General features: G+C 68.6%; 55 protein-coding genes and 4 tRNA genes. 38 read left to right on the top strand and 21 right to left on the bottom strand.

Annotation, left to right across the window (positions count from 1 at the left end):
* Positions 1-144 precede the first annotated feature (144 nt).
* From BMZ38_RS14340 to cdd, 5 genes are all read right to left on the bottom strand, one after another.
* Complete coding sequence (locus BMZ38_RS14340; RefSeq protein WP_091339137.1) at positions 145-495, bottom strand: hypothetical protein; 351 nt, start codon at positions 493-495, stop codon at positions 145-147.
* A 71-nt stretch (positions 496-566) separates the two neighbouring features.
* Entirely contained in the window at positions 567-1,151 is a 585-nt protein-coding gene (locus tag BMZ38_RS14335) for an NUDIX hydrolase (RefSeq protein WP_091339134.1), read from the bottom strand.
* A 265-nt stretch (positions 1,152-1,416) separates the two neighbouring features.
* Complete coding sequence (locus BMZ38_RS14330) at positions 1,417-2,322, bottom strand: 5'-3' exonuclease (RefSeq protein WP_091339132.1); 906 nt, start codon at positions 2,320-2,322, stop codon at positions 1,417-1,419.
* Positions 2,310-2,876 carry a nitroreductase family protein gene (locus tag BMZ38_RS14325; protein WP_091339130.1) on the bottom strand — a complete coding sequence of 189 codons (567 nt, stop codon included), beginning with the start codon at positions 2,874-2,876 and terminating at the stop codon, positions 2,310-2,312. Before BMZ38_RS14325 ends, BMZ38_RS14330 begins: the two co-directional genes overlap by 13 nt.
* Positions 2,877-2,977: 101 nt before the next feature.
* Positions 2,978-3,379, bottom strand: coding sequence for a cytidine deaminase (gene cdd, locus BMZ38_RS14320; RefSeq protein WP_091339127.1), 402 nt, complete (start codon positions 3,377-3,379; stop codon positions 2,978-2,980).
* 163 nt (positions 3,380-3,542) lie between these two features.
* Here cdd and BMZ38_RS14315 point away from each other — a divergent pair, with 163 nt between their 5' ends.
* Positions 3,543-4,643, top strand: coding sequence for an NAD(P) transhydrogenase subunit alpha (locus BMZ38_RS14315; protein WP_091339124.1), 1,101 nt, complete (start codon positions 3,543-3,545; stop codon positions 4,641-4,643).
* Positions 4,644-4,774: 131 nt separating this feature from the next.
* Here the strand turns inward: BMZ38_RS14315 and BMZ38_RS14310 are convergent, their stop codons facing one another.
* From BMZ38_RS14310 to BMZ38_RS14300, 3 genes are read right to left on the bottom strand one after another with little or no spacing between them, the layout of a single operon-like run.
* Positions 4,775-5,299 carry a DUF3106 domain-containing protein gene (locus BMZ38_RS14310; RefSeq protein ID WP_091339121.1) on the bottom strand — a complete coding sequence of 175 codons (525 nt, stop codon included), beginning with the start codon at positions 5,297-5,299 and terminating at the stop codon, positions 4,775-4,777.
* Between the two features lie 2 nt (positions 5,300-5,301).
* Positions 5,302-5,748 carry a DUF3619 family protein gene (locus BMZ38_RS14305; protein WP_245747255.1) on the bottom strand — a complete coding sequence of 149 codons (447 nt, stop codon included), beginning with the start codon at positions 5,746-5,748 and terminating at the stop codon, positions 5,302-5,304.
* Positions 5,745-6,329, bottom strand: a complete 585-nt coding sequence (locus tag BMZ38_RS14300) for an RNA polymerase sigma factor (protein WP_091339547.1) — start codon at positions 6,327-6,329, stop codon at positions 5,745-5,747. Before BMZ38_RS14300 ends, BMZ38_RS14305 begins: the two co-directional genes overlap by 4 nt.
* 141 nt (positions 6,330-6,470) lie before the next feature.
* Here BMZ38_RS14300 and BMZ38_RS14295 point away from each other — a divergent pair, with 141 nt between their 5' ends.
* Together BMZ38_RS14295 and BMZ38_RS14290 are read left to right on the top strand one after the other, a co-directional pair.
* Positions 6,471-6,773, top strand: a complete 303-nt coding sequence (locus BMZ38_RS14295) for an NAD(P) transhydrogenase subunit alpha part 2 (protein WP_091339118.1) — start codon at positions 6,471-6,473, stop codon at positions 6,771-6,773.
* The gene (locus BMZ38_RS14290; RefSeq protein WP_091339116.1) at positions 6,773-8,200 is read left to right on the top strand and encodes an NAD(P)(+) transhydrogenase (Re/Si-specific) subunit beta; all 1,428 of its coding nucleotides are present in this window, start codon (positions 6,773-6,775) and stop codon (positions 8,198-8,200) included. The genes BMZ38_RS14295 and BMZ38_RS14290 overlap by 1 nt, the downstream gene beginning before the upstream one ends.
* A 21-nt stretch (positions 8,201-8,221) precedes the next feature.
* Here the strand turns inward: BMZ38_RS14290 and BMZ38_RS18010 are convergent, their stop codons facing one another.
* Positions 8,222-8,881 carry a hypothetical protein gene (locus BMZ38_RS18010; protein ID WP_245747256.1) on the bottom strand — a complete coding sequence of 220 codons (660 nt, stop codon included), beginning with the start codon at positions 8,879-8,881 and terminating at the stop codon, positions 8,222-8,224.
* Between BMZ38_RS18010 and sufT the strand changes: the two genes are divergently transcribed.
* The 3 genes from sufT to BMZ38_RS14270 all read left to right on the top strand — a co-directional run bounded on the left by sufT (position 8,880) and on the right by BMZ38_RS14270 (position 14,902).
* Positions 8,880-9,437 (top strand): putative Fe-S cluster assembly protein SufT, encoded by a 558-nt coding sequence (sufT, locus tag BMZ38_RS14280; protein ID WP_091339540.1) that lies wholly within the window; start codon positions 8,880-8,882, stop codon positions 9,435-9,437. The genes BMZ38_RS18010 and sufT overlap by 2 nt on opposite strands.
* A gap of 445 nt (positions 9,438-9,882) precedes the next feature.
* Entirely contained in the window at positions 9,883-12,048 is a 2,166-nt protein-coding gene (locus BMZ38_RS14275; protein WP_091339113.1) for a M4 family metallopeptidase, read from the top strand.
* Positions 12,049-12,547: 499 nt separating this feature from the next.
* A complete protein-coding gene (locus tag BMZ38_RS14270; RefSeq protein WP_091339110.1) occupies positions 12,548-14,902 on the top strand; it encodes a protease pro-enzyme activation domain-containing protein in 2,355 nt (784 codons plus the stop codon).
* A 424-nt stretch (positions 14,903-15,326) separates the two neighbouring features.
* Here the strand turns inward: BMZ38_RS14270 and BMZ38_RS14265 are convergent, their stop codons facing one another.
* Positions 15,327-15,812 carry an asparaginase domain-containing protein gene (locus BMZ38_RS14265; RefSeq protein ID WP_091339107.1) on the bottom strand — a complete coding sequence of 162 codons (486 nt, stop codon included), beginning with the start codon at positions 15,810-15,812 and terminating at the stop codon, positions 15,327-15,329.
* A 276-nt stretch (positions 15,813-16,088) separates the two neighbouring features.
* Between BMZ38_RS14265 and BMZ38_RS14260 the strand changes: the two genes are divergently transcribed.
* Entirely contained in the window at positions 16,089-17,210 is a 1,122-nt protein-coding gene (locus BMZ38_RS14260) for a right-handed parallel beta-helix repeat-containing protein (protein ID WP_175483755.1), read from the top strand.
* Positions 17,211-17,318: 108 nt separating this feature from the next.
* Here the strand turns inward: BMZ38_RS14260 and BMZ38_RS14255 are convergent, their stop codons facing one another.
* The 3 genes from BMZ38_RS14255 to wrbA all read right to left on the bottom strand — a co-directional run bounded on the left by BMZ38_RS14255 (position 17,319) and on the right by wrbA (position 20,193).
* Positions 17,319-18,953 (bottom strand): acyl-CoA dehydrogenase family protein, encoded by a 1,635-nt coding sequence (locus tag BMZ38_RS14255; protein WP_091339101.1) that lies wholly within the window; start codon positions 18,951-18,953, stop codon positions 17,319-17,321.
* Positions 18,954-19,231: 278 nt separating this feature from the next.
* Complete coding sequence (locus BMZ38_RS14250; protein ID WP_091339098.1) at positions 19,232-19,582, bottom strand: DUF2069 domain-containing protein; 351 nt, start codon at positions 19,580-19,582, stop codon at positions 19,232-19,234.
* Positions 19,579-20,193 carry an NAD(P)H:quinone oxidoreductase gene (gene wrbA / locus BMZ38_RS14245; RefSeq protein WP_091339095.1) on the bottom strand — a complete coding sequence of 205 codons (615 nt, stop codon included), beginning with the start codon at positions 20,191-20,193 and terminating at the stop codon, positions 19,579-19,581. The genes BMZ38_RS14250 and wrbA overlap by 4 nt, the downstream gene beginning before the upstream one ends.
* Positions 20,194-20,268: 75 nt before the next feature.
* Between wrbA and BMZ38_RS14240 the strand changes: the two genes are divergently transcribed.
* The 3 genes from BMZ38_RS14240 to BMZ38_RS14230 are packed head-to-tail and all read left to right on the top strand — an operon-like array spanning position 20,269 to position 22,269.
* Positions 20,269-21,537, top strand: coding sequence for a YihY family inner membrane protein (locus tag BMZ38_RS14240; protein WP_091339092.1), 1,269 nt, complete (start codon positions 20,269-20,271; stop codon positions 21,535-21,537).
* On the top strand, positions 21,534-22,001 hold the full coding sequence (locus BMZ38_RS14235; RefSeq protein ID WP_091339089.1) for a TlpA family protein disulfide reductase: 468 nt from the start codon (positions 21,534-21,536) through the stop codon (positions 21,999-22,001). The genes BMZ38_RS14240 and BMZ38_RS14235 overlap by 4 nt, the downstream gene beginning before the upstream one ends.
* A 1-nt stretch (position 22,002) precedes the next feature.
* Complete coding sequence (locus tag BMZ38_RS14230) at positions 22,003-22,269, top strand: acylphosphatase (protein ID WP_091339086.1); 267 nt, start codon at positions 22,003-22,005, stop codon at positions 22,267-22,269.
* 36 nt (positions 22,270-22,305) lie between these two features.
* On the opposite strand, the gene BMZ38_RS14225 is transcribed toward BMZ38_RS14230, so the two are convergent.
* From BMZ38_RS14225 to hemA, 3 genes are all read right to left on the bottom strand, one after another.
* Complete coding sequence (locus BMZ38_RS14225) at positions 22,306-24,456, bottom strand: O-linked N-acetylglucosamine transferase, SPINDLY family protein (RefSeq protein WP_175483756.1); 2,151 nt, start codon at positions 24,454-24,456, stop codon at positions 22,306-22,308.
* Positions 24,457-24,765: 309 nt separating this feature from the next.
* Complete coding sequence (gene prfA / locus BMZ38_RS14220; protein WP_091339082.1) at positions 24,766-25,842, bottom strand: peptide chain release factor 1; 1,077 nt, start codon at positions 25,840-25,842, stop codon at positions 24,766-24,768.
* A 78-nt stretch (positions 25,843-25,920) separates the two neighbouring features.
* Positions 25,921-27,186 (bottom strand): glutamyl-tRNA reductase, encoded by a 1,266-nt coding sequence (hemA, locus tag BMZ38_RS14215; RefSeq protein ID WP_091339079.1) that lies wholly within the window; start codon positions 27,184-27,186, stop codon positions 25,921-25,923.
* A 96-nt stretch (positions 27,187-27,282) separates the two neighbouring features.
* Between hemA and BMZ38_RS14210 the strand changes: the two genes are divergently transcribed.
* From BMZ38_RS14210 to ychF, 8 genes are all read left to right on the top strand, one after another.
* Positions 27,283-29,031: a tetratricopeptide repeat protein gene (locus BMZ38_RS14210; protein WP_091339077.1), complete on the top strand. Its 1,749-nt coding sequence runs from the start codon at positions 27,283-27,285 to the stop codon at positions 29,029-29,031.
* Positions 29,028-29,657, top strand: a complete 630-nt coding sequence (lolB, locus tag BMZ38_RS14205; protein WP_091339074.1) for a lipoprotein insertase outer membrane protein LolB — start codon at positions 29,028-29,030, stop codon at positions 29,655-29,657. The genes BMZ38_RS14210 and lolB overlap by 4 nt, the downstream gene beginning before the upstream one ends.
* Positions 29,658-29,661: 4 nt before the next feature.
* Positions 29,662-31,068, top strand: coding sequence for a 4-(cytidine 5'-diphospho)-2-C-methyl-D-erythritol kinase (ispE, locus tag BMZ38_RS14200; RefSeq protein ID WP_091339071.1), 1,407 nt, complete (start codon positions 29,662-29,664; stop codon positions 31,066-31,068).
* Between the two features lie 45 nt (positions 31,069-31,113).
* Positions 31,114-31,190, top strand: a tRNA-Gln gene (locus BMZ38_RS14195).
* A gap of 48 nt (positions 31,191-31,238) precedes the next feature.
* Entirely contained in the window at positions 31,239-32,177 is a 939-nt protein-coding gene (locus BMZ38_RS14190; protein ID WP_091339068.1) for a ribose-phosphate diphosphokinase, read from the top strand.
* A 143-nt stretch (positions 32,178-32,320) separates the two neighbouring features.
* Positions 32,321-32,968, top strand: coding sequence for a 50S ribosomal protein L25/general stress protein Ctc (locus BMZ38_RS14185; protein WP_091339065.1), 648 nt, complete (start codon positions 32,321-32,323; stop codon positions 32,966-32,968).
* A 51-nt stretch (positions 32,969-33,019) separates the two neighbouring features.
* Positions 33,020-33,601 carry an aminoacyl-tRNA hydrolase gene (gene pth, locus BMZ38_RS14180; RefSeq protein WP_091339062.1) on the top strand — a complete coding sequence of 194 codons (582 nt, stop codon included), beginning with the start codon at positions 33,020-33,022 and terminating at the stop codon, positions 33,599-33,601.
* 106 nt (positions 33,602-33,707) lie between these two features.
* Positions 33,708-34,799, top strand: a complete 1,092-nt coding sequence (ychF, locus tag BMZ38_RS14175; RefSeq protein ID WP_091339059.1) for a redox-regulated ATPase YchF — start codon at positions 33,708-33,710, stop codon at positions 34,797-34,799.
* Positions 34,800-34,927: 128 nt separating this feature from the next.
* Here ychF and BMZ38_RS14170 read toward each other — a convergent pair whose 3' ends face one another.
* Both BMZ38_RS14170 and BMZ38_RS14165 read right to left on the bottom strand, forming a co-directional pair.
* Positions 34,928-35,422: a group I truncated hemoglobin gene (locus BMZ38_RS14170; RefSeq protein WP_091339056.1), complete on the bottom strand. Its 495-nt coding sequence runs from the start codon at positions 35,420-35,422 to the stop codon at positions 34,928-34,930.
* Between the two features lie 15 nt (positions 35,423-35,437).
* A complete protein-coding gene (locus BMZ38_RS14165; protein WP_091339054.1) occupies positions 35,438-36,331 on the bottom strand; it encodes a DUF3034 family protein in 894 nt (297 codons plus the stop codon).
* 169 nt (positions 36,332-36,500) lie between these two features.
* On the opposite strand from BMZ38_RS14165, the gene BMZ38_RS14160 reads away from it, so the two are divergent.
* The 9 genes from BMZ38_RS14160 (at position 36,501) to BMZ38_RS14120 (ending at position 44,758) form a co-directional block, all read left to right on the top strand.
* Positions 36,501-37,460, top strand: a complete 960-nt coding sequence (locus tag BMZ38_RS14160; protein ID WP_091339536.1) for an acyl-CoA desaturase — start codon at positions 36,501-36,503, stop codon at positions 37,458-37,460.
* Positions 37,461-37,462: 2 nt separating this feature from the next.
* Positions 37,463-38,743, top strand: coding sequence for an NAD(P)/FAD-dependent oxidoreductase (locus BMZ38_RS14155; protein ID WP_091339051.1), 1,281 nt, complete (start codon positions 37,463-37,465; stop codon positions 38,741-38,743).
* Entirely contained in the window at positions 38,740-39,513 is a 774-nt protein-coding gene (locus BMZ38_RS14150; protein WP_091339047.1) for a DUF1365 domain-containing protein, read from the top strand. The genes BMZ38_RS14155 and BMZ38_RS14150 overlap by 4 nt, the downstream gene beginning before the upstream one ends.
* The gene (locus BMZ38_RS14145) at positions 39,510-40,787 is read left to right on the top strand and encodes an SAM-dependent methyltransferase (protein ID WP_091339044.1); all 1,278 of its coding nucleotides are present in this window, start codon (positions 39,510-39,512) and stop codon (positions 40,785-40,787) included. Before BMZ38_RS14150 ends, BMZ38_RS14145 begins: the two co-directional genes overlap by 4 nt.
* Positions 40,784-41,314, top strand: coding sequence for a DUF2878 domain-containing protein (locus BMZ38_RS14140; protein WP_091339041.1), 531 nt, complete (start codon positions 40,784-40,786; stop codon positions 41,312-41,314). The genes BMZ38_RS14145 and BMZ38_RS14140 overlap by 4 nt, the downstream gene beginning before the upstream one ends.
* Entirely contained in the window at positions 41,314-42,108 is a 795-nt protein-coding gene (locus BMZ38_RS14135; RefSeq protein WP_091339038.1) for a DUF1295 domain-containing protein, read from the top strand. The genes BMZ38_RS14140 and BMZ38_RS14135 overlap by 1 nt, the downstream gene beginning before the upstream one ends.
* An 8-nt stretch (positions 42,109-42,116) precedes the next feature.
* Positions 42,117-43,184: an SAM-dependent methyltransferase gene (locus BMZ38_RS14130; RefSeq protein ID WP_217638750.1), complete on the top strand. Its 1,068-nt coding sequence runs from the start codon at positions 42,117-42,119 to the stop codon at positions 43,182-43,184.
* A gap of 4 nt (positions 43,185-43,188) precedes the next feature.
* The gene (locus BMZ38_RS14125; RefSeq protein ID WP_091339032.1) at positions 43,189-43,761 is read left to right on the top strand and encodes a lipocalin family protein; all 573 of its coding nucleotides are present in this window, start codon (positions 43,189-43,191) and stop codon (positions 43,759-43,761) included.
* Between the two features lie 556 nt (positions 43,762-44,317).
* Positions 44,318-44,758, top strand: coding sequence for a hypothetical protein (locus BMZ38_RS14120; RefSeq protein WP_091339533.1), 441 nt, complete (start codon positions 44,318-44,320; stop codon positions 44,756-44,758).
* A 60-nt stretch (positions 44,759-44,818) separates the two neighbouring features.
* Here the strand turns inward: BMZ38_RS14120 and BMZ38_RS14115 are convergent, their stop codons facing one another.
* Positions 44,819-45,253 (bottom strand): DUF6491 family protein, encoded by a 435-nt coding sequence (locus BMZ38_RS14115; protein ID WP_091339029.1) that lies wholly within the window; start codon positions 45,251-45,253, stop codon positions 44,819-44,821.
* 230 nt (positions 45,254-45,483) lie between these two features.
* Here BMZ38_RS14115 and egtB point away from each other — a divergent pair, with 230 nt between their 5' ends.
* From egtB to BMZ38_RS14095, 4 genes are all read left to right on the top strand, one after another.
* Positions 45,484-46,731, top strand: coding sequence for an ergothioneine biosynthesis protein EgtB (gene egtB, locus BMZ38_RS14110; RefSeq protein WP_091339027.1), 1,248 nt, complete (start codon positions 45,484-45,486; stop codon positions 46,729-46,731).
* A gap of 17 nt (positions 46,732-46,748) precedes the next feature.
* A complete protein-coding gene (gene egtD, locus BMZ38_RS14105) occupies positions 46,749-47,735 on the top strand; it encodes an L-histidine N(alpha)-methyltransferase (RefSeq protein ID WP_091339022.1) in 987 nt (328 codons plus the stop codon).
* A gap of 84 nt (positions 47,736-47,819) precedes the next feature.
* Positions 47,820-48,875: a class I SAM-dependent methyltransferase gene (locus tag BMZ38_RS14100; protein WP_091339019.1), complete on the top strand. Its 1,056-nt coding sequence runs from the start codon at positions 47,820-47,822 to the stop codon at positions 48,873-48,875.
* Positions 48,872-49,594, top strand: a complete 723-nt coding sequence (locus BMZ38_RS14095; protein WP_091339017.1) for a pseudouridine synthase — start codon at positions 48,872-48,874, stop codon at positions 49,592-49,594. Before BMZ38_RS14100 ends, BMZ38_RS14095 begins: the two co-directional genes overlap by 4 nt.
* On the opposite strand, the gene BMZ38_RS14090 is transcribed toward BMZ38_RS14095, so the two are convergent.
* Positions 49,591-49,929, bottom strand: coding sequence for a YkgJ family cysteine cluster protein (locus BMZ38_RS14090; protein ID WP_245747257.1), 339 nt, complete (start codon positions 49,927-49,929; stop codon positions 49,591-49,593). The two genes, BMZ38_RS14095 and BMZ38_RS14090, sit on opposite strands and share 4 nt — an antisense overlap.
* A gap of 104 nt (positions 49,930-50,033) precedes the next feature.
* On the opposite strand from BMZ38_RS14090, the gene BMZ38_RS14085 reads away from it, so the two are divergent.
* The 3 genes from BMZ38_RS14085 to BMZ38_RS14075 all read left to right on the top strand — a co-directional run bounded on the left by BMZ38_RS14085 (position 50,034) and on the right by BMZ38_RS14075 (position 53,034).
* Positions 50,034-51,590: a protein adenylyltransferase SelO gene (locus BMZ38_RS14085; RefSeq protein WP_091339014.1), complete on the top strand. Its 1,557-nt coding sequence runs from the start codon at positions 50,034-50,036 to the stop codon at positions 51,588-51,590.
* Positions 51,591-51,706: 116 nt separating this feature from the next.
* Positions 51,707-52,684, top strand: a complete 978-nt coding sequence (locus BMZ38_RS14080; protein WP_175483758.1) for an alpha/beta hydrolase — start codon at positions 51,707-51,709, stop codon at positions 52,682-52,684.
* Positions 52,681-53,034, top strand: a complete 354-nt coding sequence (locus tag BMZ38_RS14075) for an antibiotic biosynthesis monooxygenase family protein (protein ID WP_091339007.1) — start codon at positions 52,681-52,683, stop codon at positions 53,032-53,034. Before BMZ38_RS14080 ends, BMZ38_RS14075 begins: the two co-directional genes overlap by 4 nt.
* Here BMZ38_RS14075 and trxC read toward each other — a convergent pair.
* Positions 53,031-53,468: a thioredoxin TrxC gene (trxC, locus tag BMZ38_RS14070; RefSeq protein WP_091339003.1), complete on the bottom strand. Its 438-nt coding sequence runs from the start codon at positions 53,466-53,468 to the stop codon at positions 53,031-53,033. The two genes, BMZ38_RS14075 and trxC, sit on opposite strands and share 4 nt — an antisense overlap.
* 175 nt (positions 53,469-53,643) lie before the next feature.
* On the opposite strand from trxC, the gene BMZ38_RS14065 reads away from it, so the two are divergent.
* From BMZ38_RS14065 to BMZ38_RS14050, 4 genes are all read left to right on the top strand, one after another.
* Positions 53,644-53,729 (top strand) — tRNA-Tyr (locus BMZ38_RS14065).
* Positions 53,730-53,775: 46 nt separating this feature from the next.
* Positions 53,776-53,849 (top strand) — tRNA-Gly (locus BMZ38_RS14060).
* 108 nt (positions 53,850-53,957) lie between these two features.
* Positions 53,958-54,033, top strand: a tRNA-Thr gene (locus tag BMZ38_RS14055).
* 80 nt (positions 54,034-54,113) lie between these two features.
* The coding region (locus BMZ38_RS14050) for a GTP-binding protein (protein ID WP_139211680.1) at positions 54,114-54,663 on the top strand (550 nt) is incomplete at its 3' end.

Below are 54,663 nucleotides of genomic sequence, written 5' to 3'. Positions count from 1 at the left end.
CTGGGGTGAGGAGCCGGGGCGGCTTGCGAAGGTGCCGTCATCGGCGCAAACCCATCCCATCCCAGGCATCCCCTTGAAAGGGTGCAGCCAAAAGCAAAAAGGCCCCAACCGGGGCCTTTTTGCTGGGTGCATCCAGTCCGATGCTTACCAGGTACGCACGCTGGCCACGCCGGCAGTGAAGCTCTGCATGTCCGACTGATAGCGGAACAGCCGGCCCAGGTCGAACTCGACCGACTGGCCCGGGGCGATGTTGGCCGTGCCGGCCGGCCAGCCCTTCTTGCTCGCCAGCACCTTGCCGCTGGAATCCTTCGCATCGATGGAGATCTGCGCTGCTGCGGCCTCGGCGCAGTGGTTCACCAGCTGGCCCTTCAGGCTCAGGCGGCCGCCGCTGGCGGCGATCTTGAAGTCCTGCACGGCAAAGTCGGTCGGCGAGCAGGCGGCGTGCGCCGCCATCGGCGCGAGCAGGAACAGGGCGGAGGCGAGCAGGATTTTCATGGCGGATTCCGTGGCGTTAGGGATGTCGATAGGAGGCGACACCCCCGGAATCGGCCGGCCTGCCGGAATCTTTAGCCCGCGTCGGGGGGCTGGCTCCCGGCCTGCTGCGCGTGCTCCAGGAACCACAGCCCGGCGAACAGTTTCGGATCGACCGAGTAGCCCTCCGCCGCGCGGGCGAACAGCCAGGTGCCGGCCTCGCGACGCGGCACCGCGTGCACCACGATGTTTTCGGTCTCGTCGCCGCCACCGTCACCGACCCGGACCAGGTCGTGGGCGCGCACGAAAGCGATCGTCTCGGTGCTCATGCCCGAGGAGGAGGGGCCTTCGTGGATGAAATCGATCCGTCCGCAGCGGTAGCCGGTTTCCTCCTCCAGCTCGCGCGCGGCGGCCAGCAGCGCGCTCTCGTCGGCCTGCGACGCCAGGTCGCCGACCAGCCCGGCCGGCATCTCGATGGTGCGCCTGAGGATCGAGACCCGGTACTGCTCGACGAACAGCACGCAGTCGTCCGGCGTGACCGCCACGATGATTACCGCGCCGCCGGGATTGTTGCGTTCGGCGTATTCCCACCGCCCGCGCTTGCGCAGGCTGAGCCAGCGACCCTGGCAGAGGGTTTCCACGGGTGCGTGGGCGTCGGCGGGGATGTCTTTGGGATCCATCGACGTAGGTTAGCGCAGCGCCGCGTGCGCGGATGGCGACTACGCGCACGGGGCCGATGCCGATGGACGCTCACACGACCGGGCAGGGAACATGGGCACTCCGAGCAGGCGGCCCATTACAACCGGGGCATCGCCTACGAGCGGCATCATCAGTTCGATGCTGCCCGCAGGGACTTCATCGCTGCCCACAACCAAGGCCTGCGCACCGATCCCTTGAACGACCGGCTGGTCGCCTACGGCTTGGCAAAGGACACGCCCTAGCGGCTCAGCCCAGCGCCAGCGCGTGCAGGCGCGAACGCGTCAGCGGACCGAAGCGCAGCTGCTCGCACAGCGCCTCCAGCTGTCCACTGCCGGCCTGCCGGCGCAACGCATCGGCTGTAGGCGCCACCGGTGCATCCAGCGCGATGCGGGTCAGCCGGCGGTACAAAAGTGCCAGCTCGGCATGTTGGCGCAGGCGCGCGGCGCAGGCGGCGGCGCCGCGGATGCGCAGGAACGCCACTTCCTCGACCCGCTCCAGCAGCACGTCCAGGCTGCCGAAATGCGCAAGCAGGGCGGCGGCGGTCTTGGCGCCGATGCCCGGCACGCCGGGGATGTTGTCCACCGCGTCGCCGCACAGCGCCAGGTAGTCGGCGACCTGGTGCGGATGCACGCCCAGCTTCTCGTGCACGCCGGCCGGTCCCCAGCGCACGTTGCGGGCGAAGTCCCACTGTTCGTCGCGCTCGCCCAGCAGCTGGCCGAAGTCCTTGTCGGCCGAGACGATGACGCTGTCCAGGCCGTGCCCGCGCAGGCTCCACAACGCGCTGCCGATCAGGTCGTCGGCCTCGTAGCTGTGGTCGATCATCACGCTCACGCCCACCGCTTCGGTGATCGCGCGGCACAGCACGAACTGGCGCTCGAGCTCCGGCGGCGGCAGCTCGCGATTGGCCTTGTAGGCCGGGTAGATGGCGTTGCGGAAAGAGCTGGTCAGCGAGGCGTCGAAGGCCACCGCCAGGTGTTCGGCGCGGGTTTTCTCGAGCAGCTCGCAGAGGAACCGGGTATAGCCGTGCACCGCATTGACCGGGTGGCCGTCGGCGTCGTGGAACTGGTCGGGCATCGAATGCCAGGCGCGGAAGACGTACAGGCTGCCGTCCACCAGGTGGACGGCGCCGGGCGTTGCGGTCACGGCATCCATGGAGAGAACACCTCCTGCACCGTTGGTCGGTCGCGGTCGGGCACCTCGATCTGCGGTGTACCGATGTGCACGAAACCGATCACCCGCTCGTTGCCGGCCAGCCGCAGCAGCGCGGCGACCTCGGCGTCGTAGGCAGCCCAGCCGGTCAGCCACTGCGCACCGTAGCCCAGCGCATGCGCGCCCAGCAGCAGGTTGTAGGCCACGCAGCCGGCGGCGATCTCCTGCTCGATCGGTGGCACCTTGCTGTCGGTGGTTACCCGCGCGACCACCACCAGCACCAGCGGGGCGAAGCCGTAGCGGGTGCGCTCCTTCTCGCGTTTGGCCTCGGACAGGGCGGGATTGCGCGCAGCGATGGCAGCCAGGCGGTCGCCGAAGATCTGCTTGGCGTCGCCGCGCAGTTCGATCAGGCGGAACGGCACCAGCTTGCCGTGGTCGGGCACGCGCACCGCGGCCTCCAGCAAGGCATGCAGCTCGGCGCCCTCCGGACCGGGCGCGCCGAGCTGGCGCGAAGGGGTGGAGTGGCGTTGCATCAACAGGTCGAGCGCAGGGGGCATGGGCGGGATACGGCAGGCGGGTCGTCCATGATACCCCCGGGCTGGCGCCGCCCCTGGAGAACCATTGGCGAACCTCGGTACCTCGCCGTTGCAGGTGTTCGTCAGGGCAGGCGGAACGACCCGGGCAGCAGGGTGCCGACAGTGGTTTCCTCCATCGCGCCGGCGAGGTTGCCGAGCAGCACCGGCATGGTGCCGTCGCACAGCTCAGCCATCACCTGGCGGCAGGCGCCGCAGGGACTGACCGGGCCGGGCGTGTCGGCGATCACCGCCAGCTGCACGAAATCGCCGGGCCGGCAGCCCGCCGCCACCGCGCTGAAAAGTGCGGTGCGCTCGGCGCAGTTGCACAGGCCATAGGCCGCGTTCTCCACGTTGCAGCCGGTGAAGGTGCGGCCGTCGCGGGTGCGCACCGCGGCACCCACCTGGAACTTCGAGTACGGCGCATAAGCCTGTTCGCGTGCTTGGCGAGCCGCGGACATCAACGGGTCGACGACGGGAAGGGGCATCGGTGTGGACACAAGGGATCTCCCTGGACAGACCCCGTGCGCGCCAGCCGTGGCGCTGCCGGTGGGCCAGTCTACTGCGGCCGGCGAGGCGCCGGTCAAGCGGGCGTGCTTGCGGCCGCGGGCGTTGGGCTAGGATGAACGCTCCAGGTCCCGGGGGAGCCGTATGACGATTACCGTGGGTGCGTTGCGCGAGGCGGCTGCCGGGGAGCGGCGGGTAGCGATCACGCCCGAGGTGGCCAGGAAGCTGCACGGCAAGGGCGTGCGCGTGCTGCTGGAGCACGGTGCGGGCGAGGCGGCCGGTTTTCCCGACCAGAGCTATGCCGAAGCGACCTTCGCCGATGCGCAACAGGTGTTGGCGCAGGCCGACCTGCTCGCCTGCGTGCTGCCGCCGGTCGATGCGGTGTTCGAACAGATGCGCGAGGGCGCGACGGTTGTCGGCCAGCTGCGCCCGCACGGCGCGGCCACGCGCATCGCGGCGCTGGGCAGGCGCAAGCTCACCGCCTTTGCGCTGGAGCTGCTGCCGCGCACGACCCGCGCGCAGGCGATGGACGTGCTCAGCTCGCAGGCCGCCGTGGCTGGCTATCGCGCCATGCTGATCGCCGCCGAGGCCTGTCCGAAATTCTTTCCCATGCTGACCACCGCCGCCGGCACCATCCGCCCTTCGCGCGTGCTGGTGATCGGCGCCGGTGTCGCCGGCCTGCAGGCGATCGCCACGGCGCGCCGTCTCGGCGCGCAGACCGAGGGCTACGACGTGCGCCCCGAAACGCGCGAGCAGATCGAGTCGCTGGGCGCGAAGTTCCTCGACCTGGGCGTCAGCGCGGCCGGCACCGGCGGCTACGCGCGTGAGCTTTCCGTCGAGGAGCGCGCCGCGCAGCAGCAGGCTTTGGCCGATCACCTGAAGGTGGTCGACGTGATCGTCACCACGGCCGCGGTTCCTGGCCGACCCGCACCGAAAATTCTCACCGCGGCGATGGTCGGCGGCATGAAACCTGGCGCGCTGATCGTGGACCTCGCCGCCGAGGGCGGCGGCAATTGCGAGCTGACGCGGCCCGGCGAACGCGTGGAGCACGCGGGCGTGACGATTCTCGGGCCGCTGAACCTGCCCGCCGGCGCGCCGCTGCACGCGTCGGAGATGTATGCGCGCAACGTTTACAACTTCACGGAGCTGCTGCTGCGCGATGGCGCGATCGCTCCGGACTTCAGCGACGAGCTGGTGGCGCGCACCTGCCTGAGCCACGGCGGCGAGCCTCGCTTCCAGGGATAGTCGAAGCCCGCAGGGGAGTTGATGGGAGCGACCCGTGATGCCCGTTGTCGCAAGAGTGGCGCTTCACCCCGGTCCTCCTCGCCGGAGGGAAAGGGCGCAGTGGCGCACAAAAGGACGACTTGGCACGCCGGTCAGTGGTGCGGAGGGGCAGGTGGCCCAGGCGGTGGGGGGGGCGGCGACGGGCGGTCCAGTCCGCGCAACCGCTGCTCGATCGTCTGCGAGCGCCACTGCCGCAACAGCCGTTCGCGCTGGTCCGGCGGCATGTGCTGGAAACGCTCGTAGGCCTCGTGCAGGCGCTCGCGCTGTTGCGGCGGCAGGCGGTGGAACTTGTGCATGTTGTCGCGGGCGCGCTGGCGTTCCTCGGGCGTCATCTTCTGCCAGCGGGCAATGCGCTGGCGGATCTCCTCGCGCCGGTCCGGCGGCAGGGTGACCCAGTGCTCGGCACGCCTGAGCATGTGTGCCTGCTTGCGCGGCGGCATCGCGTTCCACTCCTCGCGCAGGGGCGCCAGGACGTCCTGCTGGGCTGGATCCAGACTTTCCCAGGGACGCGGTGCCGATGACGCAGAGGCGGACGGGCGCGCCGGCGCGTCCTGCGCATGCAGCGGCGCCAGGGTGGCCAGGGCGAGCAGCAGCGGTAGCCGTGCGAAGCGGATCATGGTCAGTGTTGTGCCTTGGTGCGGTCGTTGGCGGCCAGCCAACCGTAGAAATCCAGGTTCTGGTACAGCTGCGGGTCGGCGCTGTCGGCATCCGGCGGCAGGTCGCTGTCCGCATCCGTGGCCGGCACCGCCGAAGCCGCGTGCGGCGAAGCCTGGTCGGCATGGCGCAGCGGTTGCCAGATCATCAGTGTGGCCAGCGCGAGCACGGCAAATGCGCCAGCCGGCAGCAGCAGGCGGGAGGCAAGCCTCGGAGATGCCGGATGCATGGCCTCGAGCGCCTGGCGGCGGGCTGCGCGAAGGCGCCCGGCGGTGGCCGGGTCGAGCTGCCGGCTGGCCTCCTGGTAAAGCGTGCGCGCACGGCGGACGAGCGTCTCGGGATCGTGCAGGTTGAGGTCTCGCTGATGGGAATTGCGATGGTCGAGATCGGGCTTGCCAGGATCGGGCGTCATCGCCAGTCCTCCAGTTGGTCGCGCAGGTGGTGCATGGCGCGCGACAGATGGGTTTTCACGCTGCCTTCGGAGCAGCCCATGGCCTGGGCGGTCTGCGCCACGTCCAGGCCCTCGAGCATGCGTAGCAGGAACGCCTCGCGCTGGCGCTGCGGCAGGCGCTGCACCGCGGCGGAGAGATCGCCCCACGATTGCGAATCGTGCAGGCGCTGCAGCGGGCCGGGCGATGGATCGGGCGGCTCCCAGGCAGGCAGGTCCTCGCCGTCCGCGTCGCGCCCGCCGAGCCAGCCGACCACGATCGAGCGCACCTTGCGGCGGCGCTGCAGGTCGACGATGCGGCGGCGCAGGATGCCCCAGAACAGCGGCGTCCATTCCTGCGCCGGCTTGTCCCGGTAATGCTTGACCAGTCGCAGCATCGCGTCCTGCACCGCGTCCAGCGCGTCCTCGCGATGGCCCAGTTGCAGCTCGGCCAGGCGGAAGGCGCGGCGTTCAACGTCGGCCAGAAAGGCATCAAGTGTCGCCGGGACGGCGCGCGCGTCCGTCGCCAGCAGGTCGCTGTCGAGGGTGCCGGCGAGGCTGTTCATGGCGTCGCTGTCCGCGTCATCGGCGCTCGGTCCCGGTTCCGGTTCGGTCGGGTGCTTCAACGCGGCAGGCTCGCACGGGTTGACGCGCAACCGTATGATGCGCAAACCGCTCGACCGGATGCGCGGACAGGGGAAGGGGTCATGCTCGACGGGTTCCTGGCGCTGTATGTCTTCATGCTCGCGGCCTTCACCGGTTACGAGATCATCGCGCGGGTGCCGGTGATCCTGCACACGCCGCTGATGTCCGGCTCGAACTTCATTCACGGCATCGTACTGGTCGGCGCGATGATCGCGCTGGGCCACGCGCAGACGTCGCTGGAGATCGGCATCGGCTTCGTCGGGGTGCTGCTCGGCGCCGGCAACGCGGCGGGCGGCTACGTGGTGACCGAGCGCATGCTGGAGATGTTCAAGTCCAGCCGCCCGGGCCGTGGGGAGCCACGCTGATGGCCTGGCTGCCCGGGGCGATCAGGGCCTGCTATTTCCTCGCCGCGTTGCTGTTCATCCTGGGCCTGAAGCGCATGAGCTCGCCGCGCAGCGCGCGCGCGGGCATCGTGTGGGCAGGCGTGGGCATGGCGCTCGCGGTGGCCGCGACCTTCGCGCTGCCGGGGCTCGGCCATCGCGGGCTGATCCTGGCCGCGCTGTCGATCGGCACGGCGGCGGCGTGGTGGTCGGGCCGGCGCGTGGCGATGACGGCGATGCCGCAGATGGTGGCGCTCTACAACGGCATGGGCGGTGGCGCCGCGGCGGCGATCGGTGCCGTCGAACTGGTGGGCTTTGCCGGCGCAGCGGTCACCCTGCTGGATGGCCGGAGCTTCACCGCCGACGGCCAGGCGCCGGGAACTGCGCAGCTGTCGCTGGCGGTATTGGGCGCCTTGATCGGCGCGGTCAGCTTTTCCGGCTCGCTGGTGGCCTTCGCCAAGCTGCAGGGCTGGCTGGACCGGCGCTTCACCTTTTCCGGCCAGCGCGTGGTGAACCTGCTGGTGCTGGCGCTGGCCATCGTGCTCGGCGCCATGCTGGTGGGCGGCAGGCTGACGCCACCGCTGATCGCCGGCTTCTTCGCGCTGGCGCTGTTGTTCGGACTGATGATGACGCTGCCGATCGGTGGCGCCGACATGCCCGTGGTGATCTCCCTGTACAACGCATTCACTGGTCTGGCGGTGGCGTTCGAAGGCTTCGTGCTCGGCAACGAGGCGATGATCATCGCCGGTACGGTGGTGGGCGCGGCCGGCACGCTGCTCACGCAGCTGATGGCCAGGGCGATGAACCGTTCGCTGGGCAACGTGTTGTTCGGCAACTTCGGCGCCACGACGGGTGCGGCGCAGGCAATCGCAGGCGCGCAGAAGCCGATCGAGGCATCCGACGCCGCGGTGATGATGGCCTATGCCGAACGCGTGGTGATCGTGCCGGGCTACGGCATGGCCGTGGCGCAGGCGCAGCACAAGGTGTGGGAGTTCGCGCGGTTGCTGATCGAACGCGGGGTGAAGGTGAAGTTCGCCATCCACCCGGTGGCCGGCCGCATGCCCGGCCACATGAACGTGCTGCTGGCGGAGGCCGGCGTTCCGTACGACCTGATCGCCGACATGGACGAGATCAATCCCGAATTCCCCAGTACGGACGTGGCGCTGGTGATCGGCGCCAACGACGTGGTCAATCCGCTGGCCAAAACCGACCCTGCCTCGCCGATCTACGGCATGCCGATCCTGGACGTGGCGGCGGCGAAGAACGTCATCGTGGTCAAGCGCGGCAAGGGCACCGGTTTCGCCGGCATCGAGAACGCACTGTTCTATGCCGACAACGCACGCATGCTGTATGGCGACGGCCAGGCCGTGGCGGGCGAACTGGTGGCAGCGCTCAAGACGCTGGATGCCTGAGTTCGCAGCGCGGGAAGAGGCTCACGCGCGGGGCTTGGGGCGGCGGCTGGCGACCCAGGCGGCCAGCAGTGCGCCGGCTGCGGCGAAGGCGATATCCGCCGGACGCAGCGCCAGTTGCGCCAGCGTCCACAACATGGGCAGGCCCGCCTCGCGCAGCGTGTCGAGCAGGCCGATGCCCATCGATCCCGCGATGCGCGCTGCGGCGGTGAGCACCTCCACGTAGATCGCCGCGAGCACGGTCGCCCCTGCCGCCATGGCGGCAGCCAAGCGTCCGGCCGGGCGTACCCAACTGCGCACGGCCAGCGCGAGCAGCCCACCGGCGACCAGCGCCAGCGCAGGGAGCGGGCGCTGCAGCGCCATCGTCGGCAGCATCCACACCGCGCCTGCGGCGAGGCCGAGCATGGCGGCGCTGAAGGCGGCGAAGAGCAACGAGATCAGGCGCACGGACGGCGCCCACGCTGCGGCGGAAAGTCGAGAGGCATGGTTTCCCTGCGGCTCCTGGGCAAACGGGCATGATACCGCGCACAGCCGCCCATCCGGCCGCAGGCGACGGCTTGCTTCCTTGAGATCGGCCGCGCGGGCCTGATCTTGATCAGCGGGCGGTGTCGCCGGCGCGGCATAATAGAGTGCTTCGCCGCAGCGTCCCCCGCGGCTTCGTCGGATGATCGGCAGGATCGGCATGAGTGGTTTCAGTCTGAGCAGCGAACCCTTCACCCTGGAGCGCGACTGCGCGGCGGTGATGGTGCCGCAGGGCGAGAGCGTGATGCTCCCGGCCGGGCAGATCGGCTACATCACGCAGGCCCTGGGCGGCAGCTTCACCGTCTACGTCGAGGGCAACCTGTTCCGCATCGCCGGCGACGACGCCGACGCGCTGGGCAAGGAACCGCCGCCGCCGATCGAGCTCGCCGCCGACGCCAGCGACGAGGACGTCGAAAAACTCGTCTGGCAGCAACTGCGCACCGTGTTCGATCCGGAAATTCCGATCAACGTGGTGGAACTCGGACTCGTTTACGACGTATCGATCGAGGCATCCCAAGCCGGCGCGCGCAAGGTCTACGTCAAGCTGACGCTGACTGCTCCCGGCTGTGGCATGGGCGACATCCTGGTAGACGATGTGCGCACCAAGCTCGAGCTGATTCCCACGGTTGCCGAGGCGGACGTCGACCTCGTGTTCGATCCGCCGTGGAACCATTCGATGATGTCCGACGCCGCCAAGCTCGAGACGGGCATGCTCTAGTCGGAACACATCGACCCATCGCAAAAAAGCCCGGTTCGACCGGGCTTTTTTGTGCCCTCTGCGAGCGAAGGCCAATACGCCGTACGCGGCATGCTGACGCGGTTTTCGCGCGGCTATAACACCGACGATCACAGTTCGGATTCATAGGAAAAATTCACCCTTGCCCCTTCGCAACTTCCTACTTAATGTCGACGAATCCGTTGGCGGGGAGGTTGACGGATGGTCCTGCAGCGACGCCAGGGAGTCCCGCGTCGCTCTCGCATGAACAAGCCTGCGTGCTGCTCCCCTCAGGGATGAAAGGGGAGGGAGATGGCGCGAACGGGATGCAGCAAGGACCGTTGGCAAAACCATGGTGCCGTGCCCGACACGGCGAATTCACGCATGGGGTCCAAGCGGCCGCATCAGGGTCGTTCGCCCCGAATTTCTCTCTTATGGAGTACCTGAAATGCCTAGCGATATCCGTCTCAAGCTCCTGGTTGCCGCCATCGGCATGGCCTGCGCCTCGGCCGCCATGGCAGCGAACAGCGAGCACGTGAACGTGCAGAATCTCGGCGCGGTGCCGGCCGGCAGCCTCGCATCGCGCCTGAACCTGGGTGCGAACATGTCGCTGTCCGCACGCAGTACCGCGCAGCTGCCCAACGGCAAGCAGGTCGTGCGTCAGCAGCAGATGTACCGCGGCGTGCCGGTCTACGGTCGCAGCGTTGCGGTGGTGCAGGATGTGCATGGCAACACGCTGCGCGCCAGCGGCGAGGTGATGAAGCTGCCGGCCAACCTGGCCGCGCCGCTGTCGGTCACGCCGAAGCTGAGTGCCGCCCAGGCGATCGCCAGGTTGCAGGCCCACGCGCACACCACGCTGCAGGCTGGTGCCGCGATCAGCAACAAGAAGGCCGACCTGTTTGTCTATCCGCAGGAGAACGGCTCGCCGCGGCTGGTCTATCGCACTTCCTACTTCGTCGGTGGTCAGCACCCGAGCCGCCCGACCGCGATCGTCGACGCCCAGACCGGCGAAGTGATCAAGAGCTGGGAGGGCCTGACCGACGCCACCGCCAATGGCCCCGGCGGCAACCAGAAGACCGGCGAGTACTACTACGGCACCGACTACGCCGCGCTGCAGGTCACCCAGTCGGGCAGCACCTGCTACCTGCAGAACACCAACGTGGTGACCTACAACCTCAACCACGGGACCAGCGGCGGCACGCTGGTGAGCTTCACCTGCCCGACCAGCAACACCGACCCGATCAACGGCGCCTACTCGCCGGTCAATGACGCGCACCACTTCGGCGGCGTCGTGCACGACATGTACGTGGCCTACACCGGCGCGCCACCGCTGAACATGCAGCTGCGCATGAACGTGCACTACAGCAGCAACTACGAGAACGCGTTCTGGAACGGCTCGTCGATGAACTTCGGCGACGGCGCCAGCACGTTCTACCCGCTGGTCTCGCTGGACGTGACCAGCCACGAGATCAGCCACGGCTATACCGAACAGAACTCGGCACTGGAGTACAGCGGCCAGTCCGGCGGCATGAACGAGGCCTACTCGGACATCGCGGGTGAAGCGGCCGAGTTCTACGATCGCGGTGCGGCGGACTTCCTGGTCGGCGCGGACATCGTCAAGGCCAGCGCCGGCATCGGCGACGCCTTGCGCTACATGTGCAACCCGCCGCAGGACGGCGGCTCGATCGACAACGCGTCGCAGTACTACAACGGCCTGGACGTGCACTACTCCTCGGGCGTGTACAACAAGGCGTTCTGCCTGCTCGCCAAGACCAGCGGCTGGGACGTGAAGAAAGCCTTCCAGGTATTCCAGCTGGCCAACAAGTCGTACTGGACCGCGACGACCGACTTCAACAACGGCGCCTGCGGCGTGGAGTCGGCCGCCACCGACCTCGGCTACACCAAGAACGACGTCATCACCGCCTTCAACGGCGTGGGCGTGAACTGCCCGGGCAGCGGCGGCGGTGGTGGTGGCGGTGGCGGTGGCACCACGGCGCTGAGCAATGGCGTACCGGTCAGCGGTGTGTCCGGCGCCTCCGGGGCGGACAACGACTTCAGCATCCAGGTGCCGGCCGGCGCCAGTAACCTGGTGATGTCGATCTCCGGCGGCAGCGGCGATGCCGACCTGTACACGAAGTTCGGCTCCGCCCCGACCCTGAGCAGCTACGACTGCCGTCCCTATCTCACCGGCAACAACGAAAGCTGCACGGTCTCGGCGCCGCAGGCGGGCACCTACTACATCAAGGTGCACGGCTACTCGTCGTATTCCAGCGTGACGGTGAAGGCTTCCTACGGTACCGGCGGTGGCGGCAGCGGTGGCCTGCAGAACGGCGTGCCGGTGACCGGCATCTCCGGTTCGACCGGCACCAAGAAGTACTACACCGTGACGGTCCCCTCGGGCAGCTCCCTGACGATCGCGATGTCGGGTGGCACGGGCGACGCCGACCTGTACGTGAGAAAGGGTTCCAATCCCACCACGAGCACCTATGACTGCCGCCCCTACCGCACCGGCAACAGCGAGTCGTGCAGTTTCAGCAGCGCATCAGGCACGTACTACATCATGATCAACGGCTACACCTCGTTCTCGGGCGTGTCCCTGAAGGCGACCTGGTAATCCGCCTCCCGCGCCTGGCGCAAGGATCGGTTGCGCCGGCACGTGTGGTTGGCGGTGAAAAAGGCTCGGCCATTGGCCGGGCCTTTTTCTTTTGGCATGGGCGGACTGCAACAGCATGGATATTGAAAAGTCGGACGCGGGCGGCAACGAATTTACATGCGACCTAAATAGAAAATAAATCGAAAGATAATGCGCATGTAAATACATGATGAATATCTTCGTTCGGGTATTTTTCCTATTGACCGATTATTTTACGAGGCCCTAATTTCGACGGGTCGACCGCCATGGCAGGCAGCCGGCATCCGTCGGCGGCACCTGCACCAGAACGCGGGCGCCTCCTTCAACAGCGCAGCGTGACGCTCCAGGGAAAGGGGGGAAAGCGTCCGTTCGAAGGCGGGATCGCTGCAATCAACCAAGGCGCCGCACGCGTGCGGCAATTCGCATGGGGTCGGCCGACCGCATCGGTGTCGCTCGGCCCGCAAAAAGACAGGAGTTCGACATGGCAACAGATGTTCGTATCAAGCTGCTGGCGGCCGCGCTGGGCATGGCGGTCGCCGGTTCGGCCGCGGCCGTTACCCAGCCGGCGATGGTCACGCTCGGCCACGTTCCGCAGCTGCATCGCGACGAGGCGGTCGTGGGACAGCTTCCGGCCTCGCAGCCGCTGCACATCGAGGTGGCGCTGAAACTGCGCAACCAGGCCCGGTTGCAACAGTTCATTGCGGCGGCGCATTCGCCCAGCCTGCTGGTCGCACAGCGCCACATGACCCCGCAGCAGTTCCGCGCCAGCCATTCCCCGACGCAGAGCCAGGCCGACGCGGTCGCCAACTACCTGCGGCAGGCCGGCTTCAGCAACGTGCAGATCGCCCCGAACCGCCTGCTGGTCTCGGCCGACGGCAGCGCCGACGTGGCCGCCGCCGCCTTCGGCACGCATTTCGCCCAGGTGCGCGACAAGCACGGCCGCGCCGCCTTCATGAACACCAGCGAGCCGCGTGTGCCGGCTTCGATTGCCGACAGCGTGCTGTCCGTCATCGGTCTGCAGAACGTGCACCAGGCGCATACGGTCGTGCAGTTCCATGGCAATGGCCTGAGCCCGCAGGCGGTGACCGGCCACAACCCGACCGAGTTCGCGTCGATCTATGGCGGCAGCGGCGCGCCAACCGGCGCGGGCGTCACGGTGGGAATCATCACCCAGGGCAGCCTCAGCCAGACCATCACCGACCTCAACACCTTCACCTCGAACAACGGGCTGGCGACGGTCACCACGCAGACCATCAACACCAACGGCACCAGCTCGGACACCAGCGGCGTCGGCGAGTGGAACCTGGACAGCCAGGACATCGTGGGCATGGCCGGCGGCCAGGTCGGCAAGCTGATCTTCTACAACATCCCCACGCTGTCCAACGCCAACCTCACCGCCGACATCAACAAGGCAGTCTCGGACAACACGACCAAGATCATCAACGTGTCGCTGGGTGAGTGCGAAACCGACGCCCAGGGCGACGGCTCGGCTGCGGCGCAGGATCAGGCCTTCCAGCAGGCGGTCGCGCAAGGCCAGACCTTCTCGATCTCCACCGGCGACAGCGGTGCCGACGAATGCGGCACCGGCGGCACCACGCCGAGCTGGCCGGCGGCCTCGCAGTATGTGATCGCCGTGGCCGGAACCAAGCTCGACGCCTCCACCACCACCTGGAACGGCGAAACCGTGTGGAACGAGCTTTCCATCAATGAAGGCGCCACTGGCGGCAGCGAGAGCACCTTCGAACCCAAGCCGAGCTGGCAGACGCTGTGGTCGGGCAGCCATCGCGGCGTGGCCGACGTGGCCTTCGACGGCGATCCGCAATCCGGGTCCAAGGTGATCGTGAATGGCTCGATCCAGCAGATCGGCGGTACCAGCCTGGCTGCGCCGCTGTTCTCGGGCTTCTGGTCGCGCGTGATTGCCGCCAAGGGCACCGGCGTGGGTTTCGCCGGCCCGCTGATCTACCAGCTGCCCGCCTCCGACTTCCACGACATCACCTCGGGCAACAACAACGGAGAAGCGGCCGGCGCAGGTTACGACCTTGCCAGTGGCCGCGGCAGCATCATCATGGCCAACGCGATCACCGACCTCGGCGGTGGGGGCGGCACCAACAACCCGCCGGTGGCGAACTTCGGCGACGTCGCCAGCGGCCTGACGGTGAACTTCACCGACAGTTCCACCGACAGCGACGGCACCATCGCCTCGCGCTCGTGGAACTTCGGCGATGGCACCAGCTCGACCGCGACCAACCCGAGCCACACCTACGCCGCGGCCGGCACCTACAACGTCACCCTGACCGTGACCGACAACGACGGCGCCAGCAACAGCAAGACCCAGGCGGTGACCGTCAGCGGCGGCGGTGGCGGCAGCAGCCAGCTGCTCGGCAACACCGGCTTCGAGACCGGCTCGGCTGCACCGTGGAGCGCCAGCAGCGGCGTGATCGACAGCAGCAGTGCGGAACCGGCGCATCAGGGCTCGTGGAAGGCGTGGATGGATGGCTACGGCAGCAGCCATACCGACACGGTGTCGCAGCAGGTCAGCATTCCCGGCGGCAAGACCTCGGCCACGCTGCAGTACTACCTGCACATCGACACGGCCGAGACCACCAGCTCGACCGCGTACGACAAGCTGACCGTGCAGGTGCTCAACAGCTCCGGCACGGTGCTGGGCACGCTGGCGACCTTCTCCAACCTCAACAAGGTCTCCGGCTATGCCGTGCACACGGCCAACCTGTCCAAGTACATCGGGCAGACGGTGACCCTGCGCTTCGAGGGCACCGAGGATGTTTCGCTGCAGACCTCGTTCGTGCTCGATGACGTGACCCTCACCGTGCGGTGAGGCTGCGCCGGGGCCCTTGCAGTCAGGTCCCGGCGTCCTTTTCCGAAGGCAATCCAATACGCCCGGCATGGATCATGCCGGGCGTGTTTCATTTAAGCAGAGAAAATGCGTCAGGCAGTGCCGGGATTAGCGCGCAGGAAGTTACGTCAGCCACATCCCATATACGTCAATGAACGCGTGCGCGAACGCGATCATGTTTTGGAAACTTCATATGGCTTCTGTTGGCGCAGGCACATGGGCGGTTCGCCCGGCCGCATGGAAAGCCGGCGGCTTCCTGCCGTGGCCCGGCATCGAGGGGGCTGCCTCCTCGTCGCCGAGAACTACCCGCTCGGCGCTTCGTGTTCGATGGTGACGGCGGCCACACAGCGACGCGTACGGCGAGGCCGCCTCGCGGCGGTCTCTCGTTGCACCTGCAACCAACCGCTCAGGCCTGCTCGAAGCGGTTCGCGTCGCGGTTCTTGCGCACCTTGGCCGGATCCCACACGCGCCCGTTCATGGCGATGTAGACGCCATCGGGCAACGTCTGCACCGCGGCGACCGCGCAGCCGATGTTGAACACCGCATCGGAGCCCTGGAAGCGCGCGGGGTTCAGCGCGCCGGTCAGCACGATCACCTTGCCCGGGATGGAGGCCAGTTCGCGAGCGGTCTCGACCATGGTGTCGGTGCCGTGGGTCACCAGCACGTGCCGGTGCGGCTGCGCCTCGATGGTCGAGCGCACCAGCGCGCGGTCCTCGGCGCCCATGTGCAGGCTGTCCTTGCGCAGGATCGGGATCACGTCGAAGGCGAACGCGACGCCCAGCTGGCTCAGGATCTCGCCGATCTGCGGCGCGCCAATCTTGTAGTCCGACTTGTCGTCGAAGTAGATCTTGTCGATGGTGCCGCCGGTGGTGACGATCGAAAGGTGCTGCATGGCCGGGATCGATGGGGAAAGGCCGCAAGTTTAGCGGTACCTGGCCGGCGATGTGCCGCGGCTACGCACGGCATACGGGCGGGGGGATCTCCCGCAGCTGTACGGGCGTTCACATTCGGAAAAAGTTTGCGATGGCCATCAAGAAACCGGTGGCTGACGCTACGGCCGAGCTTGCTGGCCGACGTGAAGGGCATGCATCTTTTCCGTGAGCTTCGCGTCAACGAAGCCGCATCCCGAACGGACGCGCCCATCTCGAGCCTGCAGGTTCCGACCCCCATGAGTCATCTTCTCCGTACCCGCTTTTCCCTGATCCAGAAGCCGCTGGCGCTGGCCGCTGCCACGCTGCTCCTGTCGGCCATCGCGCTGCCGGCGGCAGCCACCAACTGGTGGAACCCCACTCCCGCGCTGACCATCGGCACGGCCTCCGTCAACGTCCGCGACAAGGGCGCGCTCGGCAATGGCGTGCACGACGACACGGCCGCCTTCCAGGCCGCGGTCAACGCGCTACCGAGCACCGGCGGCACGGTGGTGGTGCCGCCGGGTACTTACATGATCAACGCGCTGACCTCGGTCAGGCTGCGCTCGAAGATGCGCCTGCAGCTCGATCCCCTGGCCCAGGTCAAGGCGATCGCCAACAGCAGCGACCGTTACATCATGTTCAAGCTGTGGAACCTCAACAACGTCGAGATCACCGGCGGCCAGATCATCGGCGAGCGCGTGGCGCACGTAGGGACCACCGGCCAGTGGGGCTACGGCGTGGCCATCCAGGGTTCCTCCAAAGTGTTCGTGCACGACATCAGCATTTCCAATTGCTGGGGCGATGGCATATTCATCGGCACTGCCACGTCCGGCACCACCACGGTGAAGGCGAGCGACGTGACGCTGAACCAAGTGGTGTCCACCAACAACCGGCGCCAGGGCCTGTCGATCACGCCGGCGCAGCGCGTGTACGTGGTCAACAGCACCTTCACCGGGCAGAACGGCACCGCGCCGCAGGCGGGCATCGACATCGAACCGGGCAAGCTGGGCGCCACCTACGTGCGCATCGAGAACAGCAACCTGTCCAGCAACGTCGGCAACGGGCTGGAAATGCACGCCTACGTGGCCAACCTGGACGTGGTCGGCAGCACGCTCAAGAACAACCACGGCTACGGCGCGCTGTCGGTGAGTGCGACGTTCGGCAACCTGGTGGGCAATACGTTCAACCAGAACGGGCTGGCGGGTGTCGGCCTCAACAGCACCACGCACGACTTCGCCGTGGTGAACAACTCGATCACCTTCAACAGCACCCGCTACGTCAGCCCGACCTCGACCAAGGGTTCGGCCACGCGTGACCTGTCGGTGGCCTCGACCACCAGCAACATCACCCTGTCGGGCAACCTGCTCACCGGGCAGTAAGCGCACAGCGGGCAACGAGAGCTGCCAGACGATAGGAAAGCCCGGCCTTGCGCCGGGCTTTTCCTTGGGTGCGCCGCGTCGCCGGACGCACGGCGGCGACGGATCGACTCAAACCAGCAGCCGGGTGTCGGCGGTGTCAGGCGCCACCAGGCGCAGCAATCCGTGCGCGACGAACCGGCGTAGCGCGGCGCCGGCGCGCATGTCGCCGCGGTCGTGGGCGAAGGTCGCCTGTCGCACCAGCAGCGCAGCGGCGGCAGTGCGGGCAAGGGTGATGGCGATGCCGCGGGCGGCCGCTTCCAGCGATGCGCGATCGTCGGCCAGCGCCGCCACCTGCCGTGTCGTGGCCTCGAAGGCTTCGCCGACGGGAGCGAGCGCGGCGTGTTCGTGGCAATCGGCCATCCACAGGTCCATCGCGGTGCGCAACGAAGGCAGGCCCTCGGCCAGCGCACGCAGGCTGTCCAGCGCCAGCACGTTGGTGGTGCCTTCCCAGATCGCATAGACCTGCGCGTCGCGCAACAGCTGCGGCAGGCCGGTGTCCTCGATGTAGCCGGCACCGCCGAAGCATTCCAGCGCTTCGGAGCACAGCGCCACCGCGGCCTTGCCGGTCCACAGCTTGGCCAGCGGCGTAAGCAGGCGCAGCAGCGCGCTTTCGTGCGGTGCGGCCCGGCCTTGTTCGACGCGGCCAAGCAATTGCGCCACCTCGAAAGCCAGGGCGAAGGCCCCCTCGAATTCTGCGCGCATGTCGGCCAGCGTCTGCGCATGCAGCGGCTGTTCGATCAGCGGCCGGCCGAAGGCCTCGCGGCGCGCCGCGTAGTCGCAGGCCAGCGCCAGCGCGCGGGCCATGCTCGCCACCGCACACACCGCGTTCCAGGTACGCGTGACGTTGAGCATCGGCGCCACCTGCCGCACGCCGTGGGCGAGCTCGCCCAGCGGCCAGGCGGGCAGGCCGTCGAGATGGATTTCCGCGGTGGGCAGTTCGCGCGTGCCGAGCTTGTCCTTCAGGCGGTCGATGGCGAGCTGGGGCTTGCGCGAAGGCCCGTCCATGGTTTCCACATAGAACAGCCCCAGCGCCTGCGTACCGTCGCCTGCGCCTTCGGGACGCGCCAACGCGAGCGCGGCCTCGCCGACCACCGCCGAGCTGAACCACTTGCGCCCGTACAGCCGCCACTGGCCGGCCTCGTCGCGACGCGCGACGGTGCCGGTGCGGCCGACGTCCGAACCGCCGGCAGTCTCCGTCATCCATTGGCCGCTCAGCCAGAAGGTGGCCGGGTCGCGGCTGAGGAAGCGGGGCAGGGCGCGTTCGGTGAGCGCCTGGTTGCCGGAGGCTTTCAGTGCGGCGATCGCGCCATCGGTCATCGCCAGCGGACAGGTGTAGAACTCGCTGGCCAGATGGTAGAGGTAGACCCGCGCAAACTGCTCCAGCCGGGCGTGTTCATGCGCCTCGTGGCCGGCGGCAAGGATGGCGTGGCGGGTGGTCAGTTGCGGCCCGTCGCGCCAAACCTCGGTGAGCTCGATGCGGTCGACGCGGCGGCCCCAGGCATCCCAGCGTGTGAGGACCGGCGTGCGTGGCGTGCTGCGACGGGCGCGTTCCCAGGCCATTTGCGCGTAGTCGCCCAGTGCATCGAGATCCGCGTCCAGCGCGGGACGGTGGTCGGGCGGGATCACCCGGTCCAGCAAGGCCAGCAGGGTGCGGTCGTTGCGGTAGGGATGAACCAGCTGCGGCGCGGTCTGCAGGAAATCCATGGCGCGCTCCGTCGGGACGTTACGCGCGAGTATAGGCAGGGCAGGCGCGGCGGGACGTAGAGGCCTTTCGACCCGTTCGCCGCGCCTACGCTCGCGGCGAACGGTTCCTGCCCCGGTGCTTTCCTTAAGTCCCGTTCGCGCTGGCGCGAAGCGCCCGGGTCGGGGTGTCCCTCAAACCGCCAACCCTAATCCCATTTCCTAAAGGAGAGTTGCCGGAAGCGGGAAAGGCCGAGCGGCGCGAGGTGTACCGATCGGCCCGGCTATCTCCAAGGAGGGATTCAGGTCCCAGGCTTCCTGCGCTTGACCCCCGCCCCCAGCGCGACGATCAGCAGCAACGTCAGCCCGATCTCCGCCAGCGCCAGCCACTTCTCGGTGGGGGCGCTCCAGGCCTCCGCCACGCCGTGGCAGAAGTAGAACAGGCTGAGGATGCCTACCCACAGTAGCGCGCGGCGCAGGTCCGGCAGGGCGGTTAACGGAATCAGCAGCGGAACCACGGTTGCCGCCAGCACCAGCCAGGCCGGCAGGTGTTCCGGGCGTACCAGCCAGCCATGCCAAAGCAGCTGCAACGCGATCAGCGCGAACCACGCGACACGGCCGACGCGGTAAGGCAGCCCGACCGGCGCGCTCATGCCGGTGCCGCCAGCTTGCGTGCGGCGTCCGCCAGGCGCCGGCCCAGTGCCCGCGCCAGTTCGCGCTCGTGTTCGCTGATCGCGTTGTCGCCCTTGGCGCCGGCGACGTGGCTGGCGCCGTACGGCGTGCCGCCGCTGCCGGTGGCGGTCAGCGCCGGCTCGGTGAACGGAATGCCCAGCAGCAGCATGCCGTGGTGAAGCAGCGGCAGCGCCATGGTCAGCAGCGTGGACTCCTGCCCGCCGTGCATCGTGCTGGTGGAGGTGAACACCGCCGCGGGCTTGCCGGCCAGCGTGCCGCTCGCCCATTCGGCGCCGGTGCTGTCGAGGAAATGCTTGAGCGGCGCGGCCATGTTGCCGAAGCGCGTGGGACTGCCCATCGCCAGCCCCGCGCACTCGGCGAGATCGGCGCGGCTGACGTACGGCGCGCCCTCGTCCGGTACCGGCGGTTGCGCCGTCTCGGTCACCGGCGCCACCGGCGGCACCTGGCGCAGGCGCGCCTCCAAACCGGCCTCTTCCACGCCGCGGGCGATCAGCCGCGCGAGCTGGGCGGTGTGCCCGCTGCGGCTGTAGTAGAGGACCAGGATCGCGTGTCTGACAGGTTCCGGGGTCATAGGCCTTAGGTTCGGTTGGGCGTTCACCGGCGATCGGGTAGTGTAGCGGCCGCCTTCCGCTTGATGGTGCCGCCCATGGCCTGGCGTTTCGACCGTGACCGCGCGCTCAGTTTCAGCCGCTTCATCTGGCAGCGCTTCATCGACGACAAGTGTTTCGAGACCGCCGGCGCGTTGTCCTACACCACGCTGGTGTCGCTGGTGCCGCTGATGGTGGCGGTGCTGGCGATGCTGTCGGTGTTCCCGGTGTTCGAGGGCGCGCGCGATGTGCTGCTGGACTTCGTGTTCCAGAACTTCCTGCCCGAGACAGTCGCGAAAGTGCAGAAGACCCTGCAGGATTTCGCCGCGAACGCCAGCCAGCTGACCGGCATCAGCATCCTGGTGATGCTGTTCAGCGCACTGTCGATGATGGTCAGCATCGAGGACCGCCTGAACCGCATCTTCCGCGTGCACCAGCCGCGCAGCTGGGGCTCGCGCCTGCTGCTGTACTGGGCCGCGTTGACCCTGGGACCGATCCTGGCGGTCGGCGGCATCGCGGTCACCTCCTACGTCATCGCCATGCCGCTGCTGGCCGGCGCCTATGCGCAGCTCGGGCTCGGACAGCGGCTGCTGGGCGTGCTGCCGTTCGTGGTCACCTTCGTCACGCTGTGGCTGATGTACGCGGCGGTTCCCAACTGCAGGGTGCGCCGCAGCGACGCGGCGATTGGCGCGCTGCTCGGCGCGGTGATGTTCGAGGTGGCGCGCTGGGGCTTCACGCTGTTCATCAGCAACGCGCAGAGCTACCAGCAGATTTATGGCGTGCTGGCGACGATCCCGATTTTCCTGCTGTGGATCTACCTGTCGTGGGTGATCGCTATCCTCGGTGCCTCGGTGGCTGCTTCGCTGTCGGCCTACGAATACCACGCGCCCGCCGAGACGCTGCCGGAAGGCGCCGAGTTCCTCGGCCTGATGGTGGTGCTGCGGCACTTCGTCGAGTCGCAGCGGCAGGGGTCCAGCGTGGACCCGGCGACGATCCGCCTGCAGGAGCCCTACCTGCGCAGCGCCAGCATCACAAGTTACTTTGACGACCTGCAGCGCGCGGACCTGATCCAGCGGGGCGAGGCCGGCGGCTGGCTGCTCAGCCGCAGCCTCGACAGTACCGACCTGCTGCGGGTGTATCGTCACACCAGTTACCGCCTGCCGCTGAACCCCATGCAGGAAGCGCGGGCGCTGGGCATCGACCTGCCGCCGGCGCTGATCGAACTGCTCGGCGAAGTGGCGCGGATGCTCGACGCAACCCTCGGCACGCGGCTGGACCAGACCTTTCCCGCCGAGCCCCCTTCCGGTCCGGAGAACCTTACGGCATGAAGATTTCATCCCTCGCCCTAGCCGCGTGCCTGCTTGTTGCCGCGGCCACCGCGCAGGCGGCGATGCCCGCGCAGCCGTCGCTGAAGGTGACCACCCTCGACGGCAAGCCGTTCGACCTGGCCGCGCAGCGCGGGCACTGGGTGATCGTCAATTTCTGGGCGACCTGGTGCGTGCCGTGCATCAAGGAGATGCCGGACATCTCGCGCTTCGTCAGCAGCCATGCCGACGTGCGTGCCGTCGGCCTGGCCTACGAGGACAGCGACAAGGCGGACATCCAGGCCTTCCTGGCCAAGCATCCGGTCAGCTACCCGATCGCACAGGTCACGATGGACGATGCGCCGAAGGATTTCGACGAGCCGCGTGGCCTGCCCACCACCTACCTGATCGCACCCGACGGGCACGTGGCCAAGCGTTTCGTCGGGCCGGTGACCGGCCAGTCGCTGGGCGCTGCGATCGGCAAGTGACATGGCCGCCGCGCGCTTCCTCGTCAGCGGCGTGGTGCAGGGGGTGTTCTACCGCGCCAGCACCCGCGCGCGGGCACGCGAACTGGGCCTGACCGGCCATGCCCTCAATCTGCCGGACGGCCGTGTCGAGGTGGTCGCGCATGGCGAAGCGCAAGCGCTCGATGCGCTGGAACGCTGGCTGTGGCAAGGGCCGCCGGCGGCGGAGGTGGAAGGCGTCGAGCGTGCGCCTTTCGACGGCGAAGCGGCCCGGTCCTTCATCACTGGCTAGGCGCGGCAGGTGCATCGGCCCGGATTGCGCCGGTCTTCAGAAATCCAGGTCGATCGGTGGCCGGCCGATGCGATGGCGGGTGCCGATGGTCTGCACCACGCGGCGGAAGTCCGCCGCGAAGCCGGCCGTGTCGAACACGGGTGACTGCACGCGAAGACTGGCCAGGTGCGAGCGAATGGCGGCGAGTGCGAGCCGGTCGCGGCCAAGCTTCACGGCCCTGTCCGCCGCATCGTCGGCGTTCTCGTAGACCAGGTCGGACAGGTGGGCGTGGTGCAGCAGGCTGGCGGCGGTACGGCCGGCGAAGGTGTCGCCGGCGCAGGTCAGCACCGGGCAGCCGGCCCACAGCGCGTCGGCCGCCGTGGTGCGCGCGCTGCGCGGCAGGGTGTCCAGGCACAGATCGACCAGCGCGTAGCGCGCCAGATACTGCTCGTGCGGTAGCGACGGGAGGAAGGCCAGCCGTTCGGGCGGCACCTCCAGCGCGGCCGCCGCAGCCCTCAGGCGCTCGTCGGCGCCATCCGGACCGGCGCGCAACCAAAGCATGCTGCCGGGTACGCCGCGCAGGACCCGCATGAAGCGCGCGAAAGCCTGTGGATCGATCCGGCTGGTAGCGTTGAAGCAGGCGAAGACCACGCCGGTTTCGGGCAGGCCGCACTCGGCGCGAGTGGGCGCGGGCGGGATGTCCGGGTGGGTGTCGATGGGCACGAAACAGCGCGGCAGGCGTAACACTTTTTCGCTGAAGTCGGCGCGGTGCGAGGGCGGCAGTACCACCGTATCGGCGAGGATGTAGTCGATCCACGGTGCGCCGGAGGTGCCCGGACAGGCCAGCCAGTTCACCTGCAGCGGCGCGGGACGCAACGCCAGCAGCCCGGCGTTGGTGCGCGCGCCGTAGCCGCTGAGGTCGAACAGCACCTCGATGCCGGCTGCGTGGATTTCCCGGGCGGCCTGCGCCGGAGCCAGCGCATCGATCGCATGCATCTTCGCGGCGCCGGCCAGCCGCTGGCGGACCGCGCCGCCGTCGTCCGCGGCAGTGGCGAACAGGTGCAGGTCCAGCCCGTCCAGCGCCGAGAGCGCTTCGACCAGGCCAACGACTGCCCGCCCGATGGGGTGATCGGCAAACCCGTTGGACACCAGCCCGACACGGATCGGCGCGGCTGGTGCAGGACGCTGCCGGGCGAACGCGAGTTGCCGGCGCAGCGGCGCCAGCTGCTCGTCGATCGGATGGGCGAAGGTTTCGGCCGCTTTGCGTTGCAATGCGCGGTCGAGCGGTTCGACCAGCAGCGTGGACGGCATGATGCCCTGCTGGCCTCCTTCGACGGCCTCGCGCAGGCGGGCGGTCAGCGTCTCCTGCTCGCGCCAGTCGGCGAGCTGGCGCCGCGTGTAGGCCAGTCGGCTCAGCGCGGGGCCGGAACGGGGTGCTCGTTGCAGCGCCCGGGCGTAGGCTGCGGACGCTTCAGCCAGCGCACCGGCATCCTCCAGCATGCGCGCAGCCTGGAAAGCATGGCGCGGTTCCTCCGGCGCCAGCCGCTCGGCCTCGAGCCAGGCCTGGGCGGCTTCGGCACCGTGTCCCTGGGCATGCAGCACGTGGCCCAGCAGCTCATGGGCCGAATCCAGGCGAGGCGCCAGCTTCAGCGCTTCGCGCACCTGCGCGAGCGCCTCCGTCGCATCGCCCCGTTCCAGCTCGGCCTCCGCCAGGTTGAGGCGCAGGCCTGGATGTGTCGGAGCCGCGCGGACGGCCTGGGCAAAGGTTCCGCGAGCTTCCTCGAAGCGGGCGGCGGCCATCATCGACACGCCCAGCGCCTGCAGTACCACCGGATGACCGGGCGCGCGCGCAAGCGCGCCTTGCAGGCGCTTGATGGCCGCCTCGGGCCGCCCGTCCTCCACCGCCACGTTGGCCAGATTGCATTGCACTTCGACGCTGTCGGGGGCAAGTTCCGCGGCGCGATGCAGTGCGGCCAGTCCTTCCTGGCGACGGCCGAGCTGCATCAGGGCGATGCCGTGCAGACGCGCCAGCTCGCCGGACCGCGAGAACACCTGGCGTGAACGTGCGGCGAGGGCCTCGGCGTCGCCGCCGGCACGCTGGCGCAGCAGATGCCCCAGCCGCTGCAGCAAGGCCTCCAGTTCGGCGCGCGCGTTTGCCGGCATGGCGCTCTTGCGGTCGGCAGAGCCATCCGGAAAAACTGTCGTCATCGCTATGGCTTCCCCAAGCCCGCTACGCTGGTCCGCACTGAGGCTGCCTGCAAGGATGCCATGGTCGCCAGTCCAATGGAAAAGGATGCGCACCGGTCCACCGGAGGTAACCAGCGCTTGGCGCCGGCACACGCCGGCGGTCAGCACGCTACTCGAGAGCGGCAGCGCATCGGCGCCCCCGGTGCTGGACCGTTCCGTGCGAACCCCTGCCGATGGCTGGTCCGGCGGTCGCGCAGGCGTTGCTGCATCGAGCGGAGCGACGCGGCCGCAGGCCAGCGCCCCACGCCTGCGCATTCGCGCGGCGGCCGGTTACGAGGCGAGGTTTTTCAGCTCGTCCGCCTGGTGTTCGCGGGTGAGCGTGTCGACCAGCTCGTCCAGGTCGCCGGCGAGCACTTCGGGCAGACGGTACAGGGTCAGGTTGACGCGGTGGTCGGTGATGCGGCCCTGCGGGAAGTTATAGGTGCGGATGCGCTGGCTGCGGTCGCCCGATCCGACCTGCAGGCGACGTTCCTGCGCCTGTGCGGCGACCTGCTTGCTCTGTGCCTCGTCGAGCAGGCGCGCCTTCAGCAGCGACAGTGCGCGGGCGCGGTTCTTGTGCTGGCTGCGCTCGTCCTGGCACTCGACCACGATGCCGGTGGGCAGGTGCGTGATGCGGATCGCCGAGTCGGTCTTGTTGACGTGCTGGCCGCCGGCGCCCGACGCGCGGAAAGTGTCGGTCTTCAGGTCCGCCGGGTTGATCTGGATGTCCTCGATCTCGTCCAGCTCCGGCAGGATCGCGACGGTGGCGGCAGAGGTGTGGATGCGTCCCTGCGATTCGGTTTCCGGCACGCGCTGCACGCGGTGGGTGCCCGATTCGAACTTCAGCCGCGAATAGGCGCCCTTGCCCTCGATGCGCGCGACGATCTCCTTGTAGCCGCCATGCTCGCCCGCGTTCTCGCTGAGCACTTCGACGTGCCAGCGCCGCCGCTCGGCGTAGCGCGCATACATGCGGAAAAGGTCGCCGGCGAACAACGCCGCTTCGTCGCCGCCGGTGCCCGCGCGCACCTCGAGGAACAGATTGGCTTCGTCGCGCGGGTCCCTGGGCAGCAGCAGGATCTGCAGTTCGCCGTCGAGTTCCAGCAGCCGCGTTTCGAGCCGCGCGACGTCGTCGGCGGCCATCTCGCGCAGTTCCGGGTCGGCCAGCATGACGCGCGTCTGGGCCAGTTCACGCTCGGCATCGTCGTGCTCGCGCAGGGCGGCGGCCACCGGCTCGATCTGCGCGTATTCGCGCGAGAGCTCGCGGAAGCGGTTGGCGTCGCCGAGCACGTCCGGCTGTGCGAGCAGCAGGCCGATCTCCTCGTGGCGTTCGGCCAGGGATTCAAGTTTGCGACGGATCGATGGGGTCATGGCGGCAAGGGTGGCACGAGTGGGAAGAGGCCGGCTGGTGCCGGTCAGGAAGCGGAGTGCGGCAGCCAGCCGCCCTCGCTACTCGTCCTTCGGCTCGGACTCGCCGTACAGCCGACCGGCCGCGTGCAGCAGGTCGAGGTCGCCGTTCAGCGCGGCCTCGCGCAGGCGCGCGCTGGGATGGTGCAGCAGCTTGTTGGTCAGCGTGTTGGCGAGGAAGGCCAGCGCCTCGTCCGGCGACTTGCCGCGGGCGAGCATGGCCTGCGCCTTGAGCAACACCTCGTCGCGGTAACGCTCGGCGTGCTGGCGCAGGTCGACTGCCGGATTGCGCAGGGTGAGCGCACGGCGCCAGGCCATGTAGCGGTCCACCTGCAGGTCGATGATCGTCTCGGCTTCGCGGGCCGATGCCTCGCGCGAGCGGCGATTGTTGTCGATCACCTGCTGCAGGTCGTCGATGCCGTAGAGATAGACGTCTTCCAGCGCGGCCACCTCCGGGTCGATATCGCGCGGCACGGCGATGTCGACCATGAACATCGGCCTGCGCTTGCGCGCCGCCACGGCCGGCTCGACCATCGCCCGGGTCACCACCGGCTGCCGCGCTGCGGTGGAAGAGATCACGATGTCGGCTTCGGCCAGATGCTGCGGCAGGTCGGCCAGCGCGATGGCGTACCCGCCGTAGCGGCTGGCCAGGTCCTGTGCGTTCTCCAGCGTGCGGTTGGCCACGATCAGGCGGCTGACCCGCTTGTCGACCAGGTGGCGCGCGGCCAGCTCGATGGTGTCGCCTGCGCCGATCAGCAACACGCAGGCCTGCTTCAGGTCAGTGAACACCTGTTCGGCCAGGCGCACCGCGGTGAACGCCACCGAGACCGTGTGGGCGCCGATGCGGGTGTCGGTGCGCACGCGCTTGGCGACGGCGAAGGTGTGCTGCAGCAGCCGATCGAGCGGCGCACCCAGCGCCTGCGCATCGCGCGCGAGCTGGTAGGCGTCCTTGACCTGGCCGAGGATCTGCGGCTCGCCCAGCACCATCGAATCCAGTCCGGTGGCGACGCGGAACATGTGGCGCACCGCGGCGTCTTCGTCATGCCGGTAGAGGAACTCGTCCAGCTTGCCCGGGGTCAAGCGATGGTGGCGGTTGAGCCACGCCTGCGGCGCCTGTTCCGCTCCCTCGGCAACGCCTACGTAAAGCTCGGTGCGGTTGCAGGTGGAAAGGATCAGCGCCTCTTCCACGCCGGGTTCCGCCTTCAGCTCGCGCAGCGCTTCGCCGGCGGCGTCCGCATCGAACGCCACCTGTTCGCGCAGGCTGACCGGCGCGGTGAGGTGATTGAGCCCGAGGGCGATCAGCGGCATGGCGTGGGTTGCGAATTGACGACGGGGTATCCGCGGCGGCGTAGGCTAAGCTTTCGGTACCGGGCGCGATCAGGTACGGGCCGGACGGACGATGGGATGGGGACTAGTGTGCTGAGCGTGAAGGTCAAGTTCAAGCAACTGCGGCATTTTGCAGGCATGGCCGGCTGCGCCCTGGCGCTGGCCGCCTGCGCCAGCGTGCCCGGCGGCAAGGCGGCATCGCCGGCTCCGAAGCAGCCGCTGGACCGCCTGACCGTGGTCACCCCGGACGCCGAACACGACCTGCTGGCGCAGCTGCTCGCGGGCGAAATGGCGCTGACGCGCAACGAACTCAAGGATGCTTCCGCCCACTACGACCGCGCGATGGCGTTGTCGGAAGACCCAAAGGTCGCGCAGCGCGCCACGGAGCTGGCCCTGGCGGTGCGTGACGAGGCCGCCGCGCAACGCGCGATCGATCGCTGGCAGGCGCTCGGCGCGGGCGCGGCGGACCTGGCCCAGGCCTGCGCCGAACTGGCGCTGTCCACCGGCGACACCGCCGGCGCTCGCTCGCAGCTGGAGCGCCTGGTAGCCAGTGGCGATGCGCATGTGTGGCGGCGTTTCGGCCGCGCGCTGATCAGCGCACGCGACCCGGCACAGGCTGGCCAACTGCTCGAAACCCTGGCCACGCCCGAGCGGCTGCCGGCCGATCCGCAGGCCTGGCTTGCAATGAGCGAACTGGGCGAGAAGCTCGGCCGGGCCGGTTACGCCAGCCGCATCGCCGACGCCGCGGTGGCGCGCTTCCACAACACCGAGACCTACGCCTGGGCGGCGCAGATGAAGTTCAAGGGCGGCGACAAGAAGGGTGCCGCCGACCTGCTCAAGCAGGCGCTGGCCCGCTCGCCGCGGGACGTGCAGCTGCGCCTGACCTATGCCAGCCTGCTCAGCCAGGGCGGCGACTACAAGGCCGCCGCCAAGCTGCTCGACGAGGGCCCGCAGAGCGCCGAGACCTATGCCCTGCGTGCCGGCCTGGCCGCGCAGGCGCACGACAAGCGGGCGATCGCCAGGTTGTACCGCCAGCTCAAGCAGGCGCCGGCCGACGTGCGCGAGGGCAGCGCCTTCCTGCTCGGCCAGCTCGCCGAGATGCAGGATCGCAACGACGAGGCGCTGGCCTGGTACGACCAGGTCGGCGACGACGATCCGCACGCCTTCGACGCCGACCTGCGCAGTGCGGTGATCCTGCACACGCAGGGCAAGGTCGACGACGCCCACGCGCTGCTCGACCAGCTGGAAACCGCCTACCTCGACCAGCCCGAGGAACTGCGCCGCGCCTGGCAGGCCGATGCCGAGCTGTACATGCGCGAGCAGCACTACGCGCAGGCGGCCAAGGCCTATGGCCACGCCCTGCAGGTGCTGCCTGACGACCCGGGCTTGCTCTATGGGCGCGGCCTGGCGTATGCCGAGGCGGGTGCGATCGACCAGGCGGTGGCCGACTTCCGCCACCTGCTGAGGCTCAAGCCGGACGACATCGATGCCAGCAATGCGCTGGGCTACACGCTGGCCGACGCCGGTCGCGACCTGCCGGAGGCGAAGAAGCTGATCGAGGTGGCGCGCGCGGCCAAGCCGCACGACCCGGCGATCGCCGATTCCTGGGGCTGGCTGCAATACCGTCTGGGCCACCTGGACGAGGCGGCCCGCAGCTTGCGCCAGTCCTGGGGCGCGGCGAAGGACGCCGATGTCGGCGTGCATCTGGGCGAAGTGCTGTGGAAGCTCGGCAAGCGCCAGGACGCCCAGCACGTGTTCGACCAGGTACGCAAGCTCGATCCGCGCAACGCCAGCCTGCGCGACACCCTGAGGCGGCTCAAGCCATGAAGCGCGTCCTGTTCCTGGGCGCAGCAGCCGGCCTGCTGCTGGCCGCCTGTGCGCCGGTGCCGGTGCGCAAGCCGGCCGACGAGGCTGCACTCGCCGCGCAGGCCGCACGCGAACGACAGCTGGCGGGCGTCGACCGCTGGACGCTGGAAGGCCACCTCGCCGTATCCGATGGGCACGACGGCGGCAGCGGCAGCCTGCGCTGGACGCAGGATGGCGCGCACTACGACTTCGAGCTGCGCGCGCCGATCACCGGCAAGAGTTTCCGCCTGAGCGGCGGCTCCGATGGGGCGTTGCTGGAAGGCATTGAGGGCGGCCCGCTGCGCGGTCCGGACGCCGAGACATTGATGCGCAAGGCGTTGGGCTGGGAAGTGCCGCTCGAGGATCTGCGCGCGTGGGTGCTCGGCCTGCGTGCCGCCGGCTCGCCGGCCGAGCTGCGCTTCGGCGAACGCCAGCTGCCCTCGCTACTGATGCAGGACGGCTGGACCGTCGACTACCGAGCCTGGGACCTGGAGCACCAGCCGCCGTTGCCGCAGAAGGTCTTCGCCAGCCAGCCGCCGTACAAGGTCAAGCTGTCGATCGACAGCTTCCAGCTCGGCGCTGGACCATGCGTCGATTGCGGACGCTGACGCGATGGCGGTGACCATCGCACGCGCCACGGCGGCGCACGTGCCGGCGCTGTGCGCGATCGAGCGCACGGCGGTGGAACTGTTCCGCGGCCATCGCGCCTGGAGCGCCTACGCCGCCATGGCGATTCCGCCGGAGCTGCTGGAAGTGGCTACCGCCCGCGGCCTGGTCTGGGTTGCGCTGGAACAGGACGCGCCGGTGGGCTTCGTGTGGCTGGACGACACGATGGGCGAAGGCATGATCGGGGTCGCCGAGATCGACGTGCTGCCGTCGCACGGCCGCCGCGGTATCGGCGCGGCGTTGCTCGAGCACGCCTGCGCCTGGGCGCGTGCGGCAGGCTACCGTGCGGTAGGCCTGGGGACGCTGGGCGACGTGCCGTGGAACGCGCCGTTCTATGAGAGACACGGCTTCGCCGTGGTCGACAAAGACGAGCCGGCATTCGCCCGCGCACGCGAGCGTGACCGCGAAAACGGCTTCCCGGACGACCTGCGCGTCTTCATGTCGCGTGATCTGGCCGCTCCTTCGGTAAAGGAGTGGACCGCCTGGCCCGCGCCGGCCAAGCTCAACCTGTTCCTGCGCATCGTCGGCCGACGCGCCGACGGCTACCACGACCTGCAGACGGTGTTCCGCCTGCTCGACTGGGGCGATGAGCTGCGCGTGCGCGTGCGCGCCGACAGCGGGATCGTGCGTGCCAACGAGGTGCCCGGCGTGCCGGCCGAGGCTGACCTGGTGGTGCGTGCCGCCCGCCTGCTGCAGGCGGAAGCCGGCGTGGCGCAGGGCGCCGAGATCCTGGTCGACAAGCGCATCCCGATGGGCGGCGGCCTCGGCGGCGGCAGTTCCGACGCCGCCACCACGCTGGTCTCGCTCAACCACCTCTGGGGTTGCGGTCTCACCGAGGATGCGCTGGCCGGGCTGGCGCATCGGCTGGGCGCCGACGTGCCGGTCTTCGTGCGTGGCCGCTCGGCCTGGGCCGAGGGCGTGGGCGAGCGGCTGGTGCCCGCCGTGCTGCCGCGGCGCTGGTACGTGGTGCTCGACCCCGGCGAGCACGTGCCCACCGCGGCCTTGTTTCAAGCGCCTGAATTGACACGAAATGCGCCGCCGGCGACAATTTCGTCCTTTGCTTCCGGCGAAACGGTCGAGAACGCGTTCGAGCCGGTCGTGCGTGCGCGACACCCCAGGGTGGCCGCTGCGCTGGACTGGCTCTCGCGCTTCGGCCGCGCCCGGCTTTCCGGCAGCGGCGGGTGCGTGTTCCTGGAAACCGCTTCGCTCGCGCAGGCGCGCAAGGTGGTGCGGGAGTGTCCCGCGGCGTTCGTGGCCCAGCTGGCCGCGGGGGTCGAGGTCTCGCCGTTGCATCGGGCCCTGGCGCGCCATCGCGGCCGGAGCGCGATGCCCGAGCAACCGTTGCGGGCATGAAGCAGAACGACAGGTGGTCAGGACGACGGCCTGCAAACGAGACACTGGGGCGTCGCCAAGCTGGTTAAGGCACGGGATTTTGATTCCCGCATGCGCAGGTTCGAATCCTGCCGCCCCAGCCATTCATGAATGGCTTTCTTCGAGGAATCACCGTGGACACGTCCACCCCGATGCTCTTCACCGGCAATGCCCATCGCGCCCTGGCCGAGGACGTCGCGCAGCGACTCGGCGTGCCGCTGGGCAAGGCGCTGGTCGGCAAGTTCAGCGACGGCGAAGTGCAGATCGAGATCGAGGAGAACGTCCGCCGCCAGGAAGTGTTCGTGCTGCAGCCGACCGGCGCGCCCAGCGCGGAGAACCTGATCGAGATGCTTGCGCTGGTCGATGCGCTCAAGCGCGCCTCGGCGGCCAGCGTCACCGCGGTGATGCCGTACTTCGGCTACGCCCGGCAGGATCGCCGTCCGCGCTCGGCCCGAGTGCCGATCACTGCCAAGATGGTCGCCACGCTGATCGGCACCGCCGGCGTGGACCGCGTGCTGACGGTCGACCTGCACGCCGACCAGATCCAGGGCTTCTTCGACATCCCGGTGGACAACGTCTATGCCTCGCCGATCCTGCTGGCGGACATCTGGCGCAACCACTCGATGGACGACCTGATCGTGGTCAGCCCCGACGTCGGCGGCGTGGTGCGCGCGCGCGCCATCGCCAAGCGGCTGGACGACGCGGACCTGGCGATCATCGACAAGCGTCGCCCGAAGGCCAACGTCGCCACCGTGATGAACATCATCGGCGAGGTCGACGGCAAGACCTGCGTGCTGGTCGACGACATCGTCGACACCGCCGGCACGTTGTGCGCCGCCGCCGCCGCCCTGAAAGAGCGCGGTGCGCGCAAGGTGGTCGCCTACTGTGTCCACCCGGTGCTCTCCGGCGCGGCGATCGGCAACATCGAGAACTCCCAGCTCGACCAGCTGGTGGTCACCAACACGCTGCCGCTGCGCCCCGAGGCGCAGGGCTGCAGCAAGATCCGCCAGCTCTCGGTCGCCGAGCTGCTGGCCGAAACCATTCGCCGCATCGCCTTCGGCGAGTCGGTGAGTTCGCTTTACGTGGACTGAGTTAGGAGTCCGCCCAGGATGGGCGGTTTTGATCTTCGCTTTTCGCGGCAGGATGCCGCGTGGAAGTAACGGACTTCCCTGGTCGCGGGGGAGTCATCCGTCCGCCGCGAGGCGGGCAAAACACAACCAAGGTAGTAAACGAAATGGCCCAGATTCATGAAATCAAGGCACAGAACCGCGCGGACGAGGGGAAAGGTGCGAGCCGCCGCCTGCGTCACGCGGCGATGGTGCCTGCCGTCGTCTACGGCGCGAACCAGCCGCCGCAGAGCATCCAGATCGAGCACAACACCATCCTGCTCGCCGCCAAGAACGAGTGGTTCTTCTCCTCGATCCTCGACCTGAACGTCGACGGCAAGGTGCAGAAGGTGCTGGTGCGCGACTGGCAGAAGCACCCGTTCAAGCAGCAGATGCTGCACATGGACTTCCTGCGCGTGAACGAGAACGAAGCGATCCGCGTGAACGTGCCGCTGCACTTCCTCAACCAGGAGAAGTCCCCGGCCGGCAAGACCTCCGGCGTGGTGATCTCGCACAACCTGACGGAAGTGGAAGTGTCCTGCCTGCCGGGCAACCTGCCCGAGTTCATCGAGCTGGACCTGGCCGACCTCAAGCCAGGCGACATCGTCCACCTGTCGCAGGTCAAGCTGCCCAAGGGCGTGAGCCTGCCGGCGCTCAACCTGGGTGCGGACCACGACATCGCCGTGGTCACCGCCAACACGGTCAAGGAAGAGGTCGAGCCGGCCGCTGAAGCGGCGGCGCCCGAGGCCGAAGCCAAGCCCGCCGAGAAGAAGTAAGCCCCAGCCGGACCTTCCGATCTGCGGAAGGTCCGGCGATCGGCGCACGGCATGGCTGGTTTGCGGCTCATCGTCGGCCTGGGCAATCCCGGCGCCGAATACCTCCGGACCCGGCACAACGCCGGGTTCTGGTTTGTTGACGCCCTCGCATCGGGGCAGGGCGAGCGCTTCGCCTTCGACGGCAAGCTGCACGGCGAGGCCTGCCGCGTGCGCATCGGCGGCGACAGCGTGTGGCTGCTCAAGCCGTCCACTTTCATGAACAAGAGTGGCATTGCGGTCGCATCCGCGCTGCGCTACTACAAGATCGAGCCGGACGAGTGCCTGGTGGCGCACGACGAGCTCGACCTGCCCGCGGGCACCGTACGGATCAAGTTCGACGGCGGCCACGGCGGCCAGAACGGCCTGCGCGACACGATCCAGCACCTGGGCCACGGCAAGTTCCATCGCCTGCGCATCGGCATCGGCCACCCGGGCCACAAGGACAAGGTCACGCCTTGGGTGCTCGGAAAGCCGTCGGCGCAGGACGAGGACGCGATCCTCGGCGGCATCGGCCGCGCGCTCGACGTGCTGCCGCTGGCGGTGTCCGGGCAGTTCGACAAGGCAATGCAGCAGTTGCATACGGCCGGCCCATGATGGCCGCACGGTAACCGTGCGCCGCAGGCGGGCGGCCGCCACCCGACAACCGGCCAGATGACTTCCGCGGAAGCGTCGGCCACGAAGACAGACATCCGGAGTCACCATGGGCATCAAATGCGGCATCGTCGGCCTGCCCAACGTCGGCAAGTCCACCCTGTTCAACGCGCTGACCAAGGCCGGCATCGCCGCGGCCAATTTCCCGTTCTGCACGATCGAGCCGAACGTGGGCGTGGTGCCGGTGCCCGATGAGCGGCTGAACGCGCTCTCGGCCATCGTCAATCCGCAGAAGGTGATTCCGACCGCGGTCGAGTTCGTCGACATCGCCGGCCTGGTCGCCGGTGCGTCGAAGGGCGAGGGCCTGGGCAACAAGTTTTTGGCGCATATCCGCGAGGTCGACGCGATCGCGCACGTGGTGCGTTGCTTCGAGCATGGCGACATCGTTCACGTGGCCGGCAAGGTCGACCCGATCGCCGACATCGAGACGATCGACACCGAACTGGCGCTGGCCGACCTGGACTCGGTCGAGAAGGCATTGAATCGTGCCGAGCGCGCCGCCAAGGCCAACGACAAGGAGGCGCTGGCCAAGAAGCCGGTGCTGCAGAAGCTCGCGGCCGCATTGAACGAGGGCAAGTCCGCGCGCAGCGTGGAGCTTGACGACGAGGAGAAGGCGCTGGTGCGCGACCTGTTCCTGCTCACGCTCAAGCCGCTGATGTACATCGCCAACGTGCGCGAGGACGGCTTCGAAAACAACCCGCACCTGGATGCCGTGCGCGAGCGTGCGGCCAGCGAGGGTGCCGAAGTGGTACCGGTGTGCGCAGCCATCGAGGAAGAGATGGCCCAGCTGGAGGACGCCGACCGCGACGAGTTCCTCAAGGACCTCGGCCTGGACGAGCCGGGCCTCAACCGAGTCATCCGCGCCGGCTACAAGCTGCTCAACCTGCAGACCTACTTCACCGCTGGCCCGAAGGAAGTGCGCGCCTGGACGGTGAAGAAGGGTGCCACCGCGCCACAGGCGGCCGGCGTGATCCACACGGATTTCGAGCGCGGCTTCATCCGCGCCGAGACCGTCTCCTATGACGACTACATCCAGTACAAGGGCGAGGCCGGCGCCGCCGCGGCGGGTCGCCTGCGCAAGGAAGGCAAGGACTACATCGTCAAGGACGGCGATGTGCTGCACTTCCTGTTCAACGTCTGAAGAGAGCGCCGCGGACCCGATCCAGCCGCCAGGTGCGGCTGCCGGAAAGCGTGCGGTCGCCAGCCCTTTGCGCCGTCGGCTAGCCAGGCCGCGGCGCCCTGGTTCACGTGGCCAGACGGCCCCGGTGCCTACTTGGTCACCACCTCGCGGTGCATGGGCGCGAGCTTGGCCAGCAGCTTGTTCTGCGCGCGGAACGGGATGCGGTGCTTGTCCATGGCCTTCTGCAGGTCTTCCACCAGCGCGTTGAACTGGCTGCGGTGGATGTCCAGGCCGCGGTGCACCTGTTCCATGTTCCTGCCGGTGTAGGTGCACGGTCCATCGAGGATCACGCAGAACTGGTCGACCAGCTCGGTCTTGACGTGCTCGCGGTCGACCGGCGCGAAGAACGGGCGCGTGCGTGGGTCGGCCATCAGGTTGGCCATGAAATCGTCCACCAGCGCGACCAGTCCGGCCTTGCCGCCGAAGGTTTCGAACACCGGCCTGAGCGCCGGATCGCGCGGCGCGGGATCGACGGCCGGCGCGGCCTGCATCGCTGCGCCACGCATCGGCGCGTTCTGCGCGTGCGCCGCGCCGACAGAGGTTCCGGCGAGCAGCGCGAGGAAAAGCAACCTGTGCTTGGTCATGGAAATCCCCTTGGGTTAGAAGCCGACCTGGACGGAGGCGTACAGGCCCCGCTGGTGGTCCTTGATGACGATGTTGCCGAGGTCGGCATAGGCGACCGTCAGCGAGACATGCTTGCTCGGCGCCCAGGCGACAAAGGCGTCGTACCAATCGTCCTCCCTGGCGATGCCGAGGTTGTCCGGCTTCATGCGGTACTCCGCGCCGATCGCCCACTGGCGGCTCAGCAGGTAGGCCACTGAACCTTCCAGCTCGGCCTGGTAGCCATTGTGCTTGTCGCCGCCGAAACCGAGGATGCCGATCTGGTTGGCCTTGGTGAACCGCACCGTGGCGTTGACCAGAAGGCTCTGGGCAAGGAACAGCTTGGTCGCGTCGATGTAGTAGTCGGTGCCCTGCGAGCGCCTGGCGCCGACGAACTTCACGATCGCGTCCTGGTTGTTCTTCTTGTATTGCGCTCCGACGGAGACCTGCGGCAGCCAGCTGTCCTGTTCCAGCACCGCGTCGCCGAACAGGCGCACCTTCACGCCCACCACGTCCTGCCTGAAGGTGAAGCCGTGGCCCAACCCCAGCGCGGTGCCGACGTCTTCGGTGTTGAAACGCTGCTGCGCGTAGGAAAGCTCGACGCGGTCGTACAGGCCGACCATCACGCCGGCGTCGTCCAGGTGGTAGTCGGGCAGGTTCACCCGCGTATAGAAGGCGTTCGCGCCAACCTGGTCGCGCGTGCCGTAGCCGCCGATGACCGCCCACGGCGTCAGGCCGCCGCCGGCCGCGCCCTCGACCTGGCTCACGCCGCCGGTGAGCAGAAGCTTGCCGCTGGTGCCCGCCTCTTCCGCGATCGCCGGGCACGGCCGCGTCAGCGCAAAGAACAGTAATCCGCCGAGCGCGGCGGTCTGGACTTCCCGTAGTTTGTGCATGCTGTCTCCCGTGTCGTCCCATCGATGCGCAAGCGCGCCGTCGACACAGATACGGTCGAGAACGGCGCACGGATGCATCACCCACTCGCGCCGCCGATTGCAGGCAACGCGCGTGCATCCATTCACAACGCCGATACGTATGCAGGGCATCCAGACACCGGATCCCGTCATGCAGCCCAACGCCCTACCCGCAAGCCGCTCCCGCACCGGACGCCATCTCCGCAGCCTGCGCCAATGGTTCGATGCGGGCGAGGACCGGGCGATCGGGGGCCAGGCCGGCAGCGAGCGCATCGACCTCGTGCGGGCGGTTCCCTTCGCGCTGTTGCACCTGGCCTGCCTGGGCGCCCTGTGGACCGGCGTCTCGCCGGTTGCGCTGGCGGTCGCCGCCGCCCTGTACGCGCTGCGGATGTTCGCGCTGACCGGCTTCTACCATCGCTATTTCTCGCATCGCACCTTCCGTACCTCGCGTGCCGTGCAATTCGTGTTCGCCTGCATCGGCGCGGCCTGCGTGCAGCGCGGACCGCTATGGTGGGCGGCGCACCACCGCAACCACCATCGCCACGCCGACACGGAGGCCGATCCGCATTCGCCCTCCCGACGCGGCTTCCTGTGGAGCCACATGGGCTGGTTCCTCACGCCGCAGGCTTTCCGCACCGAGCTCGAACGAGTGCCGGACCTGGCGCGCTATCCGGAACTTCGCTGGCTGGACCGCTACGACATCGCGATTCCCGTGCTGCTTGCCATCTCGCTGTACGGCCTCGGCGCGCTGCTGGCGCAGGTGGCGCCACAACTGCGCACCAGCGGCGGGCAGATGTTGGTGTGGGGCTTCTTCATCTCCACCATGGTGCTGTTCCACGCCACGGTGAGCATCAATTCGCTGGCCCATCGCTTCGGCTCGCGCCGCTTCGACACCCGTGACGACAGCCGCAACAACGCCTGGCTGGCGTTGCTCACCTTCGGCGAGGGCTGGCACAACAACCACCACTTCTTTCCCGGCAGCGCGCGGCAAGGCTTCCGCTGGTGGGAGATCGACCTGACCTGGTACGGCCTGAAGTTCATGGCCATGCTCGGGCTGGTGCGCGACCTCAAGCCGGTGCCCGCCTGGGTGCTGCACAAGGCGGAGTGCTGATCATGCGCATCGCCGTGGTCGGATCGGGCATCGCGGGCCTGGCCAGCGCGTGGCTGCTCTCGCGCCGCTACGAGGTCACCCTGTTCGAGGCCAACGATTACCTCGGCGGCCACACGCACACCCACGATATCGAGCTGGGCGGCAGGCACTACGCCGTCGATACCGGGTTCATCGTGCACAACCGCGCGCACTATCCGCTGCTGGCGCGGCTGTTCGACGAGCTGGGCGTGGCCACGCAACCCACCACGATGAGCTTCTCGGTACGCAACGAAGCCAGCGGGATGGAATACAACGCCACCTCGCTGGACGGCCTGTTCTGCCAGCGCCGCAACCTGCTGTCGCCGCGCTTCCTGGGCATGGTGCGCGACCTGCTGCGCTTCTATCGCGAAGCCGGGGCAATGCTTGATGGCGAATCGCCTGGCCCGACGCTGGGCGAATACCTGGCCGCCGAAGGGTACGGCCCCGCGTTCCGCGACGAGCACCTGGTGCCTATGGCGTCGGCGCTGTGGTCTTCGCCGCCGCGGCAGATCCTGGAATTTCCGGTGCGCTACCTGCTGCGTTTCATGGCCAACCACCAGATGCTGCAGCTCTCCGGCCGTCCGCAATGGCGCGTGCTGTGCGGCGGTTCGGCCAGCTACGTGCGTGCGCTGCGCAGCGGCTGGCCGGTGCGCGAACGGCTCGGCTGCCCGGTGTACGCGCTCCATCGCGAAGCGGAGGCGGTGCTGGTGGACAGCCCCGCCGGACGCGAGCGCTTCGACCAGGTGGTGCTGGCTTGCCACAGCGACCAGGCACTGACGCTGCTCGCCGATGCCAGCGAACGCGAGCGTGCGGTCCTCGGCGCCATCGGCTACCAGCCCAACGAGGTGGTGCTGCACACCGACGCCACCCTGCTGCCGCGCCGGCGCAAGGCCTGGGCGGCATGGAACGCCAACGTGCCGCGCGATCCGCAGCAAGCCTGTACGGTGAGCTATTGCATGCATTTGCTGCAGGGCCTGGATGCGCCCGAGCCGCTCGTCGTCACCCTCAACCGCGACGATGCGATCGATCCCGCGCGCGTGCTGCGCCGGCTGCGCTATCACCATCCGCTCTATACGCACGCCTCCGTGGCCGCGCAGCAATGCAAGGGGCAGATCCAGGGCATGCAGCGCACCTGGTTCGCCGGCGCGTACTGGGGCTTCGGCTTCCACGAGGACGGCATGCGCAGCGCCGTCGAGGTGGCTGCGGCGCTCGGCGTGCGCTGGGATTCGCCGGCACGTGCTGCCCTGCTGGAAGCGGCCGCATGAGCATCCAGCCGCCACTGCGCAGTGCGGTGTATGAGGGCACCGTGTGGCACCGGCGGCGAGCGCCGTACCCGCACGCGTTCTCCTATCGCATGGCGCAGCTCTACCTGGACCTGGACGAGGTCGACCGCGTGCTGGACGGGCGCTGGCTGTGGTCCCGCGACCGGCGCAACCTGGCCGAATTCCGCCGCAGCGATTTCCTGGAACCGACGCGGCTGCCGCTCGCCGACGCCGTGCGCCTGCGTGTGGAAAAGGCCACCGGGCGGCGTGTGCCCGGGCCGATCCGCCTGCTGGCGCACCTGCGCTACGGCGGCATCGCGTTCAACCCCGTGAGCTTCTACTACTGCTACGCCGAGGACGGCGACACGCTGCAGTGCATCCTCGCCGAGATCACCAATACGCCCTGGCACGAGCGCTACGCATACGTGCTGCCGTGCGACGCCGCACGCAGCGACGGCGCGCTGCTGCGCTGGGACTTCGACAAGCGCTTCCACGTCTCTCCCTTCATGCCGATGGAGCGCCGCTACGACTGGCGCTTCAGCGTGCCCGGCGAGGAGTTGCGGGTGCGGATGGGGGTGCTGCACGAGGGCCGGCGCGAATTCGACGCGCACCTGCGCCTGCGCCGCCGTCCGATCACCGGCGCCGCGCTGTCGCGCGTGCTGTGGCGCTATCCGCTGATGAGCGCCCAGGTAGTGGGTGCGATCTACTGGAACGCACTGCGCCTGTGGCTCAAGCGAAACCCTTTCCATGCCCACCCCGCGAGGACCCCATGAACGCGATCGCCGAACCAGCCACCCTTGCCGTCCGGGACATGGGCGCCACCGACCGGTTCCTGCGCCAGCGCCTGGTCGACCGTTTGCGAGCTCTCGATCATGGCCGGCTGGTGTTGCACGACGCGCTGGGCACCCTGGAACTCGGCGTGCCCGCACATCAGGCGGACGACCTGGCGGTACACGTGGAGGTCTCCGATCCTGCGTTCTACCGCACCGTCGCGGCCAGCGGCAGCGTGGGCGCAGGCGAGGCGTACATGGACGGCCTGTGGCGCTGCGACGACCTGGTCGCGCTGGTGCGCCTGCTGGTGCGCAACCGCCACCTGCTCGACGGCATGGAGCGTGGCCTGGCGCGGCTGCAAGGCCTCGCACTGCGCGCCTGGCACGCAGCCCGCCGCAATACCCCGCGGGGCAGCCGGCGCAACATCGCCGCGCACTACGACCTGGGCAACGACTTCTTCAGGCTGTTCCTGTCGCCGGACCTGATGTACTCCTCGGCGTACTGGGCCGGGCCGAACGACACCCTCGAGGACGCTTCCACCCGCAAGCTGGAGCTGATCTGCCGCAAGCTCGATTTGCGGCCAGGCGACCGTGTGATCGAGATCGGCACCGGCTGGGGCGGCTTCGCCCTGCACGCGGCGCGGCACTACGGCTGCCGCGTGGACACCGCCACCATCTCCCGCGAGCAGGCCACGCTGGCGCGAGAGCGCATCGCGATGGCGGGGCTCGCCGGACGCGTGCGCGTGCTGCAGCGCGACTACCGCGAACTGGATGGCCGCTACGACAAGCTGGTTTCGATCGAGATGATCGAGGCGATCGGCGCGGCGTACCTGCCGACCTACTTCGCCCAGCTCGGTCGCCTGCTCGAACCCAACGGTCTGGCGCTGCTGCAGGCGATCACTATCGAGGACCACCGGTATGCGCAGGCGCTCAGGTCGGTGGACTTCATCAAGCGCCATGTCTTCCCCGGAAGCTTCATCCCGTCGATGAGCGCGATGCTGGCGGCGAACGCGCGAGCCAGCGACCTTGGCCTGGTCGCACAGGAAGACTTCGGCGATTCCTACGCACGCACGCTGCAGGCTTGGCGGCAGCGCTTCATGGCCCGGCTCGACGAGGTGCGCGCGCAAGGCTTCGACGAGCGCTTCATCCGGCTGTGGGAGTTCTACTTCGCCTATTGCGAGGGGGGATTCCGCGAGCGCTCCATCGGCGTATCGCACCTGTTGCTGGCGCGGCCGTCGTGGCGGCGCGGGCAGGGCACCGGCGAGGCGCTCGCGTGAATTTCTGGCTCACCCTGGCCTCCTACGAGCTGGTCTGGTTCCTGGCCGTGGCTGGCGCGGGTAGGGGCCTGGCCTGGCCGGGCGTGGCGGCGACGGCGCTGTTCGCGCTGGTGAGGCTGGTGTTCTCGCCGCGGCGCGGTGTGGAACTGCGGCTGATCGCCGTGGCGCTGGCGGTGGGCCTGGTGCTGGAGGGCCTATGGGTCGGTACGGGCCTGCTCCGCTACGCCGCGCCATGGCCACTGCCGGCGGCGCCGGCATGGCTGATGGCGCTTTGGGTGGCGTTCGCGCTGACCGTGGTGCCGCTGTTCGGTTATCTGCATGCACGCCCGCGGCTTGCGGTGCTGTTCGGCGCCATCGGTGGACCGCTGGCCTACCTCGCCGCCGCACGCGGCTGGCATGCAGTGCTGCTGGCGTCGCCAATCTGGCGCACGCTGCTGGCGCTGGCCCTTGGCTGGGGGCTTGCCATGCCATTGCTCACTTCGCTGGCACGGCGCTGGTTGCACGAGTCCTCACGGAGTGCGTGCTGATGCCCTGGTGCACGCTGCTACTGGTCTGGCTGCTCGCCTCGGCCATCATGGCTGCCGGCTGGCGCTGGCAGCGCCGGCACGCCAACGCCGGCATCGTCGACGTGCTGTGGGCCGCTGGCCTGGCCGGCGCGGCGCTGCTGTTGTGCGTGCTGGGACCGGGCGCGGCTGCGCCACGCATGCTGGCTGGCTTGCTCGGCAGCGTGTGGGGTGCGCGGCTGGGCTGGCACCTGTGGCGGCGCGTGCGCCACGAGCCGGAGGACGGGCGTTACCGCGCCCTGCGCGAACACTGGCGTGGCGACCAGCGGAGGCTGTTCGGATTCTTCCAGCTGCAGGCCATCGCGATAACGCTGTTCGCGCTGCCGTTTGCCGCGGTGGCGGCCAATCGGCACACCCATGCGCCCTGGCTGGTGGTGGGCGCGGCGACCTGGCTGCTCGGCGTCGGCGGGGAGAGCCTGGCCGACGCGCAGCTGGCACGTTTCCGCGCCGATCCGGCGCAGCGTGGACGCACCTGCCGTACCGGCCTGTGGCGCTGGACACGCCATCCCAACTATTTCTTCGAATGGCTGCACTGGTTTGCATACGTGGCATTCGCGGTGGGCTCTCCGCTGGCGTGGCTGGCATGGAGCGGGCCACTGCTGATGTATCTGTTTCTGCGCTACGTGAGCGGGATCCCGTACACCGAGGCGCAGGCGCTGCGAACCCGTGGTGCGGACTACCGCGCCTACCAGCGCGACACGTCGATGTTCTTTCCGTGGTTTCCCAGGCACCCCACCGAATCGAGGACGGATCCGTGACCGACGCCATCCCGGCCCCCGCCGAATTGCCCTCCGACCAGGCAGCTCCCGGCCTGCTTGGCCTTGCCGAACGCGGCTGGATTCCCGACGCGCTGCTGCGCCTGGGCATCCGCCGCCTGTGCGCGGCCCGCCTGCAGGAGGAGCGCGCCGGTGGTGTATCGGCGCAGGCCGAGCGCCACGCGCGCCGCATCGAAGCGCTGCGCCACAGCCCGGTGGCTATCCATGCCGATGCCGCCAACCGCCAGCACTATGAGCTGCCGCCGGCGTTCTTCGAACTCTGCCTGGGACCGCGGCTGAAGTATTCGGGCTGCTACTACCCCCGCGGCGACGAAACGCTGGAGCAGGCGGAGCAAGCCATGCTCGCGCTGTACGGGCAGCGTGCGGAACTCGCGGACGGCCAGCGCATACTGGAGCTGGGTTGCGGCTGGGGCTCGCTCACCCGATGGATGGCTGCGCGCTATCCGGCGGCGCAGATCACCGCCGTCTCGAACTCGCAGGCCCAGCGCCTGCACATCGAGGCCGTCTGCCAGGCGCGCGGCCTGGCCAACGTGCGCGTGCTGACCCGCGACGCCAACACGCTGGCGCTCGAGGCCGGGCAGTTCGACCGTTGCGTTTCCGTGGAGATGTTCGAGCACATGCGCAACTACCAGGTGTTGATGGAGCGCATCGCCACCTGGCTCAAGCCCGGCGGCAAGCTGTTCGTGCATATCTTCGCGCACCGCACGTTGCTGTATCCGTTCGAGACCGAGGGAACGGACAACTGGATGGGCCGGCACTTCTTCACCGGCGGGCAGATGCCCAGCGCCGATACCCTGCTGCATTTTCAGCGCGACCTGCACCTGCAGCAGCGTTGGCTGGTGGACGGCACGCACTACCAGAGGAGCGCCAACCACTGGCTGCAGCGCCAGGATCGCCAGCGCGAGGCGGTGCTGGCCGTATTGCGCGGAGCCTACGGCGAGCACGCGATGCTGTGGTTCCAGCGCTGGCGCATGTTCTGGATGGCCTGCGCCGAGTTGTTCGGCTATGGCGGCGGACAGGAGTGGTTGGTGGCGCACTACCGCTTCGTCCGGCCGTGAAGCGATGAGAGCCCCCCGCATGGTCGCCTGCACCTGCATGGCGCTCGCGCTGGCAGCCAATGCGAGCGCCGTCGCACCGCTCGCGCCGCCGAAGAAGCTGGACCTGCCGGGCTTCATGGGCCGCTGGTACGTCATCGCATCCATACCGACGCGCTTCGAGCGTGACGGCTACGATGCGGTGGAAACCTACCGCCTGCAGGATGACGGAAGCATCTGTACGTCGTTGCGCTTCCGGCCTCACCGTTTCGACGCACCGGTCAGGCAGACCCAATCACGCGCCACCGTGGTTCCCGGCAGCGGCAATGCCGAATGGAAAGTGCACCTGTTCTGGTTCATGCAGGCGCAGTACCTCGTCGGCTGGCTGGCACCGGGTGGCAGCCAGGTGCTCGTGGTACGCGATGCGCGCGACTACCTGTGGTACATGGCGCTTACGCCGACCGTCTCCCCGGCCGATTACCAGGCCGTGCTCGCACGCGCGCGGGCGCTGGGATACGACGTCGCCAAGGTGCGCCGGACTCCGCAGCGCTGGCCCGAGCGTGGACCGGGAAGCGGTACCTTCGAGTCGCCCTGCGGCTAGGCCACCCCAGTGTGGTTGCCGCCCGGTGAGCGGTGCCGATCGGCGCGGGCAATTGGTAGGGCAGGGTGGGCTTCGCGCCGTCCGCCGGCTCGCTGGCGACGCAGATCGGGCGACCAGACCAATCTACGTGCGTTTCTGGAAGGGCACACCGCCGAACGCACTGGTGGACCGCCACTTACGCGAGAGCGGGCCGATCGGCGGGACCAGCACGGCCTGGCCATCCTCGGCGGCTTCGACCCTGGCTTCGGCTACGCGCGCCGGACGGCGGCAGGATCGTCTCGGCCGCGGCGATGCGCGATCCGCCCAGGCAAGGCCGCAACTTTGGTCGGCGGCATTCCGCGCATGCCCTGGTTGGCGAACGTCATTTCCGATACGCACTTCAGCGCGCGTGGGCGGCTGGCCGGTTGATCGCCTTCATTACCGGGCTTCGCCACGAGGGTCATGCAAAGGAGTCGGCCTTGGCGTCGAGGCCACCGCTCGCTTAAGTGGCGATTAAGCCCGCCAGCCGGAGCATCGTGGTGCAGGGCAATCGTTTGCCCGGATGGAGGTGTGCATCATGACTAGGCATTGGCTGGGCAAGCCGGCCCTGACGTTGGCGACAGTGTTGCTGGCGGCCGCCGCGGCGCTGCCCGTTGGCGCTTCGGCGCATGGCTGGCATGACCGGGGCTGGCATGGCCGCGGCGATTACGACCATGGCTGGCGTGGTCGCGGCGATTACGACCGAGGCTGGCATGGCCACTACGGCCACGATCGTGGCTACTGGAGCGGTGGACGCTGGGTGGCCGGCGCGATCGTCACCGGCGCGGTGATCGGCCTGGTTGACGACGCGCTCAATCCGCCGCCACGCACGGTGGTCTACGAGCAGCCGGTTTACCGCCGGCCGGTGCGCGTGATCTACGAAGAGCCCGTGGTCACCCGGCGCGTGGTGGAGACGCGCACGGTGTACGAAGACGCCCCGCCGCCGACCCGCTACGTGGGCGACGACGACCAGGATTGAGCGAGTCGTCCGCTGTGGAAAGAGGCCCGGCCATGCCGGGCCTTTTTCATGGGCAGGCGACTAGCGGGAGGGCGGCAGTTCCGCGCCGCTGCCGTGGCGGGCGGCGTGCTTGCGCATGCGCTCGAAGCTGGCCTTGTCGATCAGCTCCACCGAAGAGATAGCGCACGGCGGCTGGTCACGTGCACTGACGGTCTCGCCCAGCCCACCGCAGATGCGGCCCTCGCCGGCGACCTTGCCCGATTCGCTGGCATGCAGCAGGAAACCGGGTACGCCGATCCCCAGCCGCGGGCAATCAGCCTTCAGGTGCACGGCGTAGCGATATGGGCCCGTGCGCACCACAGCGGTGCGCTTGTCGACGATGTGCCATTCGTTGATCCGGTCGGTCTGGATGCATTGCGCGTACGGCAGCGGCTTCCGCGTCGGCGGTGCATCGCCGGCAAACGCGGTGGCGCAGCCGACGGTGGCGAGCAGCAGCAGGGAAGGCAGGGGTTTCATGGACATCACCTCGCTGGGGAAGACGCACGGTGGTCGGGCGCCGCCAGCATCGCGCGCCGGCCGGGCTTGCGCCAGCGCGGCGGTGTCAGCGAACTGCCATCGGCAGATCACGAGTATTGAACGATCGCTGCGCCATGCTTGGCTGATGCCAGCGGTTCGATCCGTCCCTGGCACAGCGCCGTTGCCGGCGTGCATGAGAACCCCGCGTCCGACACTCGAAGGAGCGTGCCATGGCGCAGCTGAGCACATTCGCCGGCCAGACCCTCGCGGAACGCTACCGTTGCATCCGCCAGCAGAGTGTCCGGCTGTGCGCGGATCTCACGGCCGAGGACATGATGGTGCAGTCGATGCCCGACGCCAGCCCGGCGAAATGGCACCTCGCCCACACCACCTGGTTCTTCGAGCAGTTCGTGCTTGGGCACGATCCACATTATCGGCCGCGCGAACCGGCGTGGCATTACCTGTTCAACTCCTACTACCAGAGCGTCGGTCCGATGCACGCGCGGCCACAGCGTGGCCTGCTCTCGCGCCCGTCGCTGGAGGAAGTGCTCGCCTGGCGCCGCCACGTCGACGAGGTGGTCTGCGAAAGACTGCTTCGCGAGGACGGCGGTGCGCCCACCGCGCTGGTCGAGCTGGGTCTGCAGCACGAACAGCAGCACCAGGAGCTGCTGCTCACCGACATCCAGCATGCGCTCTGGAGCAACCCGCTGTTGCCGGCCTATCTGCGCGCGGCGCCGCAAGTGACCGCGTCGGTGTCGATGCCGCTGCAGTTCCTGCCTGGGCGCGAGGGTGTGCTGGAAATCGGCCACGCGGGCGACGGCTTCGCGTTCGACAACGAGACGCCGCGCCACCGCACGTGGCTGGCGCCGCATGCGCTGGCCAATCGCCTGGTCACCAACGAGGAATACGCCGCGTTCGTGCACGATGGTGGTTACCACGAACCGTCGCTGTGGCTGTCCGACGCCTGGGCCACGGTGCAGCGCGAGGGATGGGAGCGGCCGCTGTACTGGCAGCCGGACCTGTCCAGCGCGTTCTCGCTGGCCGGCGTGCGTGCCCTCGACCCGGCTGCGCCAGTCTGCCACGTCAGCTACTACGAGGCCGATGCCTTCGCGCGCTGGGCCGGCGCGCGGTTGCCCACTGAGGCCGAGTGGGAAGTGGCGGCCGCTGCGCTGCCGGTCGAAGGCAACCTGCTCGACGGCACCCCCCGGCCGGCGCAGGCGGCGACCGGCCAGGGCCTCGCGCAGATGTACGGCGACGCCTGGGAATGGACCGCCTCGCCCTACATCGCCTATCCCGGCTTCCGTCCCTTGCCTGGCTCGCTGGGCGAATACAACGGCAAGTTCATGTGCGGCCAGTGGGTGCTGCGTGGCGGCTCCTGCGCCACGCCGCGCAACCACGTCCGGGCCAGTTACCGCAATTTCTTTTCCCCGCAGGCGCGCTGGCAGTTCGCCGGGCTGCGCCTGGCCAGGGATCGTTAGAAAAAAGGAGCATCCCCATGAATATTCGTGCCCTGGACCTGCACGACGACGGGCGTACCCCACCCGCCACCGGTTTGTTGGAGATCGTTCGCCGCGGCCTGCGCGCACAACCCAAACGCCTGCCCTCGTGGCTCTTCTACGACGCGCAGGGTTCGGTGCTGTTCGAGCGCATCTGCGAGCAACCCGAGTACTACCTGACGCGCTGCGAGACCGCCTTGATGCAGGCGCACGCCGCCAGCATCGCCGATACGCTGGGCGTCGACGTGCGCCTGGTTGAATACGGCAGCGGCAGCGCCACCAAGACGAGCCTGCTGCTCGAGCACATGGCCGCGCCGGTGAGCTACGTGCCGGTAGAGATTTCACCCGAGCCGCTGCAGGAAAGCGTCCGCCGCCTGGGCGAACGCTTTGCGCAACTGCCCGTGCAGCCGCTGTGCGCCGACTTCACCCGCGCGCTGCGCCTGCCGATCCCCCCACGCGCCCCGCGGCGCACGGTGCTGTACTTCCCGGGGTCGACCATCGGCAACTTCGACACGCGCGAGGCGGTGGCGCTGCTGCGCAAGATGCGCGCGGAGATGGGCGACAACGGCGGCATCCTGATCGGCGCCGACCTCAAGAAGGATGCCGCAGTGATCGAGGCGGCATACAACGACGCGGCCGGTGTCACGGCCGAGTTCACTCTCAACATGCTCGCGCGGCTCAACCGCGAGCTGGGTTGCGACTTCGATCTTGGTGCCTTCCGCCACCGCGCCCACTACAACGCGCTGGCCGGCCGTATAGAGACCAGCCTGGTCAGCCAGCGCGCACAGAAAGTGCGCGTGGGGCGATCGCAGATCGCCTTCGGCGCGGACGAGGCCATCCGCGTGGAGATCAGCTGCAAATATTCGCTGGAGGATTTCGCCGCGCTCGTGGCTAAGGCCGGCCTGGAGGTGTTGCGGGTCTGGCTGGATCCCGAACGGATGTTCAGCGTGCAATACCTGGTGCGGGCCGGCTCGGTGGCCCGCTGACGAAGCCGGGGTCGGTGCCGGTGAACGGGCGTGGGTGGCTCCGCGTAGAATCCGGGGCCCGCCCGGCCTTTCCCGTATCGATCGATGGCACCTTCCATTGCCGCCGCGCCCGAAGCCCAGCTCGATGCGCTGTTCCTGCCTTTTGCCAGCGGCGAGCTGCCATCGCCTGACGATGGCCGTGGGCTTTTCCTTCGTGCTCGCGAAAGCGCACACCTGCGCGCGTTCGCGCGTGCCGATTGGCTTTGCGAACAGGGTTTCAGGCCGTTCGCCGACGAGCTGCGGCGGGCGGGCCTGGCGGTCGGCGAAGCGGCCGACGGAGAATCCTTTGCCGCCGTGCTGCTGCTGCCGCCGCGCCAGCGCGACGAGGCCCGCGCGTCGTTCGCGCGCGCGGCCGTTCATGTGCGGCCCGGCGGCATCGTGTTGGCAGCGGTGCCCAATGCCGAAGGCGCCAAGTCCGCCGAAGCGGACTTCGTGCGGTTGTTCGGGCCGGTGCGCAGCCTCTCCAAGCACAAGTGCCGCGTGTTCTGGGCAGCTGCCGGCAGCGCGATCGACACTGCGTTGCGGGACGAATGGAGCGCGCTCGATGCGCCACGGCGCATCGCCGGTGGCTATCTCAGTCGCCCGGGCCTGTTCGCTTGGGACCGCATCGATACCGCCTCGGCCCTGCTCGCCGCGCACCTGCCGGCGGACCTGCATGGTCGGGTGGCCGACCTCGGTGCGGGTTACGGCTACCTGGCCACCCAGGTGGTGGCGCGTTGCCCGGCTGTCATGTCGATCGATCTTTACGAGGCCGAAGCGCGCGCGCTCGAACTGGCCCGGGTCAACCTTGCCGAAGCGGTCGCCGCCAGCGGGCGTGCGATCGGTGCCGACGTGCACTGGCACGACGTGACCGCCGGCTTGGTGCACCACTACGACGCGATCGTAAGCAACCCGCCGTTCCACCAGGGGCGGGCGGACCTGCCGGAGCTAGGCCGTGCCTTCATCGAAGCGGCTGCCGGCGCACTGCTGCCACACGGTCGCCTGTGGCTGGTGGCCAACCGGCATCTGCCCTACGAGGCGACGCTGGCCTCGCGCTTCGCGCAGGTGCGCACGGTGGCGATGCAGGACGGCTTCAAGGTGATCGAGGCGGTGCGCGCATGAAACTGGTGCGCCTGATCGCCAACCTCGGCTACGGCAGTCGCAAGGAAGTGATGCGGCTGTTCGGCGAAGGCCGTGTCACCGATGCGGCAGGCGAGGTGCTCTACACGGACGACAAGGCCGATCATGCGGACGTCCGCATCGACGGCGAGCCGCTCGATCCGCCCACCGGCCTGGTGCTGCTGCTGCACAAGCCGACCGGCTACACCTGTTCGCGCAAGGACGCCGGTCGCCTGGTCTACGACCTGCTGCCGCCGCGCTGGCGCCAGCGCGACCCGGCGCTCTCCACCGTCGGCCGGCTCGACCGCGACACATCCGGCCTGCTGCTGCTCACCGACGATGGCGCGCTGCTGCACCGGATCATTTCGCCCAGGGCGAACGTTGCCAAGGTGTACGAAGCCGCGCTGGCGCGCGACCTGCACGGCGACGAGGGTGCGCTGTTCGCCAGCGGTACGCTGATGCTGGAATCGGAAACCACGCCGCTTGCGCCGGCGCAGCTGGAGGTACTTGCGCCGCGACGGGCGCGCCTGACCGTGACGGAGGGGCGCTACCACCAGGTGCGGCGGATGTTCGCCGCCACCGGGAACCATGTCGAAACGCTCGAGCGCGTGGCCATCGGGCAGTTGACGCTCGACGGACTGGCGCCGGGGGAGTGGCGGATGCTCGCCACGGCGGAGGTCGCCAGGGCCTTCGACGCCGTGTCCTCGCCGGCAGGGAGCTAAAGCAGCTTCACCGTCGTGGGCAGCCGGTGGCCATACCACTTGCGCCGCTCGTCCCGGCAGCCGGGGCTGCCCATCGCGTACTTGCGGCAGATCGCCGGGCGCTGCTCGTAGATCGTGCAGCGCGACGTATTCGGATCGAGTGCGGCGCACCAACCGTCCTCACCCTTGGCGAGCGTCGCCAGCCCGCGGTCGTCGTGCTCCTGCAGCCACTCCGGCACGTGGTCCTCGGGCATCAGCACCACGGTCAGCCGGCAACAGACGGCGTCACAGGCGGTGCATTGCACGGAAGGGTCGATGCTCTCGGCGTATTCGTCGGTTTCGATGTCGTTGTCCACGCGCCAGTATGGAGGTTGTCGCCGGCCCGCGTGCTAAGCGTTCGTATTCGCAACGGCGAGATGCGCGGACATCCTTCGCAAGGCGGGCGTGCGATCATGCGGGCATGCGTTTCGAGTTCGACAATGCCTTCCTGCGCGAACTGCCCGGCGACGGCGAGATCGGGCCGCGGCTGCGCCAGGTGGAAGGCGCCTGCTGGTCGTGCGTCGAACCGACGCCGGTCGCTGCGCCAGAAGTGGTCGCATGGTCGGACGAGATGGCCGCGACGTTCGGTCTCGCCGAAACAGACATGCGCAGCGAGCGCTTCGCCCGGACCTTCGGCGGCAACGCGCTGCTGGAGGGCATGCAGCCGTGGGCGGCCAATTACGGGGGCCACCAGTTCGGCGTGTGGGCCGGGCAGCTCGGTGACGGACGCGCTATCTCCCTTGGCGAAACACTGGACGCGCGAGGCCAGCGCTGGGAACTGCAGCTTAAGGGAGCCGGCCCTACGCCGTATTCGCGCGGTGCGGACGGTCGCGCGGTGTTGCGTTCTTCGATTCGCGAATTCCTGTGCAGCGAGGCCATGCACCACCTGGGCGTCCCGACCACGCGCGCGCTATGCCTGATCGAGACGGGCGAGGCGGTGGTGCGCGACATGTTCTACGACGGCCATCCGCGCGAGGAGCCGGGCGCCATCGTCTGCCGCGTCGCGCCTTCGTTCATCCGCTTCGGCAGCTTCGAGTTGCCCTACGCGCGCAACGACGTGGCGCTGCTGCGCCAGTTGGTGGACTTCACCATCCGCCGCGATTTTCCGCAGCTGCGCGGGGAGGGCGAACCGCTCTATGCCGACTGGTTCGCCGAGGTCTGCGAACGCACCGCTCGGCTGCTCGCGCAGTGGATGCGGGTGGGCTTCGTGCACGGCGTGATGAACACCGACAACATGTCGATCCTCGGCTTGACGATCGACTACGGCCCCTACGGCTGGATCGACGACTACGACCCGGACTGGACGCCCAACACCACCGACGCGGTGCGCCGCCGCTACCGCTTCGGCCAGCAGCCCAACGTGGCGTGGTGGAACCTCACCCGCCTGGCCAGCGCACTGTCACCACTGTTCGCTGATGTCTCGCCGCTGCAGGCGGGGCTCGGTCGCTACGTCACCGCATGGGAGGCTGCCGACCGCGCCAACGTGGCGGCCAAGCTGGGCCTGGCGCAGGCCCGCGACGAGGATATGGTCCTGCGCGACGGCTTGCATGCGTGGATGCGCGAGGCACAGGCCGACATGACCCTCACCTGGCGCGCGTTGGTCGACTTCCAGCCCGATGCGCCGTCGCCGGGGCTGCTGGCCGGCGTGTGCTACGACGAGCACTCACGCCAGGCCGCCGAACCGGTCCTGCGCGATTGGCTCGAACGCTACGCCGCGCGCCTGCGCGAGGACCCGCTGCCGCCCGACCAGCGCCGCAACCGCATGCGGCTGGCCAATCCCCGATACGTGCTGCGCAACTACCTGGCGCAGGAAGCGATCGATCGCGCGGAGCAGGGCGACTACGCGCGGGTGCGCGAGCTGCTGGATGTCATGCGGCATCCGTACGACGACCAGCCCGGGCGCGAGCGCTTTGCAGGCAAACGTCCGGACTGGGCCAAGCAACGCGCCGGTTGTTCGATGCTGTCCTGCAGTTCTTAAACCGACGCTCGCGACCGCGTCCGCACATCCTGCACACCAACGTTTCGTCGGCCGGCGAAACCATCCCGCATCCGGACCGCCCAGCATGGCGGCTACCCATCGTCTGGATGCTTGCCATGTCCGCCACCCTGCTCGCCGGCCTGCTGTCGCTGGCAGCCGTGCACACCACCTATCTTCCCCTGCCGCAAGCGCCCGGGCAGCGCGTGGCACTGCATTGCCTTGTGCCCGGGCAGTCGACGAGACACAGCGTACTGTTCATCCACGGCGCGAGCTTTCCGACCATGCTTGCCGCCGGCTTCGAGTTCGCGCCGGGGGATTCCTGGCTGGCCTTCATGGCAGGCCGCGGCTACCTCGCCTGTGGCCTGGATTTCGTTGGCTTCGGGGCTTCCAGCCGGCCCCCGGCTATGGCGGGGAGCGGCATCGGCATGCCGGTAAGCCGTGCGACGGACGCGGCGGCGCAGATCGCGCTGGCAGTCGACTACCTGTGCGGGATTCGCGGCATGGCGCACGTGCATTTGGTTGCCCATTCGTGGGGCACCATTCCGGCGGCGGCCTATGCGGCTGCCCATCCGCACGCGCTCGCGTCACTCACGCTGTTCGGTCCGGTGACCCAGGTGGCGCATCCGCAGGGTGGGCCGGTGCACGGCGCGTGGTGGGGTATCACCGCGCAGGCGCGCTATCGGCAGTTGCGTTACGCGGATGTGCTGCCGCCAGGCATGGCACTGCTGGAGCCGGCGGTGGATGCGACCTGGGCTGCGCGCTTCGATGAGTCGGTGCCGCACGTGTCGGGCGATCCGCCGGGACAGCTGCGCATTCCGTCCGGTCCGCTGGCGGACATCGATGAAGCGCAGGCGGGGCGCTATCCGTATGCGGCGGACGAGGTCCGCGTGCCGGTCTTCGTCGTGTACGGCGACCACGATACCGTGGTCGGCGATGACGCCGCGGCGGAGTTCCTTGCGCGCTTCGTGGCCAGTCCGCTGCGTTGGCGGCTGCGCATCGACCACGGCACGCACGTGATGCACCTGGAGCGTGCGCGACGCTCGCTTTACGAGAGCGTGGATGCCTTCATCCACGCCGCGGAAGCGCGCCGATGATCGCCGTCATCTTCGAGGTGACGTTGAGGGAGGGCCAGGATCGGCGCTACCTCGATCTGGCCGCGACGTTGCGGCCGTTGCTGGGCGGGATCGACGGTTTCATTTCCATCGAGCGCTTCCGCAGCCTATCCGAGCCGCGCAGGATGCTTTCGCTTTCGTTCTGGCGCGACGAGGAGGCGGTCGCCCGCTGGCGCCAACTGGAAGCGCACCGCGCAGCGCAGCGCGAAGGGCGTGAGGAGGTGTTCTCCGATTACCATTTACGCGTGGCAACGGTGCTGCGCGACTACGGCATGCACGCCCGGGTGCAGGCGCCGACGGACAGCCGGCGCGTTCATGACGAAGCGCGTTAGCGCAGCGCGCTGTCGACGAACTGGCGCAGCTGCGCGGGGCTGAGTGCACCCGCCTGCCGGGCAACCTCGCGGCCGCCCTTGAGCAGAGCCAGTGTCGGAATGCTGCGTATCCCGAAGCGCTGCGCCAGTTGCGGCTGCGCTTCGGTATCCACCTTGGCCAGGCGCAGGCGTGGCTCGAACTGGCCGGCCGCCTCGGCGAACACCGGCGCGAAACCGCGGCAAGGGCCGCACCAGGTCGCCCAGAAATCCACCAACACCGGCAAGTCGCCGCGGCCGGCAACCGCGTCGAAGTTGGCCATCGTCAGTTCAATGGGCTTGCCCTCGAACAGCCCCTGCTTGCAGCGGCCGCACACCGGATGCTCGGCCAGCCGTTCGGCCGGGACGCGATTGAGCGCGCCGCAATGCACGCACGGGACCGTCAGCGATGTGGACATGGATTGCCCTCGTAGGATGTGCCCGTCATATGGCGTCCGCCGTCGCGCCCTGCAAGCGGGCGCGACCGCAGCAGCGGGCGATCATCAGTGGAAGAAACCGGCGGAAAAGGCCTGTTCGGCCGTCGCGAACTGTTGACACATCCGGGGGCGCTCGCGAAAATAGCCGTTCTTTGTTGGAGGGATACCCAAGCGGCCAACGGGGGCAGACTGTAAATCTGCTGGCTTACGCCTTCGGTGGTTCGAATCCACCTCCCTCCACCATGACGAGTTCCGCGCAGGGCCCGACTTCAAACTGGGGATGACCCGGGCGGGAGTAGTTCAATGGTAGAACCTCAGCCTTCCAAGCTGATGGTGCGGGTTCGATTCCCGTCTCCCGCTCCATTGCGCTGCATCCGCCAGGCGGGTTCCTTGCGCAGGTGGCGCTCTTCTGAATTATCCGGCAGGATGCCGGGCTGTTCTTCGCCGTCATGGAGGACGGCATAAATACATGCTCATGTAGCTCAGTCGGTAGAGCACTTCCTTGGTAAGGAAGAGGTCACAGGTTCGATTCCTGTCATGAGCACCATCTCACGCGGCTGCCGCCGGTCGCTCCGGGCCTACGGCAGATTTTCTTTTTTTCATTGACTCCATCGGGGTTTAGCGCGCATGGCAAAGGGTAAATTCGAACGCACCAAGCCGCACGTGAACGTCGGCACGATCGGCCACGTGGACCACGGCAAGACGACGCTGACGGCGGCGCTGACCAAGGTGGGCGCTGAGCGCTTCGGTGGTGAATTCAAGGCTTACGACGCGATCGACGCGGCGCCGGAAGAGAAGGCGCGCGGCATCACGATCTCGACCGCGCACGTGGAATACGAGTCGCCGACGCGCCACTACGCGCACGTCGACTGCCCGGGCCACGCCGACTACGTGAAGAACATGATCACCGGTGCGGCGCAGATGGACGGCGCGATCCTGGTGTGCTCGGCCGCCGACGGCCCGATGCCGCAGACGCGCGAGCACATCCTGCTGTCGCGCCAGGTGGGCGTGCCCTACATCGTCGTGTTCCTGAACAAGGCCGACATGGTGGACGACGCCGAGCTGCTCGAGCTGGTCGAGATGGAAGTGCGCGAGCTGCTGTCCAAGTACGACTTCCCGGGCGACGACACCCCGATCATCAAGGGTTCGGCGCTGAAGGCGCTGGAAGGCGACCAGT

It is taken from the genome of Frateuria terrea (assembly GCF_900115705.1).
In the GTDB taxonomy this organism is placed as follows: Bacteria; Pseudomonadota; Gammaproteobacteria; order Xanthomonadales; family Rhodanobacteraceae; genus Frateuria_A; species Frateuria_A terrea.
This window is presented reverse-complemented; position numbering and strand designations above follow the sequence as displayed.

Coding starts and splice junctions, on each gene's coding strand:
- BMZ38_RS14340 (WP_091339137.1), bottom strand. CDS start 495: ATGAAAATCCTGCTCGCCTCCGCCCTGTTCCTGCTCGCGCCGATGGCG.
- BMZ38_RS14335 (WP_091339134.1), bottom strand. CDS start 1,151: ATGGATCCCAAAGACATCCCCGCCGACGCCCACGCACCCGTGGAAACC.
- BMZ38_RS14330 (WP_091339132.1), bottom strand. CDS start 2,322: ATGGATGCCGTGACCGCAACGCCCGGCGCCGTCCACCTGGTGGACGGC.
- BMZ38_RS14325 (WP_091339130.1), bottom strand. CDS start 2,876: ATGCCCCCTGCGCTCGACCTGTTGATGCAACGCCACTCCACCCCTTCG.
- cdd (WP_091339127.1), bottom strand. CDS start 3,379: ATGCCCCTTCCCGTCGTCGACCCGTTGATGTCCGCGGCTCGCCAAGCA.
- BMZ38_RS14315 (WP_091339124.1), top strand. CDS start 3,543: ATGACGATTACCGTGGGTGCGTTGCGCGAGGCGGCTGCCGGGGAGCGG.
- BMZ38_RS14310 (WP_091339121.1), bottom strand. CDS start 5,299: ATGATCCGCTTCGCACGGCTACCGCTGCTGCTCGCCCTGGCCACCCTG.
- BMZ38_RS14305 (WP_245747255.1), bottom strand. CDS start 5,748: ATGACGCCCGATCCTGGCAAGCCCGATCTCGACCATCGCAATTCCCAT.
- BMZ38_RS14300 (WP_091339547.1), bottom strand. CDS start 6,329: ATGAACAGCCTCGCCGGCACCCTCGACAGCGACCTGCTGGCGACGGAC.
- BMZ38_RS14295 (WP_091339118.1), top strand. CDS start 6,471: ATGCTCGACGGGTTCCTGGCGCTGTATGTCTTCATGCTCGCGGCCTTC.
- BMZ38_RS14290 (WP_091339116.1), top strand. CDS start 6,773: ATGGCCTGGCTGCCCGGGGCGATCAGGGCCTGCTATTTCCTCGCCGCG.
- sufT (WP_091339540.1), top strand. CDS start 8,880: ATGAGTGGTTTCAGTCTGAGCAGCGAACCCTTCACCCTGGAGCGCGAC.
- BMZ38_RS18010 (WP_245747256.1), bottom strand. CDS start 8,881: ATGCCGATCCTGCCGATCATCCGACGAAGCCGCGGGGGACGCTGCGGC.
- BMZ38_RS14275 (WP_091339113.1), top strand. CDS start 9,883: ATGCCTAGCGATATCCGTCTCAAGCTCCTGGTTGCCGCCATCGGCATG.
- BMZ38_RS14270 (WP_091339110.1), top strand. CDS start 12,548: ATGGCAACAGATGTTCGTATCAAGCTGCTGGCGGCCGCGCTGGGCATG.
- BMZ38_RS14265 (WP_091339107.1), bottom strand. CDS start 15,812: ATGCAGCACCTTTCGATCGTCACCACCGGCGGCACCATCGACAAGATC.
- BMZ38_RS14260 (WP_175483755.1), top strand. CDS start 16,089: ATGAGTCATCTTCTCCGTACCCGCTTTTCCCTGATCCAGAAGCCGCTG.
- BMZ38_RS14255 (WP_091339101.1), bottom strand. CDS start 18,953: ATGGATTTCCTGCAGACCGCGCCGCAGCTGGTTCATCCCTACCGCAAC.
- BMZ38_RS14250 (WP_091339098.1), bottom strand. CDS start 19,582: ATGAGCGCGCCGGTCGGGCTGCCTTACCGCGTCGGCCGTGTCGCGTGG.
- wrbA (WP_091339095.1), bottom strand. CDS start 20,193: ATGACCCCGGAACCTGTCAGACACGCGATCCTGGTCCTCTACTACAGC.
- BMZ38_RS14240 (WP_091339092.1), top strand. CDS start 20,269: ATGGCCTGGCGTTTCGACCGTGACCGCGCGCTCAGTTTCAGCCGCTTC.
- BMZ38_RS14235 (WP_091339089.1), top strand. CDS start 21,534: ATGAAGATTTCATCCCTCGCCCTAGCCGCGTGCCTGCTTGTTGCCGCG.
- BMZ38_RS14230 (WP_091339086.1), top strand. CDS start 22,003: ATGGCCGCCGCGCGCTTCCTCGTCAGCGGCGTGGTGCAGGGGGTGTTC.
- BMZ38_RS14225 (WP_175483756.1), bottom strand. CDS start 24,456: ATGACGACAGTTTTTCCGGATGGCTCTGCCGACCGCAAGAGCGCCATG.
- prfA (WP_091339082.1), bottom strand. CDS start 25,842: ATGACCCCATCGATCCGTCGCAAACTTGAATCCCTGGCCGAACGCCAC.
- hemA (WP_091339079.1), bottom strand. CDS start 27,186: ATGCCGCTGATCGCCCTCGGGCTCAATCACCTCACCGCGCCGGTCAGC.
- BMZ38_RS14210 (WP_091339077.1), top strand. CDS start 27,283: ATGGGGACTAGTGTGCTGAGCGTGAAGGTCAAGTTCAAGCAACTGCGG.
- lolB (WP_091339074.1), top strand. CDS start 29,028: ATGAAGCGCGTCCTGTTCCTGGGCGCAGCAGCCGGCCTGCTGCTGGCC.
- ispE (WP_091339071.1), top strand. CDS start 29,662: ATGGCGGTGACCATCGCACGCGCCACGGCGGCGCACGTGCCGGCGCTG.
- BMZ38_RS14190 (WP_091339068.1), top strand. CDS start 31,239: ATGCTCTTCACCGGCAATGCCCATCGCGCCCTGGCCGAGGACGTCGCG.
- BMZ38_RS14185 (WP_091339065.1), top strand. CDS start 32,321: ATGGCCCAGATTCATGAAATCAAGGCACAGAACCGCGCGGACGAGGGG.
- pth (WP_091339062.1), top strand. CDS start 33,020: ATGGCTGGTTTGCGGCTCATCGTCGGCCTGGGCAATCCCGGCGCCGAA.
- ychF (WP_091339059.1), top strand. CDS start 33,708: ATGGGCATCAAATGCGGCATCGTCGGCCTGCCCAACGTCGGCAAGTCC.
- BMZ38_RS14170 (WP_091339056.1), bottom strand. CDS start 35,422: ATGACCAAGCACAGGTTGCTTTTCCTCGCGCTGCTCGCCGGAACCTCT.
- BMZ38_RS14165 (WP_091339054.1), bottom strand. CDS start 36,331: ATGCACAAACTACGGGAAGTCCAGACCGCCGCGCTCGGCGGATTACTG.
- BMZ38_RS14160 (WP_091339536.1), top strand. CDS start 36,501: ATGCAGCCCAACGCCCTACCCGCAAGCCGCTCCCGCACCGGACGCCAT.
- BMZ38_RS14155 (WP_091339051.1), top strand. CDS start 37,463: ATGCGCATCGCCGTGGTCGGATCGGGCATCGCGGGCCTGGCCAGCGCG.
- BMZ38_RS14150 (WP_091339047.1), top strand. CDS start 38,740: ATGAGCATCCAGCCGCCACTGCGCAGTGCGGTGTATGAGGGCACCGTG.
- BMZ38_RS14145 (WP_091339044.1), top strand. CDS start 39,510: ATGAACGCGATCGCCGAACCAGCCACCCTTGCCGTCCGGGACATGGGC.
- BMZ38_RS14135 (WP_091339038.1), top strand. CDS start 41,314: ATGCCCTGGTGCACGCTGCTACTGGTCTGGCTGCTCGCCTCGGCCATC.
- BMZ38_RS14125 (WP_091339032.1), top strand. CDS start 43,189: ATGAGAGCCCCCCGCATGGTCGCCTGCACCTGCATGGCGCTCGCGCTG.
- BMZ38_RS14120 (WP_091339533.1), top strand. CDS start 44,318: ATGACTAGGCATTGGCTGGGCAAGCCGGCCCTGACGTTGGCGACAGTG.
- BMZ38_RS14115 (WP_091339029.1), bottom strand. CDS start 45,253: ATGAAACCCCTGCCTTCCCTGCTGCTGCTCGCCACCGTCGGCTGCGCC.
- egtB (WP_091339027.1), top strand. CDS start 45,484: ATGGCGCAGCTGAGCACATTCGCCGGCCAGACCCTCGCGGAACGCTAC.
- egtD (WP_091339022.1), top strand. CDS start 46,749: ATGAATATTCGTGCCCTGGACCTGCACGACGACGGGCGTACCCCACCC.
- BMZ38_RS14100 (WP_091339019.1), top strand. CDS start 47,820: ATGGCACCTTCCATTGCCGCCGCGCCCGAAGCCCAGCTCGATGCGCTG.
- BMZ38_RS14095 (WP_091339017.1), top strand. CDS start 48,872: ATGAAACTGGTGCGCCTGATCGCCAACCTCGGCTACGGCAGTCGCAAG.
- BMZ38_RS14085 (WP_091339014.1), top strand. CDS start 50,034: ATGCGTTTCGAGTTCGACAATGCCTTCCTGCGCGAACTGCCCGGCGAC.
- BMZ38_RS14080 (WP_175483758.1), top strand. CDS start 51,707: ATGTCCGCCACCCTGCTCGCCGGCCTGCTGTCGCTGGCAGCCGTGCAC.
- BMZ38_RS14075 (WP_091339007.1), top strand. CDS start 52,681: ATGATCGCCGTCATCTTCGAGGTGACGTTGAGGGAGGGCCAGGATCGG.
- trxC (WP_091339003.1), bottom strand. CDS start 53,468: ATGTCCACATCGCTGACGGTCCCGTGCGTGCATTGCGGCGCGCTCAAT.